The organism is Salinicola sp. MH3R3-1, from assembly GCF_001937155.1.
Taxonomy (GTDB): domain Bacteria; phylum Pseudomonadota; class Gammaproteobacteria; order Pseudomonadales; family Halomonadaceae; genus Salinicola; species Salinicola halophyticus.
Genome location: NZ_MSDP01000015.1, coordinates 113,445 through 171,115 on the forward strand (window position 1 = coordinate 113,445; position 57,671 = coordinate 171,115).

At 62.8% G+C, this 57,671-nt stretch carries 48 protein-coding genes and 1 pseudogene (2 of these 49 cut by a window edge); 17 read left to right on the plus strand and 32 right to left on the minus strand.

Features of this window, described 5'->3' with window-relative positions; all coding sequences use genetic code 11:
- From BTW08_RS09940 to flgB, 7 genes are all read right to left on the minus strand, one after another.
- A protein-coding gene (locus BTW08_RS09940) for a flagellar basal body L-ring protein FlgH (protein WP_075562366.1) crosses the window boundary here: on the minus strand, nucleotides 1-534 show its 5' portion. Its footprint begins 138 nt before the window's first position; 534 of the gene's 672 nt are visible here — the first part of the coding sequence; it begins with the start codon at nucleotides 532-534; the stop codon falls past the left edge of the window.
- Between the two features lie 40 nt (nucleotides 535-574).
- On the minus strand, nucleotides 575-1,357 hold the full coding sequence (gene flgG / locus BTW08_RS09945) for a flagellar basal-body rod protein FlgG (protein WP_075562367.1): 783 nt from the start codon (nucleotides 1,355-1,357) through the stop codon (nucleotides 575-577).
- 42 nt (nucleotides 1,358-1,399) lie between these two features.
- Nucleotides 1,400-2,167: a flagellar basal body rod protein FlgF gene (locus BTW08_RS09950; RefSeq protein ID WP_075562368.1), complete on the minus strand. Its 768-nt coding sequence runs from the start codon at nucleotides 2,165-2,167 to the stop codon at nucleotides 1,400-1,402.
- Nucleotides 2,168-2,346: 179 nt separating this feature from the next.
- The gene (gene flgE, locus BTW08_RS09955) at nucleotides 2,347-3,639 is read right to left on the minus strand and encodes a flagellar hook protein FlgE (RefSeq protein WP_075562369.1); all 1,293 of its coding nucleotides are present in this window, start codon (nucleotides 3,637-3,639) and stop codon (nucleotides 2,347-2,349) included.
- A gap of 64 nt (nucleotides 3,640-3,703) precedes the next feature.
- Complete coding sequence (locus tag BTW08_RS09960) at nucleotides 3,704-4,408, minus strand: flagellar hook assembly protein FlgD (protein WP_075562370.1); 705 nt, start codon at nucleotides 4,406-4,408, stop codon at nucleotides 3,704-3,706.
- Between the two features lie 58 nt (nucleotides 4,409-4,466).
- Nucleotides 4,467-4,877: a flagellar basal body rod protein FlgC gene (gene flgC / locus BTW08_RS09965; RefSeq protein WP_075562371.1), complete on the minus strand. Its 411-nt coding sequence runs from the start codon at nucleotides 4,875-4,877 to the stop codon at nucleotides 4,467-4,469.
- A gap of 4 nt (nucleotides 4,878-4,881) precedes the next feature.
- A complete protein-coding gene (gene flgB, locus BTW08_RS09970) occupies nucleotides 4,882-5,301 on the minus strand; it encodes a flagellar basal body rod protein FlgB (protein WP_075562372.1) in 420 nt (139 codons plus the stop codon).
- 281 nt (nucleotides 5,302-5,582) lie between these two features.
- Between flgB and flgA the strand changes: the two genes are divergently transcribed.
- The 3 genes from flgA (at nucleotide 5,583) to BTW08_RS09985 (ending at nucleotide 7,236) form a co-directional block, all read left to right on the plus strand.
- On the plus strand, nucleotides 5,583-6,356 hold the full coding sequence (gene flgA / locus BTW08_RS09975; RefSeq protein ID WP_083627800.1) for a flagellar basal body P-ring formation chaperone FlgA: 774 nt from the start codon (nucleotides 5,583-5,585) through the stop codon (nucleotides 6,354-6,356).
- Nucleotides 6,357-6,471: 115 nt separating this feature from the next.
- Nucleotides 6,472-6,747 (plus strand): flagellar biosynthesis anti-sigma factor FlgM, encoded by a 276-nt coding sequence (gene flgM / locus BTW08_RS09980; RefSeq protein ID WP_075562427.1) that lies wholly within the window; start codon nucleotides 6,472-6,474, stop codon nucleotides 6,745-6,747.
- Between the two features lie 36 nt (nucleotides 6,748-6,783).
- A complete protein-coding gene (locus BTW08_RS09985) occupies nucleotides 6,784-7,236 on the plus strand; it encodes a flagellar protein FlgN (RefSeq protein ID WP_075562374.1) in 453 nt (150 codons plus the stop codon).
- A gap of 98 nt (nucleotides 7,237-7,334) precedes the next feature.
- Here BTW08_RS09985 and BTW08_RS09990 read toward each other — a convergent pair whose 3' ends face one another.
- Nucleotides 7,335-7,712, minus strand: a complete 378-nt coding sequence (locus BTW08_RS09990) for a histone-like nucleoid-structuring protein, MvaT/MvaU family (RefSeq protein WP_075562375.1) — start codon at nucleotides 7,710-7,712, stop codon at nucleotides 7,335-7,337.
- Between the two features lie 778 nt (nucleotides 7,713-8,490).
- Here BTW08_RS09990 and BTW08_RS09995 point away from each other — a divergent pair.
- The 4 genes from BTW08_RS09995 to BTW08_RS10010 all read left to right on the plus strand — a co-directional run bounded on the left by BTW08_RS09995 (nucleotide 8,491) and on the right by BTW08_RS10010 (nucleotide 12,025).
- Complete coding sequence (locus tag BTW08_RS09995) at nucleotides 8,491-9,438, plus strand: GGDEF domain-containing protein (protein WP_168170652.1); 948 nt, start codon at nucleotides 8,491-8,493, stop codon at nucleotides 9,436-9,438.
- Nucleotides 9,439-9,669: 231 nt separating this feature from the next.
- A complete protein-coding gene (locus tag BTW08_RS10000) occupies nucleotides 9,670-10,305 on the plus strand; it encodes a hypothetical protein (RefSeq protein ID WP_075562377.1) in 636 nt (211 codons plus the stop codon).
- Nucleotides 10,302-11,048, plus strand: coding sequence for a DUF3307 domain-containing protein (locus BTW08_RS10005; protein WP_075562378.1), 747 nt, complete (start codon nucleotides 10,302-10,304; stop codon nucleotides 11,046-11,048). Before BTW08_RS10000 ends, BTW08_RS10005 begins: the two co-directional genes overlap by 4 nt.
- Complete coding sequence (locus BTW08_RS10010) at nucleotides 11,045-12,025, plus strand: N-acetylmuramoyl-L-alanine amidase (RefSeq protein WP_075562379.1); 981 nt, start codon at nucleotides 11,045-11,047, stop codon at nucleotides 12,023-12,025. Before BTW08_RS10005 ends, BTW08_RS10010 begins: the two co-directional genes overlap by 4 nt.
- Nucleotides 12,026-12,045: 20 nt before the next feature.
- Here BTW08_RS10010 and BTW08_RS10015 read toward each other — a convergent pair whose 3' ends face one another.
- Nucleotides 12,046-12,594, minus strand: coding sequence for a helix-turn-helix domain-containing protein (locus BTW08_RS10015; protein ID WP_075562380.1), 549 nt, complete (start codon nucleotides 12,592-12,594; stop codon nucleotides 12,046-12,048).
- A 187-nt stretch (nucleotides 12,595-12,781) separates the two neighbouring features.
- On the opposite strand from BTW08_RS10015, the gene BTW08_RS10020 reads away from it, so the two are divergent.
- A complete protein-coding gene (locus tag BTW08_RS10020; RefSeq protein ID WP_075562381.1) occupies nucleotides 12,782-13,975 on the plus strand; it encodes a benzoate/H(+) symporter BenE family transporter in 1,194 nt (397 codons plus the stop codon).
- A 103-nt stretch (nucleotides 13,976-14,078) separates the two neighbouring features.
- Here the strand turns inward: BTW08_RS10020 and BTW08_RS10025 are convergent, their stop codons facing one another.
- From BTW08_RS10025 to BTW08_RS10035, 3 genes are all read right to left on the minus strand, one after another.
- Nucleotides 14,079-14,981: a transglutaminase family protein gene (locus BTW08_RS10025; RefSeq protein ID WP_075562382.1), complete on the minus strand. Its 903-nt coding sequence runs from the start codon at nucleotides 14,979-14,981 to the stop codon at nucleotides 14,079-14,081.
- 58 nt (nucleotides 14,982-15,039) lie between these two features.
- The gene (locus BTW08_RS10030) at nucleotides 15,040-17,535 is read right to left on the minus strand and encodes a circularly permuted type 2 ATP-grasp protein (RefSeq protein WP_168170653.1); all 2,496 of its coding nucleotides are present in this window, start codon (nucleotides 17,533-17,535) and stop codon (nucleotides 15,040-15,042) included.
- A 263-nt stretch (nucleotides 17,536-17,798) separates the two neighbouring features.
- Nucleotides 17,799-21,209: a transglutaminase family protein gene (locus tag BTW08_RS10035; protein ID WP_075562384.1), complete on the minus strand. Its 3,411-nt coding sequence runs from the start codon at nucleotides 21,207-21,209 to the stop codon at nucleotides 17,799-17,801.
- A 291-nt stretch (nucleotides 21,210-21,500) separates the two neighbouring features.
- On the opposite strand from BTW08_RS10035, the gene BTW08_RS10040 reads away from it, so the two are divergent.
- On the plus strand, nucleotides 21,501-22,955 hold the full coding sequence (locus BTW08_RS10040; RefSeq protein WP_075562385.1) for a circularly permuted type 2 ATP-grasp protein: 1,455 nt from the start codon (nucleotides 21,501-21,503) through the stop codon (nucleotides 22,953-22,955).
- Nucleotides 22,956-22,959: 4 nt separating this feature from the next.
- Nucleotides 22,960-23,958 carry an alpha-E domain-containing protein gene (locus tag BTW08_RS10045; RefSeq protein ID WP_075562386.1) on the plus strand — a complete coding sequence of 333 codons (999 nt, stop codon included), beginning with the start codon at nucleotides 22,960-22,962 and terminating at the stop codon, nucleotides 23,956-23,958.
- A 167-nt stretch (nucleotides 23,959-24,125) separates the two neighbouring features.
- Here BTW08_RS10045 and BTW08_RS10050 read toward each other — a convergent pair whose 3' ends face one another.
- The 3 genes from BTW08_RS10050 to BTW08_RS10060 all read right to left on the minus strand — a co-directional run bounded on the left by BTW08_RS10050 (nucleotide 24,126) and on the right by BTW08_RS10060 (nucleotide 26,492).
- The gene (locus BTW08_RS10050) at nucleotides 24,126-25,202 is read right to left on the minus strand and encodes a putative zinc-binding metallopeptidase (protein ID WP_075562387.1); all 1,077 of its coding nucleotides are present in this window, start codon (nucleotides 25,200-25,202) and stop codon (nucleotides 24,126-24,128) included.
- 103 nt (nucleotides 25,203-25,305) lie between these two features.
- A complete protein-coding gene (locus BTW08_RS10055; RefSeq protein WP_075562388.1) occupies nucleotides 25,306-25,746 on the minus strand; it encodes a hypothetical protein in 441 nt (146 codons plus the stop codon).
- 140 nt (nucleotides 25,747-25,886) lie between these two features.
- Entirely contained in the window at nucleotides 25,887-26,492 is a 606-nt protein-coding gene (locus BTW08_RS10060) for a Yip1 family protein (RefSeq protein ID WP_075562389.1), read from the minus strand.
- Between the two features lie 359 nt (nucleotides 26,493-26,851).
- Here BTW08_RS10060 and BTW08_RS10065 point away from each other — a divergent pair, with 359 nt between their 5' ends.
- Entirely contained in the window at nucleotides 26,852-28,561 is a 1,710-nt protein-coding gene (locus BTW08_RS10065) for a proline--tRNA ligase (RefSeq protein WP_075562390.1), read from the plus strand.
- 15 nt (nucleotides 28,562-28,576) lie between these two features.
- Nucleotides 28,577-29,212 (plus strand): lytic transglycosylase domain-containing protein, encoded by a 636-nt coding sequence (locus BTW08_RS10070; RefSeq protein ID WP_075562391.1) that lies wholly within the window; start codon nucleotides 28,577-28,579, stop codon nucleotides 29,210-29,212.
- Nucleotides 29,213-29,229: 17 nt separating this feature from the next.
- On the opposite strand, the gene BTW08_RS10075 is transcribed toward BTW08_RS10070, so the two are convergent.
- Both BTW08_RS10075 and rfaH read right to left on the minus strand, forming a co-directional pair.
- Complete coding sequence (locus BTW08_RS10075) at nucleotides 29,230-29,745, minus strand: peptidylprolyl isomerase (protein ID WP_075562392.1); 516 nt, start codon at nucleotides 29,743-29,745, stop codon at nucleotides 29,230-29,232.
- 149 nt (nucleotides 29,746-29,894) lie between these two features.
- Nucleotides 29,895-30,431, minus strand: coding sequence for a transcription/translation regulatory transformer protein RfaH (gene rfaH, locus BTW08_RS10080; protein WP_075562393.1), 537 nt, complete (start codon nucleotides 30,429-30,431; stop codon nucleotides 29,895-29,897).
- 414 nt (nucleotides 30,432-30,845) lie between these two features.
- Here rfaH and BTW08_RS10085 point away from each other — a divergent pair, with 414 nt between their 5' ends.
- On the plus strand, nucleotides 30,846-32,288 hold the full coding sequence (locus BTW08_RS10085; protein WP_075562394.1) for an AmpG family muropeptide MFS transporter: 1,443 nt from the start codon (nucleotides 30,846-30,848) through the stop codon (nucleotides 32,286-32,288).
- Nucleotides 32,289-32,409: 121 nt separating this feature from the next.
- On the opposite strand, the gene BTW08_RS10090 is transcribed toward BTW08_RS10085, so the two are convergent.
- Entirely contained in the window at nucleotides 32,410-34,230 is a 1,821-nt protein-coding gene (locus tag BTW08_RS10090; RefSeq protein ID WP_075562395.1) for an SEC-C domain-containing protein, read from the minus strand.
- A 120-nt stretch (nucleotides 34,231-34,350) separates the two neighbouring features.
- On the opposite strand from BTW08_RS10090, the gene BTW08_RS10095 reads away from it, so the two are divergent.
- Genes BTW08_RS10095 through BTW08_RS10105 form a run of 3 tightly spaced genes read left to right on the plus strand, consistent with a single transcriptional unit; the run spans nucleotide 34,351 to nucleotide 39,425 of the window.
- A complete protein-coding gene (locus BTW08_RS10095) occupies nucleotides 34,351-36,264 on the plus strand; it encodes a hypothetical protein (RefSeq protein WP_075562396.1) in 1,914 nt (637 codons plus the stop codon).
- Nucleotides 36,265-36,306: 42 nt separating this feature from the next.
- Nucleotides 36,307-38,400, plus strand: coding sequence for a DNA topoisomerase III (locus BTW08_RS10100; protein WP_075562397.1), 2,094 nt, complete (start codon nucleotides 36,307-36,309; stop codon nucleotides 38,398-38,400).
- Nucleotides 38,397-39,425 carry a ketopantoate reductase C-terminal domain-containing protein gene (locus tag BTW08_RS10105; RefSeq protein WP_083627803.1) on the plus strand — a complete coding sequence of 343 codons (1,029 nt, stop codon included), beginning with the start codon at nucleotides 38,397-38,399 and terminating at the stop codon, nucleotides 39,423-39,425. The genes BTW08_RS10100 and BTW08_RS10105 overlap by 4 nt, the downstream gene beginning before the upstream one ends.
- 129 nt (nucleotides 39,426-39,554) lie before the next feature.
- Here BTW08_RS10105 and BTW08_RS19360 read toward each other — a convergent pair whose 3' ends face one another.
- The 10 genes and pseudogenes from BTW08_RS19360 to cysM form a co-directional block, all read right to left on the minus strand.
- Complete coding sequence (locus BTW08_RS19360; RefSeq protein ID WP_348638913.1) at nucleotides 39,555-39,815, minus strand: MFS transporter; 261 nt, start codon at nucleotides 39,813-39,815, stop codon at nucleotides 39,555-39,557.
- A gap of 76 nt (nucleotides 39,816-39,891) precedes the next feature.
- Nucleotides 39,892-40,995: pseudogene (locus BTW08_RS10110) on the minus strand (sugar porter family MFS transporter); the annotation flags it as partial.
- 54 nt (nucleotides 40,996-41,049) lie between these two features.
- Entirely contained in the window at nucleotides 41,050-41,739 is a 690-nt protein-coding gene (locus BTW08_RS10115; protein WP_075562398.1) for a nucleoside/nucleotide kinase family protein, read from the minus strand.
- Nucleotides 41,740-41,947: 208 nt separating this feature from the next.
- Nucleotides 41,948-42,253: a chaperone modulator CbpM gene (locus BTW08_RS10120; RefSeq protein WP_075562399.1), complete on the minus strand. Its 306-nt coding sequence runs from the start codon at nucleotides 42,251-42,253 to the stop codon at nucleotides 41,948-41,950.
- A complete protein-coding gene (locus tag BTW08_RS10125; RefSeq protein ID WP_075562400.1) occupies nucleotides 42,250-43,284 on the minus strand; it encodes a DnaJ C-terminal domain-containing protein in 1,035 nt (344 codons plus the stop codon). Before BTW08_RS10125 ends, BTW08_RS10120 begins: the two co-directional genes overlap by 4 nt.
- Nucleotides 43,285-43,376: 92 nt before the next feature.
- Nucleotides 43,377-46,076, minus strand: coding sequence for a phosphoenolpyruvate carboxylase (ppc, locus tag BTW08_RS10130; RefSeq protein WP_075562401.1), 2,700 nt, complete (start codon nucleotides 46,074-46,076; stop codon nucleotides 43,377-43,379).
- A gap of 158 nt (nucleotides 46,077-46,234) precedes the next feature.
- Nucleotides 46,235-47,116 (minus strand): nucleoside triphosphate pyrophosphohydrolase, encoded by an 882-nt coding sequence (mazG, locus tag BTW08_RS10135; RefSeq protein ID WP_075562429.1) that lies wholly within the window; start codon nucleotides 47,114-47,116, stop codon nucleotides 46,235-46,237.
- 34 nt (nucleotides 47,117-47,150) lie between these two features.
- Complete coding sequence (gene relA, locus BTW08_RS10140) at nucleotides 47,151-49,412, minus strand: GTP diphosphokinase (RefSeq protein WP_075562402.1); 2,262 nt, start codon at nucleotides 49,410-49,412, stop codon at nucleotides 47,151-47,153.
- 1 nt (nucleotide 49,413) lies between these two features.
- Nucleotides 49,414-50,892, minus strand: coding sequence for a 23S rRNA (uracil(1939)-C(5))-methyltransferase RlmD (gene rlmD / locus BTW08_RS10145; protein ID WP_075562403.1), 1,479 nt, complete (start codon nucleotides 50,890-50,892; stop codon nucleotides 49,414-49,416).
- A gap of 2 nt (nucleotides 50,893-50,894) precedes the next feature.
- The gene (gene cysM, locus BTW08_RS10150; protein ID WP_075562404.1) at nucleotides 50,895-51,791 is read right to left on the minus strand and encodes a cysteine synthase CysM; all 897 of its coding nucleotides are present in this window, start codon (nucleotides 51,789-51,791) and stop codon (nucleotides 50,895-50,897) included.
- Nucleotides 51,792-52,077: 286 nt separating this feature from the next.
- Here cysM and BTW08_RS10155 point away from each other — a divergent pair, with 286 nt between their 5' ends.
- Nucleotides 52,078-54,759 carry an Hpt domain-containing protein gene (locus tag BTW08_RS10155; RefSeq protein ID WP_075562405.1) on the plus strand — a complete coding sequence of 894 codons (2,682 nt, stop codon included), beginning with the start codon at nucleotides 52,078-52,080 and terminating at the stop codon, nucleotides 54,757-54,759.
- Between the two features lie 5 nt (nucleotides 54,760-54,764).
- On the opposite strand, the gene pdxJ is transcribed toward BTW08_RS10155, so the two are convergent.
- The 4 genes from pdxJ to rnc all read right to left on the minus strand — a co-directional run.
- Nucleotides 54,765-55,604 (minus strand): pyridoxine 5'-phosphate synthase, encoded by an 840-nt coding sequence (gene pdxJ, locus BTW08_RS10160; RefSeq protein WP_075562406.1) that lies wholly within the window; start codon nucleotides 55,602-55,604, stop codon nucleotides 54,765-54,767.
- Between the two features lie 153 nt (nucleotides 55,605-55,757).
- Nucleotides 55,758-56,468 carry a DNA repair protein RecO gene (gene recO / locus BTW08_RS10165; protein WP_075562407.1) on the minus strand — a complete coding sequence of 237 codons (711 nt, stop codon included), beginning with the start codon at nucleotides 56,466-56,468 and terminating at the stop codon, nucleotides 55,758-55,760.
- 54 nt (nucleotides 56,469-56,522) lie between these two features.
- On the minus strand, nucleotides 56,523-57,422 hold the full coding sequence (gene era, locus BTW08_RS10170) for a GTPase Era (protein ID WP_075562408.1): 900 nt from the start codon (nucleotides 57,420-57,422) through the stop codon (nucleotides 56,523-56,525).
- Nucleotides 57,419-57,671: the 3' end of a ribonuclease III gene (rnc, locus tag BTW08_RS10175; RefSeq protein ID WP_075562409.1), read on the minus strand. The gene runs 446 nt beyond the window's last position; 253 of the gene's 699 nt are visible here — the last part of the coding sequence; its start codon lies beyond the right edge, outside the window — the gene reads right to left on this strand; the stop codon is at nucleotides 57,419-57,421. The genes era and rnc overlap by 4 nt, the downstream gene beginning before the upstream one ends.

Sequence of the window (57,671 nt, forward strand, 5' to 3'; positions counted from 1 at the left end):
CCGGGGATTGACCACGCCGGAAAACCGGATGTACTCGGTGCCCTGATTGATCGCGATCTGCTTCTCGCCACGCACCTTGAGATTGCCGTTGGCCAGCAGATCGTAGACGGTCACGGTAATGGTGCCGGTGAAGGTGTTGTTGGCGTTGGCGCCGCCCGAACCGTTGAAGACATTCTCGCCTTCGAGGTCGGTACCGTACTTTTCGAGAAAATCGAGCGCATCAGGCACCGTCGTCGGTGTGAAAGAGGTGGAGCCATTGCGGGTCGCATTGGCCGCCGAATTCTTGCTGGCACTGACCTGTTCATCGAGCACGATGGTGATGATGTCGCCGACCTGACGCGGGCGGCGGTCCTCGAATAGCGGTTGAAAGCCGAATCTGGCCTGATAGATCGAACCGTTGGCCTGCACCGGCGGCGTCGAAGGTATCTCCACCGGCGCCGAATCCTCGACCACGGAGTGGCGGGGAATCTGGGCGCAGCCGGAGACGATCAGCGCCAGAGAGAGGCCGACCAACATCATCATCCTGCGCCACATCGGGCCTAGTTCCAGGTTCGGCGACACGCGTCTTCCTCGGTTATAGCTGGGTCAGACGCTGCAGCATCTGATCGGATGTTTCGACGGCCTTGCTGTTGATCTCGTAGGCACGCTGCGTCTCGATCATGCTGACCATTTCCTCCACCACGTTGACGTTGGAGGTTTCGACATAGCCCTGATAAAGCTTGCCGGCACCATCCAGCCCCGGGTTGAGATCGGTACGCGGCCCCGACGCATCGGTCTCCAGATACAGGTTCTGGCCGATGCTCTGAAGCCCGGTCGGATTGATGAAGGTAGAGAGCATCATCTGCCCGACTTCGTTGCTCTGCGACGTGCCGGGTTGAGTAACGGAGACGGCGCCGTCCTGGCTCACGCTGATCGACAGCGCATTCTGCGGAATCACGATCGGCGGATCGACCGGATAGCCGCCGGCGGTCACCAGCTGGCCGTTTTCGTTGACCTGGAAACTGCCATCGCGGGTATAGCCGGTGGTGCCGTCCGGCATCTGCACGGCGAAGAAGCCCTTGCCGTTGATTGCCAGGTCGCGGGAGTTCTCGGTGTTCTGCAGTCCGCCTTGCGTATGTAACCGTTCGGTAGCGACCGGACGCACACCAGTACCGACCTGCATGCCCGAGGGCAGCGTGTCGACTACCGAAGACTGGGCACCGGGCTGACGCACGTTCTGGTACAGCAGGTCTTCGAACACCGCGCGAGAGCGCTTGAAGCCGTTGGTCGAGACGTTGGCCAGGTTGTTGGAAATCACGTCCAGCTTGACCTGCTGCGACTCCAGCCCCGTCTTGGCCGTCCATAAAGACTTGATCATGAGAGAAACCCTATTATCGGTGAGCTAGCGCGGCGGCTGGCATCAGCTGGTCAGAGAAAGCAGACTGTTGGCGCGTTGCTCGTTCTCGTCCGCGCTTTCGATCACCTTCATGTGCATGTCGTAACGACGGGCGCTGTCGATCATCGAGATCATCGCATCGGTGGCGGTCACGTTACTGCCTTCGAGCGCACCGGGAACCAGGCGCCGTGTATCGTCGGCGGGTATCGGCGCCGCGATGTCCTGACCTTGCGCCGGCGTCATGCGAAACAGCCCGTCTTCGCCGCGCACCAGGTTGTCGTTGCCCGGCGCCACCATCTTGAGGCGCGCCAACGGGGCCACGGCATCGGGATTCTGACCCGGCTCCAGCACGCTGATCGAGCCGTCGGCCGCGATCGTCACATCGCCGCCGAGCGGTACCACGATCGCCTGACCGTTGTCCGAGAGCACAGGGTTGCCGAGCGAGGTCAGCAAACCGGTCGAGTCGACCTGCAGATCACCGCGCCGGGTATAGGCTTCGCCGCCATCCGGGGACTGTACGGCCAGCCAGGTATCGTCCCCTTGCAGGGCAACGTCGAGGCTGCGTCCGGTCGTGTTGATGTTGCCCGGCGTGAAGTCCGCGCCCGGCGTGGTCATCATCGAGGCAACACGTGTCGGCAGGCGCGCTTCGCCCTCTACCGGCACCGCGCGAAGCGCCATCAGCTCGCCGCGAAATCCCGGCGTGCTGACGTTGGCCAGGTTGTTGTTGACCACCGACTGCTGCGCCATGGTCTGGCTCGCGCCACCGCCGGCGGTGTAGAGAATTCTATCCATGCCCAGTGCCTTTCAGGTCAGTGCCTTTCAAGTCAGTGCCTTTCAAGTCAGCGCCTTTCGGACCAGAGCTTTCGCATCAGGTCTGTCGAAGTGAGGTCTTTCGAAGCGAAGTCTATCGAAGCAAGGTCGTTGCCGGTCACATCGCGACCGGCAACGCCAGTGTGTTGGCAACAGAACTATCAGCGCAGCTGCGCGACCTGATCCATCACCTCGGACTGGGTGCGAATCGAGTTGGTGTTGGCCTGATAGTTGCGCTGCGCAATGATCAGGTTGACCAGCTCCTGCGTCAGATCGACGTTGGAGGCCTCGAGCGTCTCGGACTCGATCGATCCCAGCGTGCCGGTACCTGCGGTTCCCAGCAGTTCATTACCCGAGGTCGCCGTCGCCGCGAACAGGTTGCCGCCGGACGGTGACAGACCCTCGGGGTTACGGAAGGTCGCCAGCGCGATCTGGCCCAGATTGACGGTCTTCTCGTTGGCATAGCTGCCCACGACGGAGCCGTCATCGGCGAAGCTGATGCCGACCAGGGCACCGGAACCATAGCCATCCTGCGCCAGGCTCTTGACCGTTGAGTCGTTGGAGAACTGGGTGCTGCCCGCCATGTTGAACGTGGCGTTGACCGGGTCGACACCATCGCCGAGTTCATTGGCACCGAAAGCCAGCGTCGGCCAGTCGACGGGGTTGGCCGTTGCGTCAGCACCGTCGATCGTCGCCAGCTTGCCGTCATTGTCGAACGTCACCGGGAATTCCTGATCCGTCACCACGCCATCCAGCGCGGTACGCGCGCTCCAGGCGTTATCGTCGGTCTTCTGGAAATAAAGCGTGGCGTTGTGCTGCTCGCCCTGGGAATCGTAGACCGTGAAACTCGTCGAGTAGTTGTAGGGAACGGTGGTCTGCTCTGCGGTGTCTTCAGCCGTCTTGGCAGCGAGACTGTTATAGAGAACCGCCGTGGAAGACTCGTCGGCAACCGTGGACGCATCCAGATTGAGCTGGATGTTGATCCCCGTGCCGGTGGCGCCGGTAGCGCTCGCCGGCATATCCGACGCCGGGATGTTGAGCACCTGCGGCTGGCCGCCGACCACGACGCCGGAATTGACGTCACCCGCATCGGCCAGGCCATAGCCCATCAGCCGCGCGCCCTGAGCATTTTCCAGATAACCGTCGGCGGTCATCGTCAACTGGCCGTTGCGCGAATAGCCGACCTCGCCTTCCTGCTGAAAACGCAGGAAACCGTCGCCGCTAATGGCGACATCCAGGTTGCGCCCGGTAGCTTCCAGACTGCCGGTACCGAAGTCTTGCAGCACACCGGAAACCCGAGTCCCCAGACCCACGGCGCTGTTGGCGAAGACATCGGAGAACTGCACCGACCCGCTCTTGAAGCCTTTGGTCTGAGAGTTGGAAATGTTGTTGCCGATGACATCCAACTGCTGAGACGCGGCGTTGACGCCGCTCAATGCCTGTGAAAAGCCCATGACTGATCCTCTGCGTTTATCGGTTGCGTAAGCTAGAACGGTTTTTTGTCGCTACTGATCTCACTCAGAGAATCTGACGCACTTCCGAGAGCGCCACGGGATCCTGAGCGTATCCCAAGTCGAGTTGAGCGCCATTCGCGCCCTGAATCACGCCGTTGACGAGAGCGTAATTCAGGGTCGTCGGTGCGTATGTCTCGTCTCCCACGGTTCCGGTGAGGGAAGCCGTGTAAGTACTATTGGTAGTGGCGCTTGTGCCATCGGCCAATTTTCCATCCCAGGTGAAGCTATGCACGCCGGCTTCCAGCGGCCCGGTCGAGAAGCTGTCGATGATTTCGCCACTGGCACCGCGGATATCGACCTGAAGATCTTCGACAGCGCTGTCCAGCTCAACGCCGATCGGCGTTGTAACGACATCGCTGCTGGATTCCTCGGATGCTCCGACCAGAATCTCGTTGCCCGGCACCATCACGCCCTGCCCGATCAAGGCCGTGGCCTGCAAGGCTTGTCCCGCATCGATCTGGTCGGTGATGGCGGACAGGCTGTCGTTGAGCTTCTCGATACCGCTGACGGTATTGATCTGCGCCAGCTGCGCGGTCATGTCCGAGTTTTCCATCGGACTGGTCGGATCCTGGTTCTTCAACTGCGTGACGAGTAGCGTCATGAAGCGATCATTGAGTTCGCTGCCGGAATCGACTCCCGTGGTACTGCTTTTGGCGGCCGCGCCATTGATATTGGCAAGCGTGCTGCTACCGATCACCGGACTGGACATGACGTCTCCTTGATGTGATCCGACTGGATACGACCCGACCTGACATGGGCCGCATCGATCAGCCTTCGCCGATCGTGAGTGTTTTGGTCATCAACGTCTTGGCGGTATTCATGACCTCGACGTTGGCCTGATAAGAGCGAGAGGCGGCGATCATGTCGACCATCTCGTTGACCGGATCGACGTTGGGCATCTGCACATAGCCCTCGTCATTGGCCAAGGGATGTCCGGGACGATAATCCATGCGCATCGGCGTGGTGTCGTCCTCGACGACCCCGTTGACCCGCACCCCGCCCGCGCTGCCATCCTGCTGGCTCATCGCCTGAAACATCACTTGCCGGGCGTGGTACGGCTGTCCGTCAGGCCCAGCGACGCTGTCGGCATTGGCCAGGTTGCTGGCGGTTACGTTCATGCGCTGTGAATTGGCCGACAGCGCCGAACCGGAAATCTCGAATACACTGAACATCGACATCGTGTTACTCCGACTGCATGGCTTTCTTCAGCCCTTGGATTTTACGGCTGACGAAAGTGACGTCCGCTTGATAGCGCATCGAATTATCGGCGAAGGCCGAGCGCTCGCGATCCATGTCGACCGTATTGCCGTCGAGGCTCGGCTGATCCGGCATGCGGTAGCCCAGATTTTCCACGCCCGATCTACCGCTGGCCTGAGCCGGAATATGACGAGCCGACGTCCGCGTCAGCGACAGTCCGCCGGACGACTCGCTACGGCCCTGTTCCATGACCCGATTCAACTCCGCACGGAAGTCGAAATCGCGTGCTTTGAAGTTGGGCGTGTCGGCGTTGGCGATATTGTTCGCCAGCACCTGTTGACGCTCTGCACGCAGATTGATGGCTTCCTGCTGAAAGCGCAGCGCGTTATCCAACTTGTCGAACATGCCGTCTGCACCTCGAATGGCGTTCGCTGGAAAATTGACAGGATGGAGAATAGCGGCGGGAGGCTCGCATCAAACGTGTAAACAGACCGTTAATTGCGCGCCATTTTCATCAATGCTCTTGTAGGTTCAGGCTTAAAATCGCTATCCAACGTGGAGGATTGCGTCGATGGGCGCCATGTATCCAAGAACGGCTACGGGACACATGTGCCAGCGATATGAATCGACGCGATGTACCGCGCTCCTCACTAGTCACCTAGAGCATACCCACCGAGAGCCGTGATATGCGTGTCGCCCCCCCAGAAGCAGCCCAGCGCCCCCGATCGAAATACCGCCCTGCTCTCCGGCGACTGCTGTGGGTCGGCGCCACGACGCTGATGGCATCGCTGTTCGCACTCTCTCTGCTACCGATACCCTCGATCGCCCAAGCCGATGCCGAATTGCCGACCGGCGACACGGTATCCGCCAGCGTGAAGCGCTTTCTCGAACAGCGAACCGCCTCGCTCGGCGACCAGGTGACGATCGAGATCCGGGACAGCGCTGCCGATCTGGGCGATTGTCCGGCACCGCAGCCGTTTCTGCCGCGACCCGGCATTCCCCAGGGTCGGGTCACGGTCGGTGTACATTGCGGGAGTGAGGGCGAGCGAACGCGCTACCTGCAGGCAACGGTCTCGGCCATGGTTCGCCATCTGGTGGTACAGCAATCGATCGCTCCCGGACAGCGAATCGATGCGGCAGAGCTTGGCTGGCAGGAGTCGGACATCTCGCGGCTGCGACGCGGCTATCTCGACGACATCGGTCAGGCCGCAGGCATGATCGCGACCCGGCGCATTCCCGACGGCGCGGTATTGACCGATAATATGCTCAGAGAGCCATGGATGGTAAAACGAGGAGACACGGTAGTACTCACCGCTGTCGGCCAGGGCTTTCATGTCAGCCGTAGCGTCGAGGCACTGGATAATGGCGGGCTGGGGAGTACCATTCGACTCAAGACGGAATCCAACCAGATCCTGCAGGGCCGAGTGACGGGCCAGGATCAACTGCGAGTCGATTTCTGAACCGTTCAGATAAATTTCTTCACAAAACTCTGCCCGAATCTCTTTCAGCTCCCGCGGGTTCTGCCGATAACGTAGGCAAGCACAGGATCGTGCATCCAGCCATGAGGTAATGACCGTGAAAATCGATCAAACACATCCCCTGACTCGTCCGGCTCAGAATGAAGCCACCGAGCAGCGCAAAGGTGCAGAGACGGTCGAGGGTGCTCACACGGCCGCCGGCTCCAGAACGACGCTGAGTCAGATCGCGACTGCCGATGACAGCAGTGACATCGATACCGCTCGCGTCAACGAGATTCGCCAGGCGATCTCCGAAGGCCGCCTCGAGCTCGACACCGGCAAGATTGCCGACGGTCTGGTTAAGAGCGTCCGCGATATGCTGGGTGAGCGCTGAACATCCGATCTTAAAACCCGTTTCAGGAACCGCCGCATGACGCCAGCCGAATTGATTGTCGAGCAAAAGACCCTGCTGCAGGCGTTCGCTGAAACGCTCGATGAGGAAGCCGGCTGTCTCGGCGAGGGCAAGGTCGATGGGGAGCGTCTGAGCGCCCTGGCAGCACTCAAGCAGCAGCAGCTCCACGAGCTCGACCGCATCGAGAAACAACGCCGCGAATATCAGCAGACAATGGGGTTCAGTCTAGGAAGTCAGGGCGCAGAGCAGTTTGCCCAGGCGCTGGATCACCACGTTACGTGGCAGCGCACTCGTCAGCTAGCGGAGCAGGTTCGCCGGAACAACCGGCTGAATGGCCATATCATCTCCGCGCGCCTGGAGCACAACCAGAAGGCTATCGATTTTCTCAATCGTGCCATTGGGGGCAGCGTCTACGGTCGCAACGGTGAATCCCGCCATCACGGATTTGGCGGCATCAGCTCCAAGGCCTGACGTTTCCAGAGCCGAAAAGCGCTTGAACGCAGAACCCTCCGCCGAGACACAACGGCGGAGGGTTCTTTCATCTAAGCGCGTAAAAAGTTAGAAAGCGCTCAGTCTTCCGTTCTGACGACCCAGGACTCGACGGTATCGCTGCCGTGTTCGTCTTTCCAGGCTTTCAGCGTCTTGTGGTTACCACCGCGCGTCTCGACCACATCCCCAGTCTTGGGATTCTTGTAGATCTTCAGCTTGCGCTTGCGACGCCCGACGGTGGAACCGGTCTGACCAGCCGCCGGTGCACTATCGGCTTTCGGGTTGAGCAGTTCGATGACATCACGTGTCGTCTTGCCGTACTCGGCCATCAGCGCTTCGAGCTTTTCCTTGAACTCGATTTCGGCTTTCAGGCGCTGATCGCCTTCCATGCGTTTCAGCTCTTCTTCCAACTGCTTCAGGAGCTGTTCTTTTTTGACGTAATCGCTAAGTAGAGACATGCGTTCGTTGTTCCGTTGCGGATTGGTTTAAGCGTGATCATTATTGCGGATATCCGCCAACTTGCAAGCGCGCCCGGATGATTTTTTTAAAGTCGAGCAATAACAAATCTCTATTGAGGTGCAGGTGAGTGACGACTCGCTCTGATTACCCTTCTCGAGATAGTTGTCTCGGACCTGTTTCCAGGTTCAACAACTTTGCCCATCACTCGTTGTGGATGGCTCTATGGGGATCGTTCTTTATCGATCGACAATCGAGTCTTTTCTGACTTAACGATACCGAAATAGGAAGATAGCCGTAGGAAAATAATGACCGAAATAATGTCGACGGGGAATAGACAATGAAACAGGCGACGGTGAACCTTACCAGACACCTGAAGAGCAGCGACCGGAAGACCGCCGGGGCGCACGACGCAGGGCCGGAATCCATGGCGCTCTCCATCGGCGCTACCGGATGAAATTTCCAATAAGCAAATAGCGTCGCATGAAAAGTTCACCCATCAAGGCTATTGGGTCATTTCCGTGCGCCGGCCTTCAGCGCTACAGTTTCTGCTTCATACCGTCGATATCGACTAGTAGCCGGCCAAGTATCAACAGTCTTGCATTTGGCCTTCCATGCAACGGTCGAGCATCGGAGCCAGGCATGAAATTCGACTTCAAGGCCGGGCAACGGCAACACCGTAGACAAGGCGGGACACAATAACCACGGCTACGCAAAAAAGCGATGCATCGATACCTGCGACCTCGATGGAAGACAATACCTACAATGAAAATTCATTTCTTGAAACAGACGACAGGTGCAGTCGGCGGGATCTGGCTATGTACCTCGGCGCTGATAGTGGGAGTCGCTTGGCAGGCAGCCGCGGGGCGTCCATTCGCGATCATCGTGCTGGGGGCAGTGATTATCGGTCTGCTGGGACTGGGGACCAGCCTGTGGTTACTCGACCGCTGCCTGCTGATGCCGATACGGCGCCTGACGGATCATGTCAGCCTCGAACACGATTTCAGCGATACGCCGCAAGAGATGCCCGCCGAACTTTCGCAGCGCCTCGATGCCGTCGGGTTGTTGGCGAGGCAATTGCAGACGCTGATCGAAGAGTCTCGTCGTCACAATGCCGCACTGCTGGAACAGACATTGAATGATCCGTTGACCGGACTAGGCAATCGCCGTCTGCTCGAGCGCCGTCTCGACATGCTGATCCCGCTGAGCCGGCGGCTGAGTTGCACGGTCTCCGCAATGATGATCGATGTCGATCACTTCAAGCCGTTCAATGACAACTATGGCCATCCCGCCGGAGATGCCTGCTTGGTCGATCTTGCCGGCGTGCTGAAGGACACCTTTCGCCGGGACACCGATGTGGTCATACGTCTGGGTGGCGAAGAGTTTCTGGTGCTGCTGATCAATATCGACGAAGAGGAAGCCTGGTCGCTGGCCGATGCCATGCGCGGCATGATTCAGGCACTGGGACTGCCCCACGAATATTCACCGGTGGCTGACGTCGTTACCGTCAGCGTCGGAGTCGTGACCAGCCCGAATGGTCTGCTGGTCGATATTGGCGATATGATCACGCATGCCGACCAGGCGCTCTACGACTGCAAGGCGCATGGTAGAAATCGGGTCGCGGCAAGATTGATCGGCGCGCCCCGATCCCACTCTTCCCCTTCCACCCCTGCCGAATCCGAACTGGCCGATCCTCCGCTCTGCGACACTCCACTGCCGAACCTTTGAGATCGCGCCGCAGAGATTGTGGGGTCTCGACGCAAACTGGACGGCTCGTGCCATTCAGGCAACATTTTTTACACGCAATAACTGGATATTTATACAGCCCTTATTTAGATTGAGCTTATCGGCGTATCGGCAATACGCTTTATTTATAGCCTTTTTCATGCATAAATCTAAAAATAGCTTTTTTACGCTATAGTTAACATTCCCAATCGGAAACTATCGGCGAGGAGCCTCATGTCAGTGATCGGCGTGCTCAGCGGAGACATCGTTGCCTCCCGTGATATTACCGACAAGCGCAAGTTGCGTCGGGCGATGGACACGGGCCTCGGGCGTCTCGAGACAACGCTCGGCGCGGTAGGCATGCGATTTCGTGGCGACGCTTTCCAGTTGGCGATACCCAAACCCCAGGATGCCCTTATCGCGGCCGTCATCATGCGAGCGAGTCTCATCGAGCACTCGCCCTCTCGACAGCAGATGTGGGATGCCCGAATTGCGGTCGGCATCGGAGAGAGCGAGATGCCCACATTAGACAATTTCGTCGATGCCGATGGAGAAGCTTTCGTGCGTTCCGGGCAAGGTCTGGACGATATAACGAGTCGCGGCCATCAGCGCCTGGGGCTGTTCATCACGCCGCCACAGCCCGATCTGGAGCTGCTGGTCCGCTTCGCCGACGACATCATCAGCCACTGGAGCCACAATGCCGCGGAAGTGGTTCGCTTCAGCCTGACGACCGACCTCTCTCAAAGCGAACTCGCACGACGACTGGAACGTTCCCAGCCCACTGTCAACCGCCGCCTGAGCGCCGCGCGTTGGCCGTTGATTCGCGACTTCCTCGATCTTGCCCGGTTACGGCTGGAGGCGCTGACATGAACGAGATCGACTTGTCGCTGCTGCTGGCTCTGCTGCTGTGCCACACGCTTTCGGATTTCATCTTGCAGAGCGATGCCTGGGCGAGCCAGAAGCAGCGCGATCACTGGCGCGCGATATCCCTTTACTGGCATGTGGGTATTCATTCGTTGTCGAGCCTGGCGGTCATGGTCGTATTTGGCGTCGACATCCTGAAAGCCGTTGCCGCCATGCTGATCATCGGGCTGACCCACGGGCTGATCGATGTACTCAAGAGCTATACCCCACCGCGCAGAGTCAGTTTCTTCCTGGTGGATCAGGGATTGCATCTGGCGATTCTGGCCGCCGTGTGGTGGTGGATCATCGATGCCAGCCTGTCGGGATTCCCTGTCGAACTCGACCTGCTATGGCAGCCTCAGACCCTGCTGATCGCGCTGGTCTATCTCGTGGTGATGCGCCCCGCCTCGATCCTGATCGCGCTGATCATGCGACGCTGGAGCGAAGGCGTGGATACCCGCGGCACGCTGGCCGACGCGGGAGCCAGAATCGGCATGCTCGAGCGCTTTCTCATTCTGACTTTCGTATTGAGCCATCAGATGGCCGCGATCGGCTTCCTGCTGACGGCCAAATCGGTGCTGCGCTTCGGCGATCTGTATGAAGACCGTGATCGCAAACTGACCGAATACGTGTTGCTCGGCACGATGTTGAGTTTCTCGCTGACATTGACGCTGGGCCTGCTGACCCGTTACCTGCTGAGCGTGCTATGACATTCAATCGCGAGGAACTGCCCCTGGGCGTCATGCGTCATCTGACCGGCTGGCTGCTGCTGATCATGCTGGCCGGTTGCGCCGGCACCCCCACCAGCGAAGTCCGAGACGGCTACATCGCCGATCAAGCGCATCCCTCCCGCGCCTACAACCAGCGCATCCGCTACCTGATTCTGCATTACACGGATTCCGACGAATCCAGAGCGATGCACACCCTGCTGGGGCCCGATGTCAGCTCGCATTACCTGGTACCCAGGCAGCCTGCGACGACGGATACCCTGCCCCGGATCTGGCAACTGGTCGACGAGAGAGATCGCGCCTGGCATGCCGGCATCAGCGCCTGGGAAGACCGCACGCAGCTCAACGATACGTCCATCGGCGTGGAGATCGTCAACCGCGGCCCGCAGGACATGTCACCGCGTGGGCGACAATGGCAACCTTATTCCGAGGCACAGATCGAGGCGGTCATCGCCCTGGCAAAGGACATCGTTCACCGCTACCAGCTGCCGCCGACGGCGATTCTGGGCCATTCGGACATCGCCCCGTCACGCAAGATCGATCCGGGCCCGCGCTTTCCGTGGAAAAGACTCCACGACGCCGGTATCGGGGCCTGGCCGAACGACGCCGATGTCGTCGCCTACCGCCAGCAGTTCACGCGTTGCGCCCCCACGATCCGGCAGATCCAGCAAGCCTTGAACGCCTATGGCTATGCCATCGATATCACCGGCGAGCTGGATGGCCGCACTCGGAACGTGCTGCGAGCGTTCCAGATGCATTTTCGCCCGGCCAGCTACAGCGGCCAGCCGGACGTCGATACCGCGGCGACGCTGTGGGCGCTGCTGGCCCGCTACCGGCCCCAGGCTCTGGCTGGCGGAGCTCTGATAGACGACCTGGCCGACGACGAACTGGCCACCAATGACCTGACGAGGTCAGCGCAATGCGAGGACAGACCAGAAGACCGCGATCAAGGCCAGTGAAAACCGATACCCGCGGCGCTTCACGGGTTGAACGGATAGTGAATCAGATCATGGATTCTGGCCGGCGCTCGGGACTGGTTGCGATAGGCATGGGGTTGATCCGCCGGGAACCGAACGGCGTCTCCGGCCGAGAGGGTCTGCCAATCACCGCTTAGGCGCAGCTCCATCACCCCTTCCAGCACGATCAGATGTTCGACCACACCGGCGGCATGCGGCGTCGATTCGCTGAGCGTGCCCTGGGGCATCTCGATCAGAAACATCTCGAAGCCCAGCGCAGGGTCGAATGCGAACAGCGGCGTCACGATCATCCCCGAGGCATCGTGATGGCGCGGTGCCATTGTCGGGCGCTGTAGCGCGCCTTCCGCTACCAGAAAGCCTGAAAGCGGCACTCGCAGCCCACTGGCTATTTTCCACAGCGTCGATACGGTCGGCGTGGATTCACCGCGTTCGATCTGTCCCAGCATCGCCTTGCTCACGCCGCTCTCCCGAGCGACCCGGTCAAGACTCCAGCCACGCTCGTTGCGGTGCTTTTTCAAGTGGCGGCCGATGGCCGTCAGGTCCGCCTCCATGCTGTCTCCCAACAGGTTGTCCTCAAAGAAGCTACCGACGCCACGCTACCCGCAATCCACCGCCGCAGCCATGGCGAGTGAGCCGGCAAAGCTCGAGAATACAACGGCGTGCGTTATCACGCACATTGCCATTGTTTCAGCGTGTGCGTTATAACGCACATTCCAGATCGCTTTCGAGAGACCTTTCATGGCTCGCAGACCCACCGGCCGTCGATTCGCCTTGCCAAGGATCACTCTGTCACACGTCACGGCCGGTTTCGTGGCGGTTCTGGTCGGATACACCAGCTCCGCGGTGATCATTTTCCAGGCAGCCGCGGCAGCCGGTGCGAGCCCCGCTCAGATCGGCGGCTGGCTGAGCGCGCTCGGCCTGGCGATGGGCGTTACCTCGATCGGGCTTTCGCTGCACTATCGGCAACCCATTCTGACCGCCTGGTCGACGCCCGGCGCGGCACTACTGGCAGTGAGTCTGCCAGGCCTTCCGCTCAGCGAGGCCATCGGAGTCTTCCTGTTCAGCGCGGTCCTGATCCTGATCTGCGGTATTACCGGCTGGTTCGCCAGGCTGATGCAGATCATTCCACAATCGATCGCCGCCGCCATGCTCGCCGGCGTGCTGCTGCGCTTCGGGCTGGAGGCCTTTGCCTCGCTGGAAGGCGATTTCGTGCTGGTACTGGCCATGTTTCTGACCTATCTCGCCGCCAAGCGCTGGCAGCCCCGCTACGCCATCGTCATGGTATTGCTGGTCGGACTCGGCGTGGCGGCAGCCTTGGGCGAGATCGATACACATCAGGCCGGCCTGACCATTACCGCACCCCAGCCGGTCTGGCCGACTTTCTCGCTATCGAGCCTGATCGGCGTGGGCGTCCCGCTGTTCGTGGTGACCATGGCGTCGCAGAATGCCCCGGGCGTGGCCACCTTGCGCGCGGCCGGATACGACGCGCCCATTTCGCCGCTGATGATCTGGACCGGCTTGGCGACGCTCGTTCTCGCGCCGTTCGGCGCCTTCAGCGTCTGTCTGGCTGCGATCACCGCCGCGATCTGCATGGGGCCGGAAGTCGACCCCGATAGGGATCGGCGCTACCCGGCGGCGATCTGCGCCGGCGGATTCTATCTTGTGGCCGGACTTTTCGGCGGCTCGATCGGCACGCTATTCGATGCCTTGCCCTCGGGCCTGGTGCTGGCGATTGCCGGCCTGGCACTGCTTTCCACCATCGGTGGCAGTCTTCACCGTGCCCTGCTCGAAAGCCATCAGCGCGAGCCGGCGCTGATCACCTTTCTGGTGACCGGTTCAGGGGTAACGCTATTTGGCGTCGGCGCGGCGTTCTGGGGACTGGCAGCCGGGCTGCTGTCGCTGTTCGTCCTGTCGCCACCGCGCCACGGCTGAACCCTGCCCCTCGCCCTGACGCTGGCTCTGAATTGACCCTGAATAGAATCTGTCGGTCTGACCGGACGGCGGATGGCTGTAGGTTGGCGTCTTGAACGACGGGTTAGATGCCGCTCAACGCGCCCTGTCGCGAGCCTTCGTCGCCATCACCGATCGGCGCGACGTCCACGGCGACCTCGAGCTCATGCACGCCGCCACCGTTCATGATGCCCTTGAGAGGTGGCACGTCGCCGTAATCTCTTCCCCACCCCAGCACCAGATGACGCTCGCCGGGCAGATTGCCGTTGGTCGGATCGTATTCCAGCCAACCCCAGTTCGGGACATGGACCGCGACCCAGGCATGCGACGCGTCGGCGCCGATCAGCCGGGGGCGCCCCGGCGGCGGCAGCGTTTCCAGATAGCCGCTGACGTAGCGGGCGGCAAGGCCCAGCGAGCGGAGGCAGCCGATCATCAGATGCGCGAAATCCTGGCACACGCCACGCCGCGCCCGGAGGACTTCCCGCACCGGCGTCGCCAGCGTCGAGAACTCGGGGTCGTAGGTGAACGTCTCGAAGATCCTGCGGTTGAGGTCCCCCACCGCCTCGAGTAACGGACGACCGGGCGAAAAGCTAGAGATCGCGAACGCTCGCAGTGCCGATTCCCGCATGATGAACGGCGAATCGAGTTGAAATTGGCGAAGCTCGGGCAATCGAGGGGCATGGCTAGCGGCCGACTGCCAATCCTTGTCGACCTCGCTCGGCGGCAGCGGGCGCCCCTGGGTCTGAAGTGCGGTCGAGGCGGTGACCGACAATGCCAGATGGATCTCCTGAACGCTGAAACGCGTCACTCGATTACCGAAGAAATCAGCGCGTTCGCTGACGACCGCCGGGCGCGGCTCGATCGTAAGCTCAGTGGCCTCGATCTTCTGCCAGGGCAATATCCGAGGCGTGAGGCGCGCCTCGTTGTGACACAGCGAGACAGGCGAGGCGTAGTCATAGCGAGTCGTATGGCGAACGCGGTAGCGCATGCTGAAATCCTGTGACGAGCGAGCCGAAGAACCATGCCCAGAGCAACGGGCAGCGTATTTATTGCGCCTGCATGGGAACCAGCTGGCGCGGCGCCTCGACGTGACTGAAATGGCTATGCTCGATGGCCAGCGACAACCTTTCGAGCGGCGCGGTCAGGGCATCGAGCAGTTCCGACAGCGCGCTTTTGGCCTCGGCGTCGTCGTCCAGTCTCGCCAGCAGCGCCAGGTCGGCCAGGTGCAGCGCCGAACGAGCCTTGATCAGCAGCCTGGCTTCATCGCTACGATAAGGCGTGTTGCTCGGCTGGGGCAGACGTTCGATCTGACGTTCCAGGCGCTTGAACATGTAGCCCACGGAGCGCGGGTTGGCCTCGTCGAACAGCAGCAGATCGAGAATGGCCGCCGGATGCAGCTCACTGCGGTAACGTCGTCGATAGGCGGTGGCGTTATCCGTCGTCGTCAACACCACATCCCACAGCGACTCGCCGGCATGCGCCGAATCGATCAATGCTAGCCGCAACAGCCTCAAGGTCGCCAGTGCTCGCTCAAGAAAACGTCCGATATCCATGAAACGCCAACCGAAGTGGTGCGGCATGGTCTCGTTGCACAGACCGAAGAAGGCCGCCAGCTGGGTGATCAGCGTCTCGACCGACCGCCGGCCCTGATCGATCCCGGCGTGAGGCAACCGCGCCGACTCCTGACAAAGCTGATTGAAGACGCGCCAGGCATCGTCGCCGAGATGGTCACGCACGGCGCGACAGTTGTTGACCATGCGCGAGATCAGCATCGGCAGACCACCGTCCCGGCTCTCCTGAAACAGCGCCAGCAGCCGCTCTCGATGCGCGACGAACGGTTCCACCGGCAATGCATCGGGCGACGCGGAATCGGGCTCCATCAGATGCAGCAGATCGATCAGCGTTTCATCCGCCAGCCCTTCCTGATCCTGTTCCAGTAGCCGATAGAGGGCCTCGCGCAGCAGTCGAGACCGTCCCTCGAGTCGCTCGCCGTAGCGCCCCACCCAGAACAGGCTATCGGCAACACGACTCGGCAGATCGGCACCATCGCGCGTCACCACCAGCGGCTGACGCGAACGCCGCAACCGACTGACATGCGGCTGCGGTTGATCCGCGGTGATCCAGACATCCTTGACGCACTGACTGGATCGCATCGCGCTGCCCGGGGCGCCCTGCCAGGCAACGCCGCCGGGCATGGTTTCGTAAGCCCTGAAACGATAGTCGGCGTCGAAGACCGCCTGGGTAAAGCAACGCACATTGAAAGACAGTGGTGTCAGCTCGGCGCAGTCGCGACTGAAAAACGGCGCGGTAGCCGCCTCCAGCGGTTGTTGAGCGACGTAACGATCCGGGTGGGCGACGATGGACTGGCGCAGCTGGCTGGCCGCCTCCTCGCTCAGATCGGCCACCGAGATCAAAACCGATCCTTCATCCAGAGATTGGAAAGCGAGCGTCTCGAATCCGGCCATCGCCCAGGCCATCCCCTCCGGCTGACCACACCAGTGCCGCTCGACGCCCTCGATCTGCAACGTTTCGCCGAGCAGTCGTTCGCAAAGAATGGGCAGGTGCGCCGCGATCAATGGATGCTCCAGCGCGCCCACGCCCGGGGGGTTGGCCACGCCGACGCCACCGGCGCGAATCGCCTCGAGCAAGCCGGGCACGCCGATCAGCGAGTCGCCGCGCAGTTCCAGCGGGTCGCTCCAGGCATCACCGATGTGACGCAACAATACGTCCACCGGCTGAAGGCCACCCAGCGTGCGCATCCACACACGCGAGTCGCGTACCACCAGATCGCTGCCCTCGACGAGGGCCAGATTGAGGTAGTTGGCTAGGTATGCATGCTCGAAATGACTGTCATGCCCGGGGCCCGGCGCCAGCAACGCGATGGTGGGGTGATCGAAATTGAGGCGTGACAACGATGAGAGGGAGTGGTGCTGGGCGCTCAGAAAGCCCGCCAGCCGTCTCAGCGGCGCCCGACGATAGAGATCCGGCAGCGCGCGAGCCATGGCGATGCGATTTTCCAGCGCGAAGCCCACGCCCGAAGGCGACTGGACACGATCTGCCAGCACTCGCCAGTGGCCGCGCGCATCGCGGGTCAGATCCACCCCGTGCAACAGCAGACCGGGATGGTCTTCGCTCAACAGCTGATCGCAGGGAAGCAGAAAAGCAGGATTGGCATAGAGCGCATCGGCCGGCAGCACGCCCTCCGCCAGCATCCGACGTGGCCCGTAGATATCCTTGAGCACGGCGGCCAGCAACCGGCTGCGCTGGCGCAAGCCCTGTTCGAGTGGCTGCCACTCCTGAGGCGAGATCACCAACGGCAGTGGATCCAGCCACCACTGACGCCGGCTGCCGGCTTCGTCGTTGGGAAGATTGTAGGTCACGCCGTTTTCGTGCAGCAGATGCTGCACTTCGTCGGCTCGCTGTACCAGCGCCTCCCGCCCCAGCTGGCCCAACTGATGCAACATTGGCAGCCAGCGCTGGCGCACCGAGCCATCGCTGGCAATCAACGCATCGTGAGCGCTACCGGGGGCGTAGCTTTCCAACCAGGGAGTCCGAAGCGTTTCGCTCGCCACCATCGTGTTTTGTCTGCGTATGCGCCGGGGTTCCTTCCCAGCGGCCGGTCATCACCGGGCTCCTGCCGGTGCCATGGGGCTCGACGAGATCGTCGGTTCCCCTATTCATCCAAAGGGCGTCACTCATCACAGCAACACCATGTTCATCAAAAGAACGCCATGCTCGGCAAAAGGATGCCACGCCGCCGGTTCCAGGGACGACGCCCTTCTATCGGCCGCTATCATATCCCGGTTTAGCCATGGCGCGAGTCGATTTCCGTTCCGCGTTCGCGCAGATCGAGCGTGAACGGATAATCGCGACTGACGTTCAGCTCGGGCACATCGTGGACACCTTGGCGATGACCATGAGCTACGAATCGGGCCAGACGCCGTGCCTCCGCCTCATTGGCATTGACCGGGAAGCGCTCGAAGTTGCGTCCGCCCGGGTGCGACACGTGATAGCTGCAGCCACCGATCGAACGCCGATTCCAGGTATCGACGATATCGAACACCAGCGGCGCATGAACCGGTATCCGTGGATGCAGCGCGGACGGCGGCTGCCAGGCGCGGTAACGCACTCCGGCCACGGCTTCATCGTTGCGATCCGTGGCCCTCAGCGGCACACGATGCCCGTTGCAGGTCACGACATACCGATCCCCGCTCATGCCGCTGACCCTGACTTGCAGTCGCTCCACCGAGGAGTCCACATAGCGCGACGTACCACCACCGGAAGCCTCTTCGCCGAGCACGTGCCAGGGTTCGATCGCCTGGCGGAGTTCGAGTTCGAGCCCCTGATACTGGACGCGCCCCAGTACCGGACAGCGAAATGCCAGAAATGGCGCGAACCACTCGAGCGCGAAGGTCATCCCCTCATTGGCGAGATCGCCCAGCACTTCCTCGAGATCGCGCCAGAGATAGTGCGGCAGCATCCAGCGGTCGTGCAGCGCAGTGCCCCAACGGACCAGATTGCCGTACGCCGGCCGATCCCAGAAGCGCGCGACCAGCGCGCGGATCAGCAAACCCTGCATCAGGCTCATGCGCGGGTGCGGCGGCATCTCGAAGCCCCGCAGCTCGAGCAGGCCGAGCCTTCCGGTGTCGCTGTCCGGCGAATAGAGCTTGTCGATGCAGAATTCCGCGCGATGGGTATTACCGGTGAGATCGGTCAGCAGATGCCGGAAAAGTCGATCCACCAGCCAGGGCTGCGCGGTCTCCTCTCGCTCCAGCTGCGCCAGCGCGATTTCGAGTTCGTGCAGCGACTCATGGCGTGCCTCGTCCACGCGTGGCGCCTGACTGGTCGGGCCGACGAAAAGCCCCGAGAACAGATAGGAGAGCGCCGGGTGGCGCTGCCAGTAGCTGACCAGACTGCCCAGCAAGGCCGGGCGTCGCAGAAACGGCGAATCCGCGGGCGTGGCGCCGCCCAGGGTGACGTGATTGCCGCCACCGGTGCCGGTATGACGACCATCGAGCATGAACTTTTCGGCGCCGAGACGGGTTTGCCGGGCCTCTTCGTAGACCGTCTCGGTCTGTGCCACCAGGCCTGACCAGCTTTCGGCCGGCATGATGTTGACCTCGATCACGCCGGGGTCCGGGGTGATCATAAACTGCTTGAGGCGCGGATCGGCGGGCGGCGGATAGCCTTCTACGACCACCGGCATCTCGAGCATGGCGGCGGTCTGCTCGATGGCCGCGATCAGTTCGAGATAGTGCTCGAGCCGGGTCACCGGCGGCACGAAGACATGGAGCTGGCCGGCGCGCGTTTCCAGACACAGGCTGGTGTTGATGGTCTCGGGCTGATCGTTGATCGAACCGGGCCGGTCGCTGACCGCTTCGTCGGCGACCGCCTGCCCCGCCGACCCGGGCCGGCGCCCACCGCTCAAGGCGTTGTAGGGCAGGCTCTCGGCACTCTCGCGCTGCGCACCCGCGGGGCCCGCCTCGACGGCCTGGCGCACGGCCTGATAGCGTCGTGTCACCCCGGCATGCGAATCTTCGAGCGCAACCGATGGCGCCCACAGTGAACGCGGCTGATCGACGTCGCCAAACGCTACCTGTGGCAGTGACGACAACGGCAATCTCAAGCCCATGGGCGAGTCGCCGGGAATCAGATAGAGATGATCGCGGCGCAGCGGCCATTCGCCGCTCTGCCAACCGTGCAATCGCGGTGCGTAACGCAGGGGTAGCGCGTAGCCGACCACGTCCCCGAGGCCACGCTCCAGCAGCTGCGCCAGACGCCGACGCTCTTCATCGTCATCGAGATCGTGCTGACGCGGGTCGACGTCCAGCGCCAGGGTCTGCTCGCGCCACAGATAGTAAAAGGCGTCTTCGTATCCGGGCAGCAGGTGATTCGCGTTGACACCCAGATGCTCGGCCAGGGCCTCGCCGAAGCGCAGCGCGTCCCCGGCATCGTGGCCGGGTTGAGCGCCGTCGTCGGCCAGCCAACGCTCGTCATGCCATACGGGTTGACCGTCCCGGCGCCAGTAACAGGCCAGTGCCCAGCGTGGCAGCGGTTCGCCGGGATACCACTTGCCCTGCCGGTAGTGCAGCAGACCGCCCGGGGCGAAGGCGCGCCGCAGCCGCTTGAGCAGCTCGCCGGAAAGCCGGCGCTTGGTCGGGCCCTGGGCGGCAGTGTTCCACTCGTCGGCCTCCATGTCGTCGGTCGACACGAAAGTGGGCTCGCCACCCATGGTCAGGCGCACGTCTCCGGCAGTCAGACGGCGATCGACCTGCTCGCCGAGACGCTCGATCGCTTGCCACTGATCGTCGCTATAGGGCCGGGTGACACGTGGATCCTCGTGGATCCGCTCAACGCTCATCGAAAAATCGAACGTCACCTCGCACTCGTCGGAGTAACCGACAATCGGCGAGGCGCTGGTCGGCTCCGGCGTCGCCGCCAACGGGATATGCCCTTCCCCGGCCAATAGACCGGAAGTCGGATCGAGCCCGATCCAGCCCGCGCCGGGCACGAAGACCTCGGCCCAAGCATGGAGATCGGTGAAGTCGGTTTCGGTCCCGGAGGGCCCATCCAGCGCCTTGACGTCGGCCGTCAGCTGAATCAGATAACCCGAGACGAAACGCGCCGCCAGGCCGAGATGACGCGCGATCTGCACCAGCAGCCAGGCAGAATCCCGACACGAACCCAGCGCCTTCTCCAGCGTCTCCTCGGCACTCTGGACGCCCGCTTCCATGCGCACCAGATAACCGATGTCCTGCTGCAGGCGCTGATTGAGCATTACCAGAAAATCGGCAATACCGCGCTCGTCTCTGGGCACCGCCGCCAGCCAGGCCAGCAGGCGTTCACCGCGCTCGCCGATCTCGAGATAAGGCGCCAGCTCCTTGCGCAAGGCCGGCGGATAGGCGAACGGATAATTCTCGGCGTAGCTCTCGACGAAGAAATCGAACGGATTGATCACCGTCATCGGCGCGATCACCTCGACCGCCACGTCGAGTCGCGTCACCGTCTCCGGGAAGACCACGCGGGCGATGAAGTTGCCGAAGGGATCCTGCTGCCAGCTCAGAAATTGCGGCTTGGCCGAAATTTCCAGCGAATAGGCTTCGATCGGCGTGCGGCAGTGCGGCGCCGGCCGCAGTCGGATCAGATGCGGCGACAGGTGAATCGGCCGGTCGAAGACGTAAGAGGTACGATGAGACAGCGCAACACGTAGGGTCATGGCGATCTCTTGGGTCGATTGACGATCTTGTTGTGGGTATGCGCGGGCACGATTGAGCAAATTCAGGCTATCAGCGTAGGCGTTCAGCGTGACACCCGCATACGCTTCTCACTATGCTGAAGACGGAACGTTCGACGACGGCCTGGCGGACAGCGACATAGGCCGAGTCACGACGACCGAATTCTTCCATACCCGTCTCTATATACGTCCATATAAACGGTTTTGCCGCAACGGGCGACGCGACAACACCCAAAAAAGCGTCTTCGACCCCGCAGACAGGAGTGTTCTCCCATGGGCAATGTGGATTGGAAGCAGTACCCGAGCCAGCACTTCTACGACGAACTACTCAATGACAATGGTTCGCCGCGTGATGCGGCCAAGCCGCTATGCGACATGCTTTCGAGCTTTACGGCCAAGGAACTCGATGAACGCAAGATCGCGGCGGAAGTCGCCATCCGGACCATGGGCATCACTTTCACCGTCTACTCCGAGGGCAGCACCATCGACCGGGCCTGGCCGTTCGATATCGTGCCGCGCATCATCCCGGCCAACGAGTGGCGAGCCGTGGAGGCCGGCCTCAAACAGCGCGTCGATGCGCTGAATCTGTTCATCGACGACCTCTACCATGACCAGAAAGTCATCAAGGATGGCGTGTTTCCCGAGGAGGTGCTGGCGCAGTCGGTCAATTTCCGCCCGCAGTGCATGGGGATCAATCCGCCCCACGGCGTCTGGGCGCACATCTGCGGCTCCGATCTGGTTCGCGACGGTAACGGCACGCTCTACGTCCTCGAGGACAATCTTCGCGTTCCTTCCGGCGTCTCCTACATGCTCGAGAACCGCAACGTGACCAAGCGGGTTCTCCCCGAGCTGTTCGAGACCGGTCGCATTCTGCCGCTGGATGACTACCCTGCCCAGCTCTACGACATGCTGGCGAGCATGTCGCCGCGTCACCATGACGAGCCCCAGATCGTGGTGCTGACGCCGGGCATCTACAACTCGGCCTATTACGAACACGCCTATCTCGCCCAGCAGATGGGCGTTGAACTGGTACAGGGTTCCGATCTGACGGTGGACGACGACGATGTCGTGCATATGCACACCGTCGATGGCCTCAAACGCGTCGACGTGATCTACCGCCGCGTCGACGACCTGTTTCTGGATCCGGAGGCGTTCATTCCGGATTCCATGCTCGGCACGCCGGGGCTGATGCGAGCCTGGCGCGCGGGCAAGGTCGCTCTGACCAATGCTCCAGGCGCCGGCGTCGCGGATGACAAGGTCGTCTACGCCTTTGTGCCTCAGCTGATCCGGTACTATCTCGATCAGGAACCACTGATTCCCAATGTGCCCAGCTATCTCTGCATGTTCGAGGACGATCGCCGCTACGTGCTCGAGCATCTCGACGAGCTGGTGGTCAAGCCGGCCAACGAATCCGGTGGCTACGGCATGTTGATCGGCCCGCGCGCCACCGACGAGGAACGCCGGGAATTCGCCAGACGTATCGAAGCCGACCCACGCAACTACATGGCCCAACCTACGCTTGCGCTCTCCACCGCGCCGACGCTGTTCGACGGCACGCCGGAGCCCCGCCATGTCGACCTGAGACCTTTCATCCTTTCCGGCCCCGAGACGCACGTCACCATGGGCGGCTTGACGCGCGTGGCACTGGTGAAGGACTCGCTGGTGGTCAACTCCTCCCAGGGCGGCGGGAGCAAGGACACCTGGATCGTCGAAACCGAGGGGGAGTGAAATCATGCTGTCACGAGTTGCCGAGAACCTATACTGGCTGGCCCGCTACCTCGAACGCGCCGAAGACACCGCCCGGCTGATCAGCGTCAACAGCAATCTGCTGCTCGACATGCCGGGCAAGGCGGCGCTGAGCTGGTCGACGCTGATCGATATCACCGGTAGCGGCGAGGTGTTCGATGCTCTCTTCGAGGAGCGTAACGAACGCAACGTGGTAGATTTTCTGTGCCTGTCCCGCGAACACGACAGTTCGATTTTATCGTCGATGGCCAACGCTCGGGAAAATCTACGCACGACCCGCGACGTGGTCCCGAGGGAGATCTGGGAGGAGATCAATCACTGCTATCTCGAGATCAGCGAACAGACGCTCACCGGATTGAAACCCCTTAGTCGCGACAGCTTTCTGAAGAGCGTGACGCGTGCCTGTCAGACGTTGACCGGGTTGATCGAAGGAACGCTGAGCCATACCGAAGCGCGCACCTTCCTGTCACTGGGTCGGCATCTCGAACGCGCCGACATGACAACCCGCATCATCGATGTGCGCTCCAACAATCTGCTGCCACGCAATCCGGAAGAACTGATTCCCTTCGAGCATCTGCAATGGATGAGCGTGCTCAAGTCACTGACTGCCTATCAGATGTACCGTCAGCAGGTGAGGTTGCGCGTCCGCGGGCCCGATGTGCTGCGCTTCCTGTTGCAGAACCACGCCCTGCCCCGCTCCGTGCTGCGCAGTCTGGAAGAGGTCAGCTGGGAGCTGGAGTCGCTCCCCCATCACGATCGACCGCTGGCCGTTGCCACCTTGATCCGCGCCGAAGTCGCCGAGGCGGACGTTCAGGCGCTGGCCCGCGCACCGGAACAGCTGCACCGACTGATCGATGAATTCCAGATCGGCTTCAACAACCTTCACGAAGCCATTGCCAGTGCCTATTTCGCGGTGAGCGAGCGGCCGGTGATGGCGGCGCAAAGTCAGGAGCAGTCAGCGCTCGTCGACGATGACGAGGATTGAACCGGCTTGATCGGACAGCGGAGCCAGGAGCCAGGAGCGAGACTGTGGAAACCGGGTGACGGGCTCCACCACCCGGTTCCCACATCGTTACGTCTCCACGGGCTTGTCCTGCGTGGCTTCGGGACGTATTTCGAACGTGATGGCGGGCGTTACTTCAGAATCGCCAGCTAGCGGAGCGAATCCGCGGAAGCGGCACCTCGCGATACGACCTGGTGGATGTATTCGAGCTTGTCGCGAATCGCCGGGGTGATGACCAGCGGCACCATATCGAGCATTCCCATTTCGCGATTGAGTTCGTTGAGTACCAGGCCCACCTGCTGATAGGACAGGATCATGCCATTGATGCCGCCATCGTTGGCTGCCCGCCGCATCCCCAGATTTTCCGCGGTATCCAGCACCGCGACGATATCCAGATAGGCAGCAAAGGTCTCGGCGAAATCTTCCCACGCATGCATGGTGGCGTAAGCCGATACGTGAGACCTGGCCCAGTCCGGCGCCGGCCCTTGCTCATAATAGCGCTCCAGTGCTTCGGCGTAGGTCGGGTCGTCATGATTGCCGAAGACAGCGCGACTGGCATCCTCATCCTGACCCTTGACCAGCAGATCCCAGTAGTAGTGGCCGATCTCATGTCGAAAATGGCCGATCAAGGTTCGATGAGACTCGTTCATGTCGACGCGCAGACGTTCGCGCTCGGCATCGTCGGTCTCCATCAGGTTGATCGTGATCAGACCCTGGGCATGGCCGGTGTAGACTTTCTCGGTACTGCCGGTGGAGCGCCACAGCCCCGCATCCGGCAGAGCGTCGGCCATGAACGCGAAACTCAGCGGCAGCGGCGAATCGTCCTGCGGGGCAGGATGTGGCAGGCCGATCAGGTCCAGCGTGTAGAACAACCGGCGCTTGGCGGCCTCAAGCGCTGCCCAGCGCTCACGGTGCCCTTCGATCGACAGGTCGGGAATGACCGCGTTGTGACGACAGCAATCGCAGAGCCCGGCGTAGGCCGCATGATCAGCGGGAGTCTGCATCCGGTTGCAGACGTTTTCGCTGGCATAGTTGAAACATTTCACCAGCGCCGTGCCGCAGCCGGCATTGGCGCAGCGATAGCCGACTTCGTTGTCCGGCAGCATCGCGGCGATGGCATGGCAAACGGGACACCAGCCGAGCTCGGCATCGCACACCACACACTGAGTGTTATCGAAGAAAAGCCGACTTGGCGGATTACAGTGATGGCATTCAAAGGTACGCATGACCAATCTCCCTATCAGCAGACGCACGACACCGTCGACGACGGTGTATCCACAGGCCCAGTCTTTTTCAGCAGATTACCTCTGTCAGCAGATTACGCTTTCCTCACGAATCGGTGACGTTTCGATGGTCGAATTCGAGTCGATCGTCGAACGCCAGCGTCGACAGCGCTTGATCCAGGGTCGCGACCCGCTCGACGACGACAGTGCGAGAATCGGCATCGAGATTCCGACCGGTTCGGGTTTCGATCATCGCCATCAAGGAATCAGCGCTCAACTGGCCATCGTAGTGCACCCGATCGATCGAGGCGTCGTGAGACCCCGGGAGATAGATCGTATTGTTGGAGAAGTCCACCGCATAGGCGATCACGCCGGGGACGATGAACAGTAGCAGGCCCAGACCATCGGCAATGGCTACGCCGGGATCGACACGTCCCTGAAGCTGACCCTTGCGCTCCGGATAGAAAAGTGTGCCGCAGCCGGTGAGAGATAGCATCAAGCCGGCCACGACAGCGCCAGCCATCAAGCGTCGAAAACGAGGTTGCATTGCAGGGTTCCAGTGACATGTAGGTAACGCGAGGTAACCTAATTCATCAGCCGACGACAAGTCCAGACGGCATGCGCAGACGAGACATCGGGGATGACGCCCGCACTTCAGGTACGGGCGCCGGCAGAGTCGTCATCGGATCACACTAGCGACGCGCCATAGCCCCACAGCAATACAGTAATCGCCAGCAGCGCTTCCAGCACCAGCACGCCGATAGCCAGCGCGGCGCTCGAGGCGCGCATGCCCTCGTGCTGATCGATTGCCAGGAAGGACGGCAGGCCCGCATAGACGAGGTAGGCCGTGTAACAGAGCCCGGCGATGCCTGCCAACAGGCACAGCCACACCAGCGGATAGAGGGCCACCACGCCGCTCAGGAACATCGGTGTCGCCATGTAGCCCGCGAACACGACGCAATGGTTGAGATCCGGGCGTTCCGGATAGCGACGTGCCAGCCAATGGATCACATTACCCATCAACCAGATGGCGCCCAGAATCAGCGCATAGAAGATGATCGCCAGCAGCACCGCGGTCGTCGGCGAGACGCTGACGGTCTTTGCCAGCCCGTCTTCGGTGGTTCCGAAGTGCCAGCCCACCACCGTGGTGCCGATGAAAGCGCAGACGACCGGGATGGCGGCCATCAGCAGCACGTGGGAGCCGTAGAAATGCGAGATGGTTTCGTTCTCGCCACGGATCTGCTGCCATTCGCGGTTGGGATGCGTGAGCAGTCCCCAGACGTGATGAATCATGACACACCTCCCGCCGCCGCGGGCCGCCTACGACGGGTTTGCGATGGTGTCCTCCTCCGCTCGTCTGTTCCGACGATGCCGGACGCGGCCCTGACTCTCACTATAGGAAAGATCGCGAGATAGAAAAGATCGCATGAGTGGAAAGAGCGATATCAAAGAGCGATGTCAGAGACCGCAGACGAGAGGCCGCGGCGGTCCGATACCCATCGAGGCGTTCGCGAATGCTTTTTGGCAGTCGCCCTTTCCTGCCTGCAGTTCGCATCTCTATACTGGCGGCCCGACGAATCACTGCCGATCACGTCATATCGAGCATATGCCGCGTTCCGCTTGACGCTGATGAATACAGGAAAGAACACCCCATGCGTGCCAGCCAACTACAGATCTCGACCCTCAAGGAAACGCCCGCCGACGCGGAGATCGTCAGCCACCAGCTGATGCTGCGTGCCGGCATGATCCGTCGCCTGACCTCGGGACTCTATACCTGGTTGCCGGTCGGCGTGAGAACATTGCGCAAGGTCGAACGCATCGTTCGCGAGGAGATGGATCGGGCGGGCGCGCAGGAAGTGTTGATGCCGGCTGTCCAGCCCGCCGAGCTGTGGCAGGAATCCGGCCGCTGGGACGAGTACGGCCCCGAGCTGCTGCGTCTCAAGGATCGTCATCAGCGCGACTACTGCGTCGGCCCGACGCATGAAGAAGTCATCACCGATCTGGTGCGGCGCGAAATCAGCAGCTACAAGCAGCTACCGACCAACTTCTATCAGGTCCAGACCAAGTTCCGTGACGAGATCCGGCCGCGCTTCGGCGTGATGCGCTCGCGCGAATTCATCATGAAGGACGCGTATTCGTTCGACAGCGATGAAGACGGCCTCAAGGCGTCCTATCAGCGCATGTACGACGCCTACGTCCGCATCTTCACCCGCCTGGGCCTCGACTTCCGTCCGGTGCTGGCCGACAACGGCTCCATTGGCGGCACCGGTTCGCACGAGTTTCATGTGCTGGCCGATTCTGGCGAAGACGCCGTGGTGTTCTCCACCGGCTCCGACTACGCCGCCAATATCGAGAAGGCCGAGGCGCTGCCGCCCCGGGGCGCCGAGCGTGCCGCGCCCCAGGAAACCCTGCGTCAGGTTCCCACGCCGGGCGTTCGCACCATCGCCGCGCTGGTCGAAGGCTTCGATCTACCGATCGAGAAGACCGTCAAGACGTTGATCGTCCACGCTGCCGACGGCGGCCTGATCGCGCTAATGGTGCGCGGCGATCATCAGCTCAACGAGATCAAGGCCGAGAATCTCGAGGCCGTCGCCGCGCCATTGACCATGGCCAGTGAAGAGGAAATTCGGGCCGCCATCGGCGCCGGCCCCGGCTCGCTGGGTCCGATCAAGCTGCCGATGCCGCTGATCATCGACCACAGTGTCGCCCTGATGAGCGACTTCGGTGCTGGCGCCAACGTCGACGACCAGCATCTGTTCGGGATCAACTGGGAGCGTGATCTGCCCCTGCCCGAGGTCGCCGACCTGCGCAACGTGGTCGAGGGCGATCCGTCACCCGACGGTCAGGGCACGCTCTCGATCACCCGGGGCATCGAAGTCGGCCACGTCTTCCAGCTCGGCCAGAAGTATTCCAGGGCCATGAATGCCACCGTGCTCGACGACGGTGGTCAGCCGGCGACGCTGTGGATGGGCTGTTACGGGATCGGCATTACTCGCGTAGTGGCAGCCGCCATCGAACAAAATCACGATGCCGGCGGGATCATCTGGCCCGACGCCATCGCGCCCTTCCGGCTGGCGATCGTGCCGATGAACGCCCACAAGTCGGACCGGGTGCGCAAAACCGCCGACAAGCTCTACCAGGAGCTGACGGATGCCGGTATCGACGTGCTGCTTGACGATCGCGACCTGCGTCCCGGCGTCAAGTTTGCCGACCAGGAGCTGATGGGCATTCCCCACCGTCTGGTCATCGGTGATCGTGGGCTGGATAACGGCGAGCTGGAGTACAAGGGGCGCCGCGACAGCGAAGTCACGATGGTGGCGCTGGATAATCTCCGAGCGTTCCTGGACACCCGCTTCGCCTGATCGGCCGACAGAGTGATGACTCGGCTTTCCGCCATTCCGGTGACGGCGATCTGGCTCGTCGTCGCCGGGCTGCCGAGCGCCGACATGGCGCTGGCACAGTCGATCGCGCCTGCCCAGCAATCCGATGAAACGGGGGAACCCCCGTCTCAGGATCTGCTCGATGCGCTGTCCCGCGCCATGGCTGCACCCGACGGTTTCGAGGATGCCTTCGACGCTCAGGTGTGGCTGCTGGACATGCAGTCGCGCCTGGCCAGACGCCAACCCCAGGCCTACCCCTCCCGCCGCGCCCGGCTGGCGCTGCTCGAGCGCATTCACGCCGAAGCTCGGCGGGCTCAGTTGCCGCCGGAGCTGGTATTGGCGTTGATCGATGTGGAGAGCCGCTTCCAACCGAACGCGGTGTCGTCGGCCGGCGCGCTGGGGCTGATGCAGGTGATGCCGTTCTGGAAAGCCGAGATCGGCCGAACGCAGGACGACCTTCACGATATCGATACCAATCTGCGCTACGGCTGTACCATCCTGGCTCACTATCTCGACCGCGAAAACGGCGACTGGACCCACGCCCTGGCCCGCTACAACGGCAGCCTGGGCCGCACGATTTATCCGGAACTGGTGATGCAGGCGTGGTTCACGCGCTGGTGGGTAGAGCGCTGAGCAGCATCGCAGCCTCGCTACTGCTTGCGGTCTTCGACCTCGGTATGTGACGTCCCCGGTGGCAACGGGTGGCCCTTGGCCAGCTCGGCCCGCGTCGCCTCGCGCACCTCGAGAATCTCGATCGCGTAGGTCAGCGTCTCTCCCGCCAGCGGATGGTTGGCATCCACGGTGACCCGCGACTCGTCGACTGCGACCAACGTCACCGTCCGCGGGCCGTCCGGCCCTTGCGCCTGAAAGCGCTGGCCGGCCTCGAGCCTCTGGTCTTCCGGAAACGACGAACGAGGGCTGTCGCTGACCAGCGCCTCGTCGCGTTCGCCATAGGTATCGGCGGGCGCGAGAGTCGCGCTCAACCGCGCCCCGGGGCCGTGAGTGGCCAGTACCGCCTCCAGCGCTGGAAACAGATTGCCATGCCCATGCAGGTATTCGAGTGGTTGCTGGCGCGCGCGCGAATCGTCGAGCGTGCGGCCGTTTGTATCCAGCAGGGCATAGTTAAGGGTCGCAACGCGGGACGGCTCGATGACGAGCTGGCTCATGATGACTCCAGACAGAGGATGGATTCAGTGCGGTTGAAGGATGAGATCGACCCGATACGCCGATAAACGGTGCTTAGAACGCATTCGAGTGCACGGCTGAAAGGCTCGGTGAAAAGCCTCTTTGCTCGGTGAAAAGCCCCTTTGAAAAACTATGAGGTGTGCTTGCGCAAGGCGTCGACCGGTACCTCGAGGCGCTGGGTCTGCTGCAACAGATTGAGCAGCACGATAGCGCGCTCTTCGCCTTTCTGCGCCTCGAAGACGGCCTGCAGGGCACGAAACGGCCCGTCGGTGATCTCGACGATATCGCCCTGGCGATAGTAGACGTTGGCGCGGTCGCGGCTGTCGTCGGCAGCTACGCGATCGCGTAGCGTCTCGACCAGCGCGTCCTGCACGAACACTGGCTCCTGACCAAAGCTGACCAACCGCAGGACGCCGCGGGTGGAGCGAATCGGTCGCCAGTTACTGGCGATACGGTCGAGACGAATGAACAGATAGTGGGGAAACAGCGGCTCGGCCACCCAGGCCAGTTTGCCGCGCCGGCGTTTCTGCACCTCGAGCACCGGGTGAAATACCTCGTAGCCCTGATTGTCGAGATGTTCGCTGGCACGAAACGACTCGCCGCCCTTGCACTGGATCACGTACCAGCGGGGTAGCGATTCACCATCCTGCGTCGATTCACTGGCCATCGATAATCCCTTCCTGCTCGTCGCTATTGGACTCAGCCACTGGACACAGCTGCCAGTCACAGCTGCCAACAAAGATAATGTCAGTCGCCGCCCATCGTTCCGGGGTCACTATGCCTCATCGCGATGATGGCTCGGGATAGTTCTTTCAGGATAGATTCGAGCCAGACGTGACAGCCCATCTAGAGTACCATTTTCGACCCGACTCGTCCGCCCGCGGCGGGTCGACTCGGTTTTTGGAAACACTGAATAAATCGGCGAGCAGGATGAATTGGGCGGCATTCCGTCGCTAGGCGCACGGAGCGCAGCAACCGGAGCCTAGGGGGTATAGGTGAGGATTCGACCGGGCTGGCGCTCCAGCGCAACGCAGCGATTCACCTGCGCAGACATTTAGGCAGCGTTTCCTTTGGAGGTTGCATGCAACACGAGCCACGTGACTGGCTGACATCCTTGCGCGTCTATCTGCGGGCGCCGGTCGTGACCCTGCTGTTTCTGGGATTTTCCGCCGGGCTCCCCTACTTGCTGGTGTTCTCGACCCTCACCGCCTGGCTCGAGGACAGCGGCGTCGAAGTGGCTGCCATCGGCTTTTTCAGCTGGGTGGGGCTGCTCTATTCGATCAAGCTGTTCTGGGCACCGATCGTCGACCGCGTGAGGCTGCCTTTGATCGGCCGCTTCCTGGGCCAGCGGCGCAGCTGGATGCTGCTGGGTCAGACGCTGATCGCCGCCGGGCTGGTGGGGTTGTCCGGGCTCGATCCCGCCGGCCACCTGCCACTGGTGGCCGCTTTCGCCCTGCTCACCGCCTTCGGTGCAGCCACTCAGGACATCGTCATCGACGCCTATCGCATCGAATCCGGCGAGGCGTCCATCCAGGCCGCCATGGCTTCGACCTATATCATCGGTTACCGCATCGGCATCGTGATGGCGGGTGCCGGCGCGCTCTACATCGCCGACGCCGCCTCCTGGGCAATCGCCTACCTGAGCATGGCGATTCTGGTGAGCATCGGCATGATCACGGTGCTGGTTCGCCCCGAGCCGCCGCGCCCGCAGAGCCTCACCGTGGTGCTGTTCCATCCGCGCGTAAAACGGTTTCTGCGCCATAGTCGCGATCGCCGCCACTGGCAGCGCCAGACCGGCGTCTGGCTGATCGCCGCGGTGATCTGTCCGATCAGTGATTTCTTTCAGCGTTACGGTCGCCTGGCGCTGTGGCTGCTGGTCTTCATCGGTCTCTACCGGATCAGCGATATCTCGATGGCCGCGATGGCCAACCCGCTCTATCTGAGCCTGGGCTTCACCAAGAGTGACATCGCCAGCGTCACCAAGGTTTTCGGCGTGCTGATGACCATCGGCGGCGGCGTTCTCGGCGGGCTGCTGGTGGTTCGCTACGGCATCGGCCGGATGCTGATCGTGGGCGCGCTGACCGTGGCGCTGACCAATTTGCTGTTCTCCCTGCTGGCCATCGGCGGCGACAGTCTGGCGCTGCTGATCGTGGCCATCACCGGTGACAATCTTGCCAACGGTCTCGCCAGCACCGTGTTCATCGCCTTCCTGTCGAGTCTGACATCACGTACCTACACCGCGACCCAGTACGCGCTGTTCTCGTCGTTGATGACGCTGCCCGGCAAGTTCATCGGCGGGTTCTCCGGGCTGGTGGTGGCCGATGTCGGCTACGCCAGCTTCTTCGGGATCGTCTGCCTGCTGGGTCTGCCGGCCGTAGCGCTGGCATGGTGGCTGAACCGACGCCTGCCGACGCTCGGCCCGGATAGTGACGAAGGTCGTGATGAGAACAGTGAGGAGGACGAGCGGGACACCGAATCAGGCGCCACCGAACACAACGACCGCGAGCCCGCCAGCTTGCGCTGACGGGCTCGCGAAATGTCGGACTCGTGGGTGTCGGACTCGTGGGTGTCGGACTCGTGGACGTCGGACTCGTGGACGTCGGGCCGCCAATAATCGGCGGCGGCCCGAGGCAGTCGAGGTCGAATCAGGCCAGTGACCGGCGCTGCTGCGAGAGCCAGTCCAGGGCGCCGTCGGAGGCGACCCACTGGTCTCGCATCAACTGGCGATACTGCCACGCTTCGGCACGCGTGCCCGGCTCCGGCATATCTTCTCCCAGTCGCGCCGGGCGTGGCCTGTCTTCGCACAGCACCGGCAGAATATAGGGATTGGAGGAACACACCTCCCTCAGCACGCCGAGGGCGTCTTCGTGACGAGACAGCCGATAGAGCGCCAGCACGCGACCCATCTGCACCCCCAGCATCTCGGTGCCTTCCGGGCCCTGTTCGCTGACCGCCAGCGCCTGCTCGTCACGCCCTTCGCGCAGCAGCTGATCGATCACCAGTTCCCGCAGGCCCAAGCTGTCCTCTTCGTCCAGCGCCAGCAGACGCTGCGCCAGCTTCCGTGCTTCCTGACCTGCGCCACGCTCCATGCCGATGACCAGCGCCAGACCGGTTCTCAGCAGCGTGGCATTGTCGGCATCGTGCCAGGAGAAGCTGCCGCCGGCGTCCTCGAGCTGGTTGAGCCAGAAACCGTAGCGTTCGGCCAGCGGCGTGAAGAAGGTATCGACCATCCACGGCAGACTGCCGAAGCGGCTGGCCAGCGCCAGAGTCAGCGCTTGCATCACCCGGGGCGCATCGAGCCACTCGGGATTGGCACATAGCGCCTGCAGCCACTGCGGTGCCGTCACCCAGGGATCCCCCAGAAACCCGAGCGCGGCATCTTCGTCGATCTCTACCTCGCAAGCCTCGGCCCAGCCGCGGTAGAGCGACGCCTCGCGAGCGCTGGGTTCGTACAGCAGCCCGCGTTCGTCGGAATGAGTAAGCTCCAGTCGCGGCGGGCGCTGCTGGGTATGCAGCAGCGCCTGCAGCGCTGTCAACGGGCCGGACAGCACTTGCTCGGAGTGGATCACCTGTTCCGCCAGCGCCGCCTGGGGATCGTCGGCGAGTTCGGCAATGAACTCGAGCTGATCCGGATCCAGATGGTGCTGACGCGACAGCCGCCGCCACCAGAACGCCGCCCGCTGCCGCGCCTTGCCAATATTGCCTTCGTGGAGCAACACCATCGCTTCGATGTAAGCCAGCGACGGCGAATCCGGCAGGGTCCGCTGGGCACTCTGGAACGCTTCTCGCGCGCTGGCCAGATCGCCGCTGTCCAGATGCATCAGGCACAGCCGCTCGAGCGCCGCACCACGCAGGAAGTCCGGCCCGTCCGCCATCACTCTCTCGACCAGCGCCGCACGCTTGCGATGAAAGCCTCGCTCCTGATACAGATCGACCAGAATCTCGAAAGCCGGTTCGATTTGCTCCTGCAGCGCTTCCCAGTCGGGATCGCCCACGAACAGCGACTCCAGAATCTGCTGCGCCCGTCCATTGTTGCCGCTTTCCGCCGATACGATGCCGGCCTCCAGCAACGCCTGTGCCGGTGCCTTGCGGCTTTCCAGCGCGGCCTTCAGCGTCTCGCCGCGCCATTCGCGCAGCGACAGCATCCACATCAGGTGATCGGGTATCACGCTGGGCATCTCGACTCGTGCGCAGCAGTCACGATAGAGGCGTCCCGAATCGCACCAGCAGGGTTCGTCGCGTTTCGGCTCGGCCAGTGGCTCGGTGTCGAAGCCGCGCCGCACCAGCGGCGTCTGATTCCAGATGAGGGGGGCAAGCGCCTGAGCCAGATCGAGGCTGCCGCCGCAATGCTCGATCCCTTCACTGCGAGCCCATGCCATCATCGTCGGGTAGTGTTCATTGGCGCGAATCGCCTCGAGGGCGCCGCTGGCAAAGCCCAGCAGCTGTTCGACCCAAGCTGTCAGCATGGCATTCCTCCGTTTTCTGGCCCTATCCTAGCATGCCGGCCCAGAGCGCTGGCGAGTGCCGGCATGGGGTGATAATTTAGCCGCCGCCAGCCCAATCGCCGTCAATAAAGAGAAGCGCCCGTGCTCTTGCCGATTCCGTTTCGCCGCCCGTCGCCGTCGGTCGCCAGCGATACCCCGCAGGTGCGACTCGAACGCGAGGGTCGCGACGAAATTCGTCGGATCACGGCGGCGGTCGAAAAAGTCCCGTGGACCATCAGTCTGATGCAGATCCTGTGGACCGCGGGGCCGGTGACCCTGCTCGGCGCCTGGGGCGGCTACCTACTGGGCTACGGCAAGGCGCCGACGCTCGAGAATTACATCTTCTTCATTTCGTTCACGGTCATCACCGGTGCCGCCGGGATCATGGCCAATTTGCTGCACCAGCTGACAGGCGGGCGCCGGCTGGAACGCACCTCGAGTCGTATCGAGCGGGTCATCAAGACGCTGCCGGAACTGCTGCTGGCCACTCGCAACCTGATCGTCGAGAGCCTCGAAGGCGATGCCCGGCGTCGTGAAGCGGCCGCCATGTTGCTGCGCAAGCAGGATCTGTCGCCGGAAGGGGTCGAACTGGCGGCACTGGAGCTGCTCGACGACCGTGACAGCGCTCGCCTGATCGGCCAGATCGACGTCTATCGGCGGGTCGGCCTCCACGCCCGAGTCAGCGATCTGGTCGAGATCTACCGCGACGATATCGAGCCACGTTTCATCGAACTCTACGACCTGGCGCCTGCCGCGATCACGCTGCTGCGGGATCGCTTCGAGGGCCATGCTCCGGACCCGCGATACGGCGTGCCGCGAGACGAACACTTCATCGAGCGCGTCATGGCCTCGATCGAGCACGACAACGATCTGCTGATGACGCTACAGGACGTCGAGGAGATGGTGATTCTGGCGTTCGAACTGATCAGCGGACGGGAAATCCCGGTACTGTCGTTCGAATACCGCGGCCGCTGGAAGCTGGCTCGGGCCTTCGACAGCCTGGAAGAAGCCCGGGCTCGACATCGGATCGCCCAGGCCACCGGTCTCTCGCGGCTGAAGGCGCTGAATACCTATCTCGTCGAGCATTCGGTGACGCCGCTCGCCGAAAGCGTTTCCGGCCAGCGCGCCGACGCCCTGCTGGCCCACAGCGTTGCCGCCATCGATGAGCTGAGCGAACAGACGCATGCGCTGTCCCATGCCATCCATACCGGACGCAGCGACGATCGTCAGACGCTGCGCCGCCAGGCGGAAGTACTGACCAACGCGATCAAGCTCTACAAGAGCGTGTCCAGTGCCTACGACGAAGTCGGCCGCAGCCACGCCCATCGACTGCGCATGGCCCAGCGCTGGGAAGCAGTCAGTGCCGATCTTTCCGATAGCACTACCCGCCTGCGCCTGGGCCCGGGGCGGCGCGGCCTGCGCATTCGAGAAAGCAAGATCGCTTTGAACGACGAAGCCAAGGCGGTGGTGTGCAAGCATCTCGGCCGTCACCTCGAGAAGGCCAACATCGGCACGCTGCGCGAGCGGTTGCGCCAGGTCGGGCGAGACACCCAGCTCAGCGTCGGGGTCGAGAGCGCCAAACGCGTGGCGGTGGAAATATTCCTGGCGCTGGAGCCCCACGTGCATCTGTCGCGACCGGCGGTGCAGCGTGCCATCAACAGTACCAACGCGGCGGATTTCGGCCAGCTCGAGCCCAACCTTTCGGTAGCGGCGAAGGCGGCGATGGGCTCGGCCATGGTCCGCGAGATTGAGACCGACCTCTCGCGTACCGCGGAGTCGCTGGCGCTGGCGCTGGTCAGGCATTACCGCGTCGCGCTGGAACCGGAGGCGATGGCATTCCTGCAGCGCCAGTACGGCGCGCGGGAAGCCACGCTGCAGATGCTGACCAACGTCAATCTGGATCGCGCCGAGACAGCCAATGTCAGCTACCTGAGCATGGCACCGCCGGCCGTGGGTACGCCGCATCGCCAGTGGTATCGGGCGCTGGTTCGCGCTCGCCGCCATTTGGAGAAATGATCGACGGATGTCGAATAAAAGCCATTCAGCGGAGCCTGTTTCATGCGTTTGATCGTCGCCGAAAAACCGAGTCTCGCCCGCGCCATCGCCGACGCGCTACCGGTCAGGGCGACGCGGCGCGAAGGCTATCTCGAGGCCGGCGATACCGTGGTGAGCTGGTGCCTCGGTCACCTGCTGGAACAGGCGCCTCCCGAACGCTACGACCCGAAATACAAGCAGTGGCGGCTTGACGACCTGCCGATCATTCCCGAACGCTGGCAGCTAGTGCCCAGAAGCCAGGCACGCAGCCAGCTGGCCGTGCTGCGCAAGCTGATCAAAAGCGCCGACAGCGTGGTTCACGCTGGCGATCCAGATCGCGAAGGCCAACTGCTGGTGCAGGAAGTGTTGAACCATCTCGGCTGGCGTCGGGAAACCCAGCGTCTGCGGGTACAGGATCTCAACCGCCCCGCGGTGGTCAAGGCGCTTGCCAGCCTCGAGGACAACCAGCGTTACCAGCCGCTCTATGCCGCTGCCGAGGCGCGCTCCCGGGCGGACTGGCTGTACGGCATCAATCTGACTCGTGCCTGGACGCTGATCGGCCGCCAGGCCGGCTTTGATGGCCTGCTGTCGGTGGGCCGGGTGCAGACCCCGGTACTGGGGCTGGTGGTCAGGCGCGATCGCGATATCGCGGCGTTCGAACCCAAACCGTTTTACGTGCTTTGGGCGGATCTCCAGGTGGCCCACGGTTCGCTGCGAGCCTGGTGGCAGCCCGGCGAGAATCACCCGCTCGACGGCTCATGTTTGGATGGCTCGTGTTTTGATGAACAGGGCCGCCTGCTCGACCCGCGACCGGCCCAAGCGCTGGCGCAACGGCTCGCCGGCGCCCAGGGCCATCTCGCCCAGCTCGACCAGAAGCGCAAGCGACAGGCCGCGCCGCTGCCCTATTCTCTGTCGTCGCTGCAGATCGATGCCGCGCGTCGCCACGGTCTATCCGCCAAGCGAGTGCTCGACGTCTGTCAGACGCTCTACGAACGTCATCAGTTGATCACCTATCCGCGCTCCGACTGCCGTTATCTCCCCGCCGCCCACCACCGGGAGGCGGCGAAGACCTTGATCAGCGCCTGCCGACTCGACGACCAGCTGCGCGGCTGGGCCGAACAGGCCGACTTCGGCCTGCGCTCCAAGGCGTGGGACGACGCCAAGGTCGGCGCCCACCACGCGCTGGCACCGACGGGGCGGCCGGCGGACATGGACAAGCTGAACCGCGACGAGGCCAACCTGTTCCGGTTGATCGCGCGCAACGTGCTGGCCCAGTTCTATCCCGCGCTCGGGACCTACGAGACGCAGGCGCTATTCGACATCCTCGACGAGCGCTTCAAGGCCCAGGGGCGAGAGATCATCGAACCAGGCTGGAAGCCACTGTTCACCACCCGCGACGACGTCCCCGCTCTGCCCCCGCTGACCCAGGGCGAGACGGCGACAGTGACCGATGCCGGGTGCGAAGCCCGCGAAACCCGCCCGCCGGAACCCTTCACCGATGCCAGCCTGATCAAGGCGATGATGAACATCGCGCGCTATGTCGAGGATCCCGCGGTCAAACGGACACTGCGCGAGTCGGACGGTCTCGGCACCGAAGCGACCCGGGCCAGCATCATCGAAACGCTGCTGACGCGGGGTTATCTCATTCGCGACAAAAAAGCCATCAAGGCGACGCGTACCGGACACGCCCTGATCGACTCGCTGCCCCCGGCGGCGACGCGGCCGGAGCGTACCGCCCTATGGGAACAGCGCCTCTCGGCGATCGCCGAAAGTCAGGATGCACCGGCGCCATTCCTGGAAGCGCTGGTCAGCGATCTGCGCGCGCTGCTGGGCCAGGCGGATGCCGGTCGACTCAATCAGGCGCTCAAGGCATCGACGCAAGGGCCGGCACCGGAAGCCCCGCCACGCAAGAGTGCCAAAGGAGGCAAGCGTGGCGCCGGCGCCCGCAAGTCGAGCGGAAGCAGGTCTCGGCGTAGTACTTCGACGAGCAGTTCGTCAACGAGTCGCCCTTCGACGGGCAGTTCTTCGACGAGCAGTTCTTCGAAAAAGAGCCAGGCGACATCCTCGACGGGTGACAAGCCGACGCCGCCTCGCCGCACCCGGAAGCGGACCTCATGACGCTTCCGGCCGGCACGCCTCGATGCATCGATGGCCAAGGCCCAGCGTCGAGCGACGATGCGCCCTGGCTGATCGTCGGCGCCGGCGCGCTCGGCCAGCTGTTTGCCGCCTCTCTGGCTGCGTTTCGGCCCGTCATCCTGCTGGGCAGGCACCTGGCGCAGCCCGCCATCCGCCTGCGCAAGGTGGATGGCACGGATGTCGAGATCGCATTGGCGCGCGAGCGACTGAAAGATTGGATCGCCAAACGGGGCGAATACAGCGTCCCGGCCCTAGTGGTACTGGCGACCAAGTCTCACGATACTCAGACCGCACTCGATGCTTTGACGCCGTCGCTTGCGCCCACCACGCCGCTGCTGCTGTTACAGAATGGCTTCCAGGTACAGCCTCGCATCAGCGAACACTGGGCAGGGCCGGTGCTTTGCGCCTCGACCACCGAGGCCGCCTATCGTCCGATGCCCGAGCCCAAGCCCAAGCCCAAGCCCAAGCCTGAGCCCGAAGGCGATTCCCATTCTGATTTCCACCTCTCCAGACCCGACGTGGTTCATGCCGCCGCCGGCGAAACCTGGATCGGCGATCTCGCCGGCCGCCATGCCGCACTGGCAACAGTCGTCGCCGACGATCTGAGCCAGGCAGGGATCGCCGCTACCGCCTGCGCCGACATCCGCCTGCGCCTGTGGCACAAACTCGCGATCAACGCGGTGATCAATCCGTTGACCGCCAGCCATGGCGTTCGCAACGGCGAGCTGACGAGAGTCGAGTTCCGCCCCCGGATCGAGGCATTGATCTCGGAGATCGACCGGATCATGCGGGCCGAGGGTATAAAACCACCCGCTGCGGGCTGGCAGGCGCTGATCGACGGCGTGATCGAGGCCACTGCCGCCAACCGTTCTTCGATGCTGCAGGACGTGCTGGCCGGTCGTCCCACGGAGCGTGACGCCATTCTCTGGCCACTGATCGATGCGGGCCTCCGCCATGAACTCGCCACACCAGCGCTCACTGCGCTCTACCGGGCAACGCTGGCCTAGATAACACCTCTCCTACCGGCTACCAACCTGCCCGCGTGGGCCACGGTTCGAATCGATGGTCCGAGACGCAAACGGCCGATCCATGGGATCGGCCGTTCGCGTTGTTCCAGTGGTATCGGTATCAGCCCCTCATTCGGTAGTGCTGGCGGCTTCAGATCGGATTGGCGAATCGGTCTGCGACCCGCCCTTGGCCTTGTCCGCCGGAAAAAACACGCCCTTTTTCAGATCGCTCTCGATCTCTTCCAGCGAGCGGCCCTTGGTCTCGGGAACGTAGCGCACGATGAACACCAGCGCGATCGTGGTGATCACGGCGTAAAGCCAGAAGGTGCCGGAAGTGCCCAGCGTGCTGATCAGCGACAGCGTGGTCAGCGTCACCAGCAGGTTGAACACCCAGTGGCTCAACGCCCCCCATGCTGGCGCCCTTACCCCGCACGAACAGCGGGTAGACCTCGGCGTTGATCAGCCACAGACAGACACCGAAACTGCAGTTGAGCGCCATGTAGATCGCCAGACACGCCACCAGCGCGTACTGGCTGAAGGCGTCCTCGGGCGCGCCACCGACGAACAGCAGCCCCATGATCACCAGCGCCACCGCCGAGCCGGGCACCATCCACAGCAGAAAGCGTTTTCGGCCGATGCGATCGACCAGGAAGATCCCCAGAATCGTCGCCAGATTGATCAGTACCGCGCCACCGATGGCCGCCAGCACCGAGGCGCTGTCGCCGAAACCGGCCTGACTCAGAATGGTCGGCGCATAGTAGATCAGGGCATTGTTGCCGGTGATCTGAGAGAACATCGCGATCCCCACGCCGGCCACCAGCGCCGGACGGATCCACGGCTGGAACAGGTCACGCCAGGTGCCTTCGGGACGCGCCGAGACCTCCTTGATCTCGTCCATCTCGGTCTGAGCGCCTTCGCGGCTGGCGCGCACTCGCTCGAGGATATGCAGCGCTTCGGGTTCGCGTCCCTTGCTCACCAGCCAGCGCGGGCTTTCCGGCAAAAACAGCATGCCCAGCATCAGAATGACCGCGGGTACGGTGCCCAGACCGAACATCCAGCGCCACTGCTCGCCCAGCCCGTAGCCCACGAGATAGGCGACGAGAATGCCGAACACCACCATGAACTGGAACATCACCACCAGTTTTCCGCGATGCTCCGGCGGTGTGACTTCGGCGATGTAGACCGGAATGATCTGCGTCGCGCTGCCGGCGGAAAGCCCGAGAATGAACCGCGCCGCGATCAGCATGCCGACGCTGGTCGAGGTCGCCGACAGAATCGAGCCGACGACGAACACCGCGCCGACCAGCACGATCGTCCAGCGCCGCCCGAGCCGATCGGACAGCCGGCCCGTGCCCACGCAGCCGAAGATCGCGCCAAGAATAATGGCGCCGGTCACCAGCTGCTTGAGCGTGTCGTCGAGGGCGAACTGCTTCGACAGCCCCAGTAGCGCCACACCGATAATGCCGGTGTCGTAACCGAACAGCAGGCCACCTAGCGCAGCGACGACCGACACCATGACGACCAGCCCTTTACGCTTCGGCCCACCACTGGCGGTAGCGTGTGCGTTCATGCTTCTCTCCTTGAAATCGGGCGTCCTGGATGACGAATTGCCCGGTTCGAATGACTAGGTACTATCTTTGAAACGAATGCGGGTCCCGCTCCACCAAAGCTGACGGTCAGCGTTGGCAGCTACGGCCTGGATACGCTCGGCGTTGGGCGCATCGGTCGTGCGAACCCAGTCCAACGCCTGCTGTTGGGTACGACCGAACTGCCTGTGCCGAGCCACCAGACGCTCTTCGCGTAGCTCTCGGTCGACATCGAGAAACCATACCTCGTCCAGCATCTCTCGCACCTGTGGCCAGGGTTCATCCTCGAGCAGCAGATAATTGCCCTCGGTAATGACCAAGGACGTTACCGGTGGAACGGCGATACTGGCGGCGATGGGCTCCTCGATCTCGCGATAGAACCCCGGCGCATAGACAATTTCGGATTCGTCATGAGGCGTACGAAGACGCAGCAGCAAATCGCGATAGCCGAACGCATCGAACGTGTCAGGCGCGCCTTTTCGCTGTTCGCGACCCTGCGCGACCAGTTGGCGGTTGGAGAGATGAAACCCATCCATCGGTACGACCTGTGCCTGATCGCCCAGCGCCGCGAGAAGCGCCTCGGAAAGCGTGCTTTTACCGGAACCGGGGGCGCCGACAAGGCCGAGAATACGGCGCTCAGGTGAATCGATTAAGCGCCGCGCCGCATGCACAATCAGCGGGTCGATATCGATCGATAACGACCGCGTTTCCATCGCCTTGATACGCATTGGGGGATCGCAGAAAAACTGGAGGTGGGAACAAGCGTAGCACGCTCATTTTGATGATGAGAGTCGTTTTTCTGCGACAAGACTATCGTCGTAAACTTACTGACATTCCAAAATATCGGGTCGATGTTGCCGGTTTCAATCACGATGTCGGCCGCAAACGCTCTCGAAGGCGCTTGCAACATCCCTTCGGTGATCGGCAAGCGACCGGCTATTCGCCAACTCTCCGGCGCAATCGTGCCACCTCATCCATCAGTTCGAGTGCCAGGGCTGCGCCAGCCAAGTTGACCCCCAGATCGTGCTGCAGACGCTGGACAACTCTGACCCGGTGCAGGCTCGCGCCGTAGAACCGCCACTGTTCGCGCCGGCGGCCATCGGGAACGATGACGCCCTCGTCGACCAGCTCAATGACCCACTCGGCATGGACCGTGCAGGTCCGGCACAGTTCGCCAAGCGTCAGGACGGGTGTTTCGTCGAGGTTGTCGACGGGGACCTGGGTGAGATCGTGGATGGTCATGGCTTCTCCTCCGCTGCCGCTCTGGGATCGAAGTTCGCCACCGCTTCCAGCTGGCGATAAGCCGCCTTGACGTCGTCATTCGTCGCGGGCGGCAGAACGATCTTCAATGTCACGTAGCAATCGCCCGGCGGCTCGCCAGGAATGCCTCGACCCTTGAGTCGCAGGCGCCGTCCTTCCCGGGAATCCGACGGCACTTTGAGCTCCACCGAGCCCTCGGGTAGCGGGACCGCGATCGTCGCGCCCAACGCCGCTTCCCAGGGTGCCACGGGCAGGATCAGGGTGACGTCGCGCCCTTCGACCTGATAGCGCCAGTGCGACTCGAACTCGATCTCCAGATAGAGATCGCCGGCCGGTCCGCCGCCCATCCCCGCCTCGCCCTGCCCGCCCAGGCGGATTCGCTGGCCCTGTTTCACGCCCTTGGGGATACGAACTTTCAGCGTACGCTGGCGAGGTCGCAGCCGACCCTGATCATCGATTTCACCGCTCTGGAGCGTCAGCGTTCGCGTGGCGCCGCGATAGGCGTCTTCGAGCGCAATCGACACCTTGGCATGATGATCCTCTCCGCGCAGACCCGCACCGCGTTCACGATACCGCGCGCTGCCGGGGTCGCCGTTCGAGGCTGCGGAACCAGAGCCTGCTGCCCGGCGTTGCCCGAACAGCGATTCGAAGAAATCGCTGAAAGCGGCGCTGTCCTCCTGTGAATGGCCTCCCGCTGAATAGCCGCCCCGCGGATGGCCTTGCTGAGTATAGCCACCGCCACGGAATTCGAACCCGGCATCCCAGTCCGGCGGCGGCCGGAAATCCTCGCCGGCCCGCTGACCTTGCCCCACCTGATCATAGGCGAGACGCTTTTCGGGATCCTTCAGGACTTCGTACGCCTCACCCAGTTCCTTGAAGCGCGCATCGGCGTCGGCTTCCTGGCTGACATCCGGGTGATACTTTCGAGCCAGTCTGCGGTAGGCGCGCTTGATCTCTTCCTGAGTGGCATCGCGTTCCACGCCCAGCACCGCGTAGTAATCCTTGAACTCCATGCCGCGCTCCCTGTCGACGGGTCGATGACCGGCCGCATTTTCATGCAGGCCGGTCACTATCGTTATAGCAGGGTTCGCGGCATCTCTCGCGCCTAGCCGGTATTACGCAGGCCGGCAGCGATACCCGCCATCGTTACCATCAGGGCCCGAGAGAGCTCCGGTGTAATATTGCCGTCGGCATCGCGGTTACGCTGCAGCAGTTCGGCCTGAAGACCATGCAGCGGGTCGATGTAGGGGTTGCGCACTTCGATCGCCTGACGAATCAACGGCGTATTGTCGAGCAGACGGCGCTGATCGAGGATCCGCAGCAGCACGGCTTCCAAATCGACCAAACGCTGACGCAGCGACTCGCCCAGTCGGGTCAATGCCGGCTCCTCCACCAGCCGCTTCTCGTAATAGGCGGCGATGAGCGGATCCGACTTGGCCAGCAGCATCTCGAGCATGTCCAGATAGGTGCCGAAGAACGGCCACTGTTGGCGCATCTCTCGCAGCCGATCGAGCCCGCCGTCTTCTTCGAGACGTCTGGAGAACGCCTCGCCGCTACCCAGCCAGGCCGGCAACATCAGGCGAGTCTGGGTCCAGGCGAATATCCAGGGAATGGCACGCAGCGTCTCGATGCCGCCCTCCTGACGCCGCTTGGCGGGACGCGACCCCAGCGGCAGCCGGCCCAGTGCGCCTTCAGGCGTCACCGCCCGGAAGTAAGGCACGAAGTCGGGATCCTCGCGCACCACGCCCACATAGGCACGATGGGCAATATCGGCCAGGCGATCCATCTCCTCGCGCCACACGGGTCGGGGTGCGGGCGGTGGCAACAGCGTCGCTTCGAGCACCGCGCAGACGTAGATCTCCATCGAACGCAGCGCTATACCGGGCTGGCCGAACTTGAAGCGAATCATCTCGCCCTGCTCGGTCACTCGCAGGCTGCCGTTCACCGAGCCCGGCGGCTGCGACAGAATGGCGGCGTGGGCAGGGCCACCGCCGCGGCCGACGGTGCCACCGCGGCCATGAAACAGCGTCAGCGATACGCCGCCCTCTCGGCACACGTCGACCAGCCGCTCCTGGGCACGATACTGGGCCCAGGCCGCCGCCAGCTGGCCGGCATCCTTGGCCGAATCCGAGTAGCCGATCATCACCTCCTGGTAGTCGCCGGCGACCTCTCGATACCCCGGCAGCGCCAGCAGACGTTCGATCACGTCACCGGCCCGATCCAGATCGTCCAATGTCTCGAACAGCGGGGCAATCGGCAGGCGCACGCCGTTGCCGGCTTCCTTCATCAGCAGCGCCACCGCCAGCACGTCGGAGGGTTGCTGCGCCATGGAGATGATATAGGTGCCCAGCGCCTGACGATGCTCGCGGCCGATCACGCCGAACGTGTCGAGGACTTCCCGGGTTTCGGCCGAGCACTCCCAACGAGGCGGAATCAGCGGCCTTGGCGAGGCCAGCTCTTCGAGCAGAAATGCCTGTCGCGCGGATTCGTCCCAGTCACGGTAGTGGCTGCCGTCGGCGCCGACATCGAGGTATTGGGTCAGCTCCTCGAAGACCTGAGCATGGCGGGTACCGTCCTGGCGGACGTCGAGCTTGGCCAGATTGACCCCGAAGACCGCCACGCGTCTGAGCGTGTCCAGCAGTACGCCGTTGGCAATGGTCTCCAGCCCCACATCGCACAGTGAGCGGTAACAGGTCAGCAGCGGCGCGAACAGCTGCTCGCGCGTCTCGATGATGGGATCATCGCCGGGCGGCTCCCCATCGAGTCGCGCTCGCGCCCATGCCCGAGTCGCCTCCAGCCGGGTCGACAAGCGTTTGAGCAGCGCGCGATACGGCTCTGCAGCCTGGCGGGATCCGGGTTCGGCGTCGTCTCCGACCTCGGCGCGCAGCGCATCGTTGGCCTTCCACATCGACAGCTCGGCCTTGAGCTGCTCCAGATCGCGCAGATAAAGATCGGCGGCCATCCAGCGCCCCAGCAGCAGAACCTCTTCGGTAACGCTGGACGTGACATTGGGATTGCCGTCCCGGTCGCCCCCCATCCACGAGGCGAAGCGGATGGGCGACGCTTCCAGCGGCAACCGCTCACCGGCCGTCTCCATCAGCAACGCATCCAGGTCGCGGTGGAACGTCGGGACCGCCTCCCACAGCGAGTTTTCGATCACCGCGAAGCCCCATTTCGCCTCGTCGACGGGCGTGGGTCGCTCGTGGCGAATCTCGTCGGTATGCCAGGACTGGGCAATGAGCTCTTCCAATCGGCCCTGGGCGCGCTGAAGTACTTCCGGATGATCGCCGCTGTCCTCGATGGTCCGCAGGCAGTCATCAATGGCGTCGTATTTCTGAATCAAGGTGCGTCGAATGACTTCGGTGGGATGTGCCGTCAGTACCAGATCGACGCGCATGTCGGCGATGGCATCGACCAGTTGCCGCGAGGATTGGCCCGACGCCGCCACGCGCTGGAGAAGTTCGCCCAGATCGGGCTGGGTGCCGGGCTTGTAATCTTCGACACGCCGAAAGCGTGCGCGATAGTGCTGCTCGGCAATATTGGAGAAGTTGAGAAACTGGTTGAAGGCCCGGGTGACCGGTAGCAACTCCTGGTCAGGGAGCGCCCGCAGGTAATCGATCAGCTCGCGGCGATCGGCTTCCTCGGCGCTCTGTCGCCCTTTCTTGGCCAGGGCACGGATCGTTTCGATGCGATCGACGAACTCACTGCCGAGATCCTTGGCAATGGTGCGGCCGAGGCTATCGCCCAGCAGCCGGACGTTATCCCGCAATGATTCGTGCAGCGACGTTTCCTGTTCTGGACTCATGGCATCCCTCCCTATGGCTAGACAGGGCGCCAGGTGGCGACCCCGATCCCAGCAGATCGATATCACTGGGATAAACCGCTGAAAACATCAGCATAACGATCTGGGGGAAAGAGTCGACCGGCGGGAAAACGACATTAGTCGTAAATTTACGACATGGATCAGGAGCGCGAGGCGTTCTCTACGCGCTTTGCCGCCTGCCAATGGCGCTCCATCTCCTCCAGAGAGGCACGATCAGTCGCGGAGTCGCTTGCCGCGAGGGCACGTTCGACGTAACGAAAGCGCCATTCGAACTTGGCGTTGGTCCCGCGCAGCTGCTGTTCCGGGTCACAGCCCAGACGCCGTGCCAGATTGACGACAGCGAACAGCAGATCGCCGACTTCCTCCTGGGCGTGGGTCCGGTCGTTTTCGGCCAGCGCCGTCTCGACCTCGGCGAGTTCCTCGCGGATCTTGTCGATGACGCCGCGCTCGTCCGGCCAGTCGAAACCCTGACCGGCAGCACGCTTGCTCAACTTGGCGGCGCGACTCAGTGCCGGTAGCGCCGTGGGGATATCGTCCAGCGCCGAAGCACCGGCGCCATCGGTTACGCGGGCTTCCCGCTCTTCGGCTTTCAATGCTTCCCAGCGGGTCTTGACCTGCCGCTCGGCCACCTGACTTTCCGCGTCACCACCGCTACCGCGTCGGGAATGCAGCGTGCCGTCGGGAAAGACATGCGGATGACGTCGCAGCATCTTGGCCGTCAGCGTATCCACGACATCGTCGAAGTCGAAGCGCCCTTCCTCCCGGCCGAACTGGCTATAGTAGACGACCTGGAACAGTAGATCGCCGAGTTCACCGGGCAGCTCCTCGAAGGCGCGGCGCTCGATGGCATCGGCGACCTCGTACGCTTCTTCGAGGGTATGGGGAACGATGGTGTCCCAGTGCTGCTTGATGTCCCACGGGCAGCCATGGTCGGGATCCCTGAGCACGGCCATCAGGGTCAGCAGGTCATCGAGGGAATGACGTCGCGAGTCCGGGCGTCGGAGGTCGGCAGGCGGTGGCATGGCGGTCTTGTCCTCGATACTCAAACCTTGATCCTCATTGTGGCCCGTGACCCTGCCCCGCGCCCTGTCTCAGCCGTTTGACGTCGATCACGTTGGGTAGCTGCTGAATGCGCGAGAAGATGCGCTCCAACGCCTCCAGACTCTCGATCTCCAAGGTGATCCGCATTCGCGCGATGTTGTCGAACTTGTCCGTCACTGTATTGACCGAGGTCACGTTGACGCGGTCGCTGGAGAGCACGTGGGTGACGTCGCGCAGCAGCCCGGAGCGATCCCAGGCTTCGATTTCGATGTCCACCGGATACTGGGCTTGCTCTTTCTGACCCCACTCGACGTCGACGATCCGCCGCGGCTCCTCGCTGCGCAACTGCAGCACGTTGGAGCAATCCTGGCGATGAATGGTGACACCGCGACCCTGGGTGATATAGCCGATGATCTGATCCCCCGGCACCGGGTGGCAGCAGTTGGCCATCGCAGTCTTGAGATTGCCGACCCCGAGCACGGTGATCCCGTCGCTGGGCTCCTTGCCCTGATGGCGCCGCGGCTTCGTCAGCAGGCGATCGAGCTGCTCCTGATCGTCGCTTTCGCCGAACAGCTGCTGGGCCTGATGCAGTACCTGGCCGATGCGCAGATCGCCCGCCCCGATCGCGGCGTACATGTCCTCGACCTCGAGGTAGTTGACCGCAGCCGCCAGACGCTCGAGATCGACACCGTCGATGTCGAGTCGGCGAAACTCGCGATCGAAGATCGCCTTGCCCTCGTCGAGATTCTGCTCGCGCGCCTGCAGCTTGAACCAGGCCTGAATCTTGGAGCGCGCCCTTGAGGTGCGCACATAGCCCAGATTGGGGTTGAGCCAGTCGCGGCTCGGCGCACTCTTGGTGGCGGTAAGAATCTCGACCTGCTGGCCCGTCTTGAGCCGATAGGTCAGCGGCACGATGCGGCCGTCGACCTTGGCACCGCGACAGCGATGGCCAATTTCGGTATGCACGCGATAGGCGAAATCGATCGGCGTGGCGATCTGGGGCATGTCGATGACGTGACCGTCGGGCGTAAACACGTAGATCCGATCCGGCGCCACGTCGCTCGCCAGCCCCTCGCGGAAATCGCCGACGTCGCCGACTTCTTCCTGCCACTCGAGCACCTGGCGCAGCCACGCGATCTTCTCTTCGTAACCCCGGCTCTTGGCGTCGGTATCCATGCCCTTGTAGCGCCAGTGTGCACAGACGCCGAGCTCCGCCTCTTCGTGCATGGCGAAGGTGCGCACCTGGATCTCGAGCACCTTGTTCTCGGGGCCGATGACCGCGGTGTGCAGCGACTGATAGCCGTTCTTCTTGGGATTGGCGATATAGTCGTCGAATTCGTTGGGCACATGGTGCCAGCGCGAGTGCACCACCCCGAGGGTGGTGTAGCAGTCGGCGATCTCGGGCACTAGAATGCGAACCGCCCGCACGTCGTAGACCTGGGAGAAATCGATGCGCTTGCGCTGCATCTTCCGCCAGATCGAATAGATATGCTTGGCCCGGCCATCGACTTGATAGCGCAGAATGCCCTGGCGCTCCAGCAGCGTCTCCAGCGTGTCCACGACTTCATGGATATAACGATCACGGGCGAGTCGCTTTTCCGCCAGCTGCGTGGCGATCGACTTGTACTCGGTTTCATGCAGATAGCGAAAAGCCAGATCCTCGAGCTCCCACTTGATCTGACCGATACCCAGCCGGTGCGCCAGCGGGGCGTAGATGTCGAAGACCTCACGCGCCACACGCAGCCGTTTTTCTCGCGAGGCATCCTTGACCTGACGCAGCATGCACGTCCGTTCGGCAATCTTGATCAGCGCGATACGCACGTCGTCGACCATGGTCACCAGCATCTTGCGCAGATTGTCCTGCTGGTTGTGCTGCGACAGGCCGTGCTTGGGCGCCTGGAGCTGGCTGATCGCGGCCATGCTGAGCACGCCGTCGATCAGCTTGGCAACCTCGTCACCCATCTGCTTGGCGACGCTTTCCAGGCTCAACAGGCCGCGGCGGACGCTACGGTAGAGAATCGCGGCTTCCAGCGTCTGTTGATCGAGCTTGAGCTGACTGAGTATGTCGGCCATCTCCAGCCCGGTCAGCAACGTCTGATCGGGAAGCGCCTCGCTGCCGTGCGCCTCTCGTTCGCTGGCTCGCAGCGCCAGACGGCATGCCTGCAGAATGCGTTCGGGAGCTCGCAACTCGACTTCCTGCTGCAACCGATGCAACCACAATTCCAGATCGACGCTGCCGTCATCGACCAGCGGCTCACTCTCTCGCACCTTTACCATGCTAGCGCTTGCCTCCCGAGATCGGACTGTCGAGATCACTTTGCTGCCGCCGCAGCCGCTCGCGATAGGCCGATCGCGCTGGCCGTTCGAGACGCTCCGGTCGCTGGAACAGCGCCAGCGACTCCAGATGGGCGGTATGCGGGAACATGTCGGCCATCGCCAGATGCGACAGCACAAACCCGCCAGCCAGCAGATGTGCCGCGTCCCGTGCCAGGGATGCCGGATCGCAGGAGATATAGGCGACCTGCGTGACATCGCTCTGCGCCAGGCGACGGCAAAGCGCGTCGGCGCCATCCCGCGGCGGGTCCAGCAACACCGTATCGTGAGAGCCGATCAGCTCCTCGATCGCCGCACCGGGATCGTTGAGATCAGCCTGCAGGGCCGACACGCTCAAGCCGTTATGATCGGCATTATCGCGCAGCCGCTCGACCATCTCATTGCTACCTTCGACAGCGGTGACACTGGCAACGTCATCGGCCAGGGCCAGCGAAAAATTGCCGATGCCGGCGAACAGGTCGAGCAGCCGCTCGCTGCCGCCCGGCGCCAGCCACGCTCGAAGGGTGTCGATCAGGCGCTGATTGATCTCGGCGTTGACCTGGAGAAAATCCCCCGGCGCCAAGGCAAGCGACAGTTGACGCCGACCGCCGTCGATGGCGGTGACCAGCCGCGGCTGATCGCCCAGCCAGACCAGATCCGTCGATTGTCTTCCCCGGCGTAGCGCGCAAGCCAGCCGTTCCCGCCCGGCGAATGCTCGCCAGCGCTGCGCGTCCTCAGGCACATCGCGCAGCTGCCGAACGACCACGGTGATAATGTCGCCATCGCCATCGTCATCGCCATCGGTCAGCAGCAGTTCGAGATGCCCGACATGGCGGGGCGCCTCGAGCGATTCGAGCTGGGCTCGCAATTTCGGCAACAGCGCCGCCAGCGGCGAAGCCAGCACGTGACAACTGTCGATATCGACCAGCTGCTCGCTACCCCGCGCCCGAAATCCGAGATGCACGTGACCCTGCGCATCACATTTGACGCCGAGCCTGGCGCGGCGCCGATAGCCGGCCGAATCGCCGACCAGCATCGGTACGTCATCGGGCGCCTCGATGGACTGGCGCTTGAGCAGATCGATCAGCACCTGACGCTTGTGCTCACGCTGGCCGTCGACACTCAAATGCTGCAGATCGCAGCCGCCGCAACGGGTGGCATAAACGCACGGCGGTTCGACGCGACTCGCGGCATCGCTGAGGCGCTGGCGTATGTGTGCTTCGTCGTAGCGCTTGCGCTGGCGATGTATCGCGACCACGACCCGCTCGCCCGGCAGCGCGGCATCGACGAATACCGTCTTGCCCTCGACATCTCGTGCCACGCCGCGGCCGTCGTGCGCCAGCCGTTCGATGACCAGTGCACCGTCATCGCTTTTCGCCGTCGGCGTGGCCGGCTGGCGTTCCCGCCGGACCGCCGGCACGCGCCTCTTTCCCAGCATCGCCATGATCAGGTTTCCGGCGCATAGAGGCCGGTGGAAAGATAGCGATCGCCTCGATCGCAGACGATGAACACGATGACCGCATTGTCGACCTGCTCGGCGACCCTGAGCGCCCCCGCCAGCGCACCGCCGGAGGAGACACCGGCGAGAATCCCCTCTTCCCGCGCCAATCGACGCATGTGTTCCTCGGCTTCCTGCTGGCCGATGTCCAGCACGCTGTCGACTCGCTGCGGTTCGAAGATGCCGGGCAGATAGGCCTCGGGCCAGCGCCGGATACCCGCGATGCTCGCGCCGTCCGCCGGCTGCAGACCGACGATCTGGATCGACGGATTGCGCTCCTTGAGATAGCGCGACGTTCCCATGATGGTACCCGTGGTACCCATCGCACTGACGAAATGGGTGATACGCCCCGCGGTCTGTTCCCACAGTTCAGGGCCGGTGGTGCGATAGTGGGCCAACGGATTGTCGGGATTGGCAAACTGGTTCAGCGGCTTGCCCTCGCCTCGCGCGATCATCTCGTCGGCCAGGTCTCTCGCGCCCTCCATGCCGGCCTCCTTGCTGACGCCGACCAGCTTGGCGCCATAAGCCGCCATCGCCTGCTTGCGCTCGCTCGAGGCATTGTCCGGCATGATCAGGACCATCTTGTACCCCATGACCGCCGCGGCCATGGCCAGCGCGATGCCGGTATTGCCGGAGGTCGCCTCGATCAGCGTGTCGCCCGGCGAGATGTCGCCGCGGGTTTCGGCTTCGCGAAGCATGGACAGTGCGGGACGATCCTTGACCGAGCCGGCCGGGTTGTTACCCTCCAGCTTGGCCAGAATCGTGTTGTCGCGCCCAGCGTTGATGCGGGCGAGCCTGACCAGCGGCGTATTGCCGACAGTCTGCGCGAGTGTGGGAAATGCCATAGAGAAGTCCCTGAAGCTAAAGTCTGGACGGTTTCAGTCGAGGCCATTGGTGGAAGCGGCCGGCTGAAATCGGTAAGTAGAATGACACCAGTATATCGAAGCCAGCGGGGGACATGACAGCGGTCATCGTGACGCGGTACCGACTCGTGCCCTTACATTGGCGTCTCGAGACGACACCGAGAAACCCTTCGTAAGATATAGTCGATTCAAGTGACGCCCAGGATTACGGTTTTATAGGTAATCGCCGATAAAAACGCCAAGAGAACGCCAAGGGCTTCGAGTATTCATGGTTCCACGCTGGCTGATTCTGCTTTCGACGCTGTCTTCCCTGCTGCTGCTCGGCTTTACCGGGTGGCACGCCTGGGAATGGCATCATGGCAACGCCCAGATGCTGTCTCGTCGGCTGCAGAGCATCAATCGTGTCTTCACGCCGTCACTGGCCGAAGCCGCGCAGAATGAGGACATGGCTCAGGTCCATGAGCTGCTGACCCGCCTGACTCGCGACCCGGCGATCCTCAACGCCACGCTCAGAGATGAAAGCGGCAATGCTCGCGATTCCACGGGGGAGATGCCGCCTCCTGCCGGGTTGGAAACACTGCCGCCGATACTACACACCGGCCATCATGATGGCGTTCAGCGATGGGTTCAGCCGCTGGAGGAATTTGCCGGCTCGCGGTCGACGCATCGCTATTGGCTGGATCTGAGCCTCGATCCCCAACGCGCCAGTCCCCTCTCGGGAGATCGGGTCGACTGGTGGACGCCGCTGGTGGCGTTGTTGTTGGCCTCACCGGCAATGCTGGCCTGGCGGCAATCACGCCGCGGCGAAGAGATCGGGCGCCAGCGGGAACCGGTCGAACCTGAGCTCGAGACCAGGACCGACACCGAGAAGGACAGCGAAACCGAAAGAGACAGCGAATCATCGCGCGCTCCGCCGACATCACTACTCCAGGCCCTCCCCGACGCCGATCTCAGCTATGTCAGCCATGAACTGCGCGCCCCGCTATCCGGAGTGCTGGGGTTTTGTCGGTTGCTGGAGAACAGCCCTCTCGACGTCCAGCAGCGGGAATGGCTACGTCATATCCACCTGGCTTCCAACGGGCTGCTTGACACCGTCGACCATGTGCTGGGAGACACCCGCCGTTGCCGCGCCGACAATGTGTTCGACATCACCGACGTGCTGTGGGAGGTCCTGTGTCTGCAGACGCCGTTGGCGCAATCACGAGGCATCACGCTGTTGGCGATCGTCTACGATGATGTTCCCCCTCGCCTCGTCGGAGCCGATGTCGGCATCCGCCAACTGCTGACCAACCTGATCAACAATGCCATCAAGTATGGCGGCGAGGGTGATGTGGTCGTTCGAGTCGTCCTCGAGAGCCGTGAAGGCAGCGCCGTGCGGTTGCGTCTGAGCGTCAGCGACGGTGGCAGCCTCGATCCAGCACACGGCAGGCGCCTCGAAAAGGCGGTCGATCGTGGCCCGGCGCGACAGAGCGATGCCGAGGCCGGCGTAGGCGTCGGCATCTGCCATCGTCTGGTCGCGAACATGAACGGAACACTGGTGCTGGGCGCGCGCTCGGGCAAGGGCCACACCCTCGTTGCCAACATCGGGCTGGAAGCGTGCGCGCCCTACGTCCGCCCGGCGGAATTCGACCTCGAAGGCGCGGAGATTGCGCTGTGGCAACCCCATGCGCGGCTTGCCTATCTCCTCGATTACGCGCTCAAGCGCTGGCGCGCGCGCCCGATATCGCTGGCCGAGTCGGATTTTCTGAGCGCGCCAAGTGACACGAGTCAGCTGGCGATTATCGGTATCGACATCGAGGATCTGGAACCCGAGGCCCGCGAATCCTGGCAATCGCGCTTCGACGCCATGGAGCGTCCCTGTCTGGTGGTCGCCAACGTCGCGCCGAGCCAGCCACTCAACTGGAGTCTGCCGAGGGGAAGCGTCGTGTTACGGCTGCCGATATCGCGCTACATTCTCGGCCGGACGTTGGCCAAGATGCTCGCCGAACGCCGTCAGCGGATGCTACCTCCCCGTCCTCGCATCCTGGTCGTCGATGACGACGAAGTCTCGCAACACTATCTGGACGCCCTGCTTCCCATCTTCGGTGTCGACGTGGTGATCGCCGGAACGGCCGCGGAAGCCTATGCCGTTGCGAAAGAAGAGACCCTCGATCTGGTACTGATGGATCTGCGTCTACCCGATACCGGTGGCGTTGAGGCAACGCGTCGCCTGAGAGGCCTGAGTCGGGCATGGGGGCTTAAACCGATCATCGCGATGACCGCCGAGCCGGCAGCGTACGAGGACTATGTTGAGGACAGCGGCAGCGCCGAAGGCCGCGAAACTGTCGAGGACGAGAACTGCCCCGAGGATGAGAACGGGCTGGAGAACGAAAACAGCTCCGTGGACGAAAAGCGTCTGGGAGACAAGAACGGCCTGGTGCATGACGGCTTCAACGAGAGATTGATCAAGCCGCTGGACGAGCGTCTGCTGAGAGACCTGCTGGGCCGCTACTTGCCACTAGCGGCGCCGCCCAGCGTTGGCGCCACCATTCCGCCTCCGCAACGGGGCCTTGCGGCGTCCGCCACTACCGCGGGCTCCCGCCCGTCATCACAGCCCGATGATCTGCCGGTCGTCGACAAGGCCGAGGGGCGACGACTCAGCGGCAATCGCGCAGCGCTCGCCGAGGAGATGCTGACGATGCTGGTCGCGAGCCTGCCCGCTTACCGCCGCCAACTGCAGGATGCGTGGCAGCGCCATGACGTCGAACAGCTCGTGGAGATCGCGCACCAGCTCGGCGGCGGCTGCCGCTACTGCGGCGTACCGCAGCTATCGGCGAACTGCGACGTACTGGAGAATCGAGCCCGGCGCCAGCCGCTGGACGATTGCGGTGAGGCGTTTCGCGACCTGATGGCCGCCTGCGATCGTCTCATCGTATGGGCCGACGACCAGAAGATCACCGCGAATCGCTGAGGGTCTTACGCGTGAACGTGGCCGTGGTCATCGTCGGCGTCATGATCGTGTTCATGGTCGTGGTCGTGGTCGTGGTCGTGGTCGAAAGACTCGATCTGGGCGACGAGCCCCGACTCCTGGCCCGCGATCATCAGCCGCTTCATCTCCGCCACGGCTTCCTTGAGACCGACGAACAGCGCTCGTGCAATGATCGCATGGCCGATATTGAGCTCGTGGATACCGGCGATGGCCGCGACCGCCTCGACGTTGTGATAGTGCAGACCGTGACCGGCATTCACCACCAGCCCCAGCTCGTCGGCGAACTCCGCGGCGGCGACCAGGCGCGCGTACTCGAGGCGCTGGGCCTCACCGGTAGTCTCCGCATAGGCACCGGTATGCAACTCGACGATGGGCGCACCGGCCTCGAACGCCGCCTGGATCTGGGCCGGTTCGGGATCGATGAACAGCGACACCCGGCAGCCGGCGGCCGCCAGACGCGTGCAGGCATCGGTGACGGCGTCACGGCCGGCAGCGACGTCGAGGCCCCCTTCGGTGGTCAACTCCTCGCGCTTTTCCGGTACCAGGCAGACATCACTGGGCTTCAGCCGCTCGGCCAGCGCGATCATCTCTTCGGTGACGGCCATCTCCAGATTCATGCGCGTGTTGAGTACGGCCGCAATCAGCTCGACGTCGCGCTCCTGAATATGGCGGCGATCTTCGCGCAGATGCAGCGTGATACCGTCGGCGCCGGCTTCCTCGGCCAGCAGCGCCGCCTGGACGGGATCGGGATAGCGGGACCCGCGTGCCTGGCGCAACGTCGCAACGTGGTCGATGTTGACCCCCAACTGGATTCGGGTAGCGATCATCGGCTCGATCTCCTTGTTTTGATAGGTAGAAGCTGTGATAGACAAAAGCTGTGATAGACAAAAGCTGTGATAGGCAAAAGCTGTGGTGGGCAAAACGAGAATGGTGTCGCAGCGGGTCTTCGATACAGAACCCGAACCCGACATCGATCACGCTCAGGAATGCCCCTGCCGACGACGCTGACCGAGGCGCTGCATCAGCTCTCGGGAGCGCAACGGCTGATTGCCGAGCAACGGCGCCAGGGCGGCGCGGGTCAAGGCCTTGCTCAAACCGGCCAGCCCCGGTGAGTCCCAGTCGCCGCGCGCCAGCAGCTTGAGACTGCGGCCGTCCCATCCGGGAAGATGCGCTGCAATCGGCATGAATCGGCGACTCTCGGGTAGATAGGTGTAACGCACGGAAGGATCGAGCGGCGCGTCGTCCAGATCGAGAAACACCGGGTCGGCGTCCAGCGTTTCCAGCAGCGTGATCTCGAGGCGGCGCAGACTGGTGGCGCGCTCCGCCGGACGGGTCAGACGCTCGATCGCCCAGGCGTAGATGGCGAATACGTCCCCCGCCGGCAAACCCACCGGCAGCGCACGGGTCAGCAGTTCGTTGGCGTAAAAACCGCAGAGCAGTCCCTCGCCGGCCAGCAATACCGCGCTCTGGCTGGTTTCCATCATCCGCAGGCGCTTGAGATCGCCGTCGCCGACCCAGGTCAGATGCAGCGGCGCAAAGGGCTGAAGTTTGCTGCGCGACTTGCTGCCCGCTCGCTGCACCCCCTGGGCCACGGCGCGCACGCGGCCGTGTTCGAGGGTGATGACATCGACCAGCGCACTGGTTTCCCGGTAAGGCCGCTTGTGCAGGAGGTAGGCCGGCTGGGGCGTCATTGCCGTTGTCTCTTGAGAAAAGCGTAGGTCAGCAAGGAAGTCGCAGGCCGTCGTTCAATCGTGGTTATAGCCGAGACTTTTCAGCGCACGGTCATCGTCGGACCAGCCGCGTTTGACCTTGACCCAGAGGTTGAGCATGACCTTGCTGTCGAACGCGCGCTCCATCTCCTGACGCGCCTCGATACCGATCTTCTTGATCCGCTCGCCCTTGTCGCCGATCAGGATCTTCTTCTGGCCCTGACGCTCGACCAGCATAAGCGCGCTGATGTGAATGACCTTGCCTTCATCGCGAAACTCTTCGATCTCGACGGTCATCTGATAGGGAAGCTCGTCGCCCAGCTGGCGCATGACCTTCTCACGTACCAGTTCGGCCGCCAGAAAACGCTGGCTCTTGTTGGTGATCTGGTCATCCGGGAAATAGTGCACGCCCTCGGGCAGACGCTTGGCGACTTCGCCCTCGAGTTCGGGCACGTTGGTCCCGTCCTTGGCCGAAATCGGCAGAATCGCGGCGAACTCGCGTCTCGCCGACAGCGATTCCAGCCACGGCAGCAAGGTCGTCTTGTCCTCCAGCCAGTCTACCTTGTTGATCGCCAGGATCACCGGCGCCTCGACATGGGTCAGCTTGTCGAGAACGACCTGATCTTCGTCCGTCCAGCGCGTGCGATCGACCAGAAACACCACGCAGTCGACATCGCGCAGCGCCTGCGTCGCGGCCTGGTTCATGAACCGGTTGATCGCCTTGTTGCGATCGCGGGTCTGCAGGTGAATACCCGGCGTATCGACGTAGACGAACTGGACCTCGTTCTCGGTCTTGATCCCCATCACCTGATGACGCGTCGTTTGCGGACGGCGCGAAGTGATCGATATCTTCTGCCCCAGGATCCGATTCATCAGGGTCGACTTGCCCACGTTGGGGCGCCCGACGATCGCGACGAAACCACAGCTCTGTGTCATTGGCGCTTGCCCTTTGAGGGTTCGAGTTTGGACAACGCAAGTTCGGCGGCCTGCTGCTCGGCGATGCGCCGACTGGAGCCCTCTCCCAGCGTCGGCGATTCGTCGCCCAGCATCGAGACATGACACTCGACGCTGAAGGTCTGGGAGTGTGCTTCACCCTCGACCGAAATCACCTCGTAGCGCGGCAACGCCTGCTGGCGAGACTGCAGAAACTCCTGCAGCCGCGTCTTGGGATCCTTCTGCGTATTG

Coding starts and splice junctions, on each gene's coding strand:
- flgG (WP_075562367.1), bottom strand. CDS start 1,357: ATGATCAAGTCTTTATGGACGGCCAAGACGGGGCTGGAGTCGCAGCAG.
- BTW08_RS09950 (WP_075562368.1), bottom strand. CDS start 2,167: ATGGATAGAATTCTCTACACCGCCGGCGGTGGCGCGAGCCAGACCATG.
- flgE (WP_075562369.1), bottom strand. CDS start 3,639: ATGGGCTTTTCACAGGCATTGAGCGGCGTCAACGCCGCGTCTCAGCAG.
- BTW08_RS09960 (WP_075562370.1), bottom strand. CDS start 4,408: ATGTCCAGTCCGGTGATCGGTAGCAGCACGCTTGCCAATATCAATGGC.
- flgC (WP_075562371.1), bottom strand. CDS start 4,877: ATGTCGATGTTCAGTGTATTCGAGATTTCCGGTTCGGCGCTGTCGGCC.
- flgB (WP_075562372.1), bottom strand. CDS start 5,301: ATGTTCGACAAGTTGGATAACGCGCTGCGCTTTCAGCAGGAAGCCATC.
- flgA (WP_083627800.1), top strand. CDS start 5,583: ATGCGTGTCGCCCCCCCAGAAGCAGCCCAGCGCCCCCGATCGAAATAC.
- BTW08_RS09985 (WP_075562374.1), top strand. CDS start 6,784: ATGACGCCAGCCGAATTGATTGTCGAGCAAAAGACCCTGCTGCAGGCG.
- BTW08_RS09990 (WP_075562375.1), bottom strand. CDS start 7,712: ATGTCTCTACTTAGCGATTACGTCAAAAAAGAACAGCTCCTGAAGCAG.
- BTW08_RS10000 (WP_075562377.1), top strand. CDS start 9,670: ATGTCAGTGATCGGCGTGCTCAGCGGAGACATCGTTGCCTCCCGTGAT.
- BTW08_RS10005 (WP_075562378.1), top strand. CDS start 10,302: ATGAACGAGATCGACTTGTCGCTGCTGCTGGCTCTGCTGCTGTGCCAC.
- BTW08_RS10010 (WP_075562379.1), top strand. CDS start 11,045: ATGACATTCAATCGCGAGGAACTGCCCCTGGGCGTCATGCGTCATCTG.
- BTW08_RS10015 (WP_075562380.1), bottom strand. CDS start 12,594: ATGGAGGCGGACCTGACGGCCATCGGCCGCCACTTGAAAAAGCACCGC.
- BTW08_RS10020 (WP_075562381.1), top strand. CDS start 12,782: ATGGCTCGCAGACCCACCGGCCGTCGATTCGCCTTGCCAAGGATCACT.
- BTW08_RS10025 (WP_075562382.1), bottom strand. CDS start 14,981: ATGCGCTACCGCGTTCGCCATACGACTCGCTATGACTACGCCTCGCCT.
- BTW08_RS10035 (WP_075562384.1), bottom strand. CDS start 21,209: ATGACCCTACGTGTTGCGCTGTCTCATCGTACCTCTTACGTCTTCGAC.
- BTW08_RS10040 (WP_075562385.1), top strand. CDS start 21,501: ATGGGCAATGTGGATTGGAAGCAGTACCCGAGCCAGCACTTCTACGAC.
- BTW08_RS10045 (WP_075562386.1), top strand. CDS start 22,960: ATGCTGTCACGAGTTGCCGAGAACCTATACTGGCTGGCCCGCTACCTC.
- BTW08_RS10050 (WP_075562387.1), bottom strand. CDS start 25,202: ATGCGTACCTTTGAATGCCATCACTGTAATCCGCCAAGTCGGCTTTTC.
- BTW08_RS10055 (WP_075562388.1), bottom strand. CDS start 25,746: ATGCAACCTCGTTTTCGACGCTTGATGGCTGGCGCTGTCGTGGCCGGC.
- BTW08_RS10060 (WP_075562389.1), bottom strand. CDS start 26,492: ATGATTCATCACGTCTGGGGACTGCTCACGCATCCCAACCGCGAATGG.
- BTW08_RS10065 (WP_075562390.1), top strand. CDS start 26,852: ATGCGTGCCAGCCAACTACAGATCTCGACCCTCAAGGAAACGCCCGCC.
- BTW08_RS10070 (WP_075562391.1), top strand. CDS start 28,577: ATGACTCGGCTTTCCGCCATTCCGGTGACGGCGATCTGGCTCGTCGTC.
- BTW08_RS10075 (WP_075562392.1), bottom strand. CDS start 29,745: ATGAGCCAGCTCGTCATCGAGCCGTCCCGCGTTGCGACCCTTAACTAT.
- rfaH (WP_075562393.1), bottom strand. CDS start 30,431: ATGGCCAGTGAATCGACGCAGGATGGTGAATCGCTACCCCGCTGGTAC.
- BTW08_RS10085 (WP_075562394.1), top strand. CDS start 30,846: ATGCAACACGAGCCACGTGACTGGCTGACATCCTTGCGCGTCTATCTG.
- BTW08_RS10090 (WP_075562395.1), bottom strand. CDS start 34,230: ATGCTGACAGCTTGGGTCGAACAGCTGCTGGGCTTTGCCAGCGGCGCC.
- BTW08_RS10100 (WP_075562397.1), top strand. CDS start 36,307: ATGCGTTTGATCGTCGCCGAAAAACCGAGTCTCGCCCGCGCCATCGCC.
- BTW08_RS10105 (WP_083627803.1), top strand. CDS start 38,397: ATGACGCTTCCGGCCGGCACGCCTCGATGCATCGATGGCCAAGGCCCA.
- BTW08_RS10115 (WP_075562398.1), bottom strand. CDS start 41,739: ATGCGTATCAAGGCGATGGAAACGCGGTCGTTATCGATCGATATCGAC.
- BTW08_RS10120 (WP_075562399.1), bottom strand. CDS start 42,253: ATGACCATCCACGATCTCACCCAGGTCCCCGTCGACAACCTCGACGAA.
- BTW08_RS10125 (WP_075562400.1), bottom strand. CDS start 43,284: ATGGAGTTCAAGGATTACTACGCGGTGCTGGGCGTGGAACGCGATGCC.
- ppc (WP_075562401.1), bottom strand. CDS start 46,076: ATGAGTCCAGAACAGGAAACGTCGCTGCACGAATCATTGCGGGATAAC.
- mazG (WP_075562429.1), bottom strand. CDS start 47,116: ATGCCACCGCCTGCCGACCTCCGACGCCCGGACTCGCGACGTCATTCC.
- relA (WP_075562402.1), bottom strand. CDS start 49,412: ATGGTAAAGGTGCGAGAGAGTGAGCCGCTGGTCGATGACGGCAGCGTC.
- rlmD (WP_075562403.1), bottom strand. CDS start 50,892: ATGGCGATGCTGGGAAAGAGGCGCGTGCCGGCGGTCCGGCGGGAACGC.
- cysM (WP_075562404.1), bottom strand. CDS start 51,791: ATGGCATTTCCCACACTCGCGCAGACTGTCGGCAATACGCCGCTGGTC.
- BTW08_RS10155 (WP_075562405.1), top strand. CDS start 52,078: ATGGTTCCACGCTGGCTGATTCTGCTTTCGACGCTGTCTTCCCTGCTG.
- pdxJ (WP_075562406.1), bottom strand. CDS start 55,604: ATGATCGCTACCCGAATCCAGTTGGGGGTCAACATCGACCACGTTGCG.
- recO (WP_075562407.1), bottom strand. CDS start 56,468: ATGACGCCCCAGCCGGCCTACCTCCTGCACAAGCGGCCTTACCGGGAA.
- era (WP_075562408.1), bottom strand. CDS start 57,422: ATGACACAGAGCTGTGGTTTCGTCGCGATCGTCGGGCGCCCCAACGTG.